The organism is Clostridium sp. J1101437_171009_A5 (genome assembly GCF_015547905.1).
GTDB lineage: Bacteria > Bacillota > Clostridia > Oscillospirales > Oscillospiraceae > Pseudoflavonifractor_A > Pseudoflavonifractor_A gallinarum.
In genome coordinates this window covers 57,672-106,761 of the sequence record NZ_JADMVY010000012.1, presented here as the reverse complement: position 1 = coordinate 106,761, position 49,090 = coordinate 57,672, and the positions used below count along the sequence as shown (strand labels likewise).

At 63.1% G+C, this 49,090-nt stretch carries 49 protein-coding genes and 1 other annotated feature (1 of these 50 running past the window's edge); of the genes, 20 read left to right on the top strand and 29 right to left on the bottom strand.

Annotated elements, in window-relative coordinates; translation table 11 throughout:
• Positions 1-60: 60 nt before the first annotated feature.
• Positions 61-822, top strand: coding sequence for a lysylphosphatidylglycerol synthase transmembrane domain-containing protein (locus I2C21_RS14675; RefSeq protein WP_286167314.1), 762 nt, complete (start codon positions 61-63; stop codon positions 820-822).
• Between the two features lie 267 nt (positions 823-1,089).
• On the opposite strand, the gene I2C21_RS14670 is transcribed toward I2C21_RS14675, so the two are convergent.
• A complete protein-coding gene (locus tag I2C21_RS14670; protein WP_193537220.1) occupies positions 1,090-2,265 on the bottom strand; it encodes an NAD(P)-dependent malic enzyme in 1,176 nt (391 codons plus the stop codon).
• A 214-nt stretch (positions 2,266-2,479) separates the two neighbouring features.
• On the opposite strand from I2C21_RS14670, the gene I2C21_RS14665 reads away from it, so the two are divergent.
• The 4 genes from I2C21_RS14665 to I2C21_RS14650 are packed head-to-tail and all read left to right on the top strand — an operon-like array spanning position 2,480 to position 6,587.
• Positions 2,480-3,682, top strand: coding sequence for a hypothetical protein (locus I2C21_RS14665; RefSeq protein ID WP_195279618.1), 1,203 nt, complete (start codon positions 2,480-2,482; stop codon positions 3,680-3,682).
• A 24-nt stretch (positions 3,683-3,706) separates the two neighbouring features.
• Positions 3,707-4,870: an aminotransferase class V-fold PLP-dependent enzyme gene (locus tag I2C21_RS14660; RefSeq protein ID WP_195279617.1), complete on the top strand. Its 1,164-nt coding sequence runs from the start codon at positions 3,707-3,709 to the stop codon at positions 4,868-4,870.
• Between the two features lie 2 nt (positions 4,871-4,872).
• A complete protein-coding gene (locus I2C21_RS14655) occupies positions 4,873-5,544 on the top strand; it encodes a response regulator transcription factor (RefSeq protein WP_195279616.1) in 672 nt (223 codons plus the stop codon).
• Positions 5,544-6,587, top strand: a complete 1,044-nt coding sequence (locus I2C21_RS14650; RefSeq protein WP_286167313.1) for a sensor histidine kinase — start codon at positions 5,544-5,546, stop codon at positions 6,585-6,587. Before I2C21_RS14655 ends, I2C21_RS14650 begins: the two co-directional genes overlap by 1 nt.
• Positions 6,588-6,647: 60 nt before the next feature.
• Here I2C21_RS14650 and I2C21_RS14645 read toward each other — a convergent pair whose 3' ends face one another.
• The 4 genes from I2C21_RS14645 to I2C21_RS14630 are packed head-to-tail and all read right to left on the bottom strand — an operon-like array spanning position 6,648 to position 9,982.
• A complete protein-coding gene (locus tag I2C21_RS14645) occupies positions 6,648-8,132 on the bottom strand; it encodes a sensor histidine kinase (RefSeq protein WP_195279614.1) in 1,485 nt (494 codons plus the stop codon).
• Positions 8,133-8,153: 21 nt separating this feature from the next.
• Positions 8,154-8,651 (bottom strand): hypothetical protein, encoded by a 498-nt coding sequence (locus tag I2C21_RS14640; RefSeq protein WP_101691838.1) that lies wholly within the window; start codon positions 8,649-8,651, stop codon positions 8,154-8,156.
• The gene (locus I2C21_RS14635; protein ID WP_101691839.1) at positions 8,648-9,337 is read right to left on the bottom strand and encodes a response regulator transcription factor; all 690 of its coding nucleotides are present in this window, start codon (positions 9,335-9,337) and stop codon (positions 8,648-8,650) included. Before I2C21_RS14635 ends, I2C21_RS14640 begins: the two co-directional genes overlap by 4 nt.
• A 42-nt stretch (positions 9,338-9,379) precedes the next feature.
• Positions 9,380-9,982: a UBA domain-containing protein gene (locus tag I2C21_RS14630; protein ID WP_195279613.1), complete on the bottom strand. Its 603-nt coding sequence runs from the start codon at positions 9,980-9,982 to the stop codon at positions 9,380-9,382.
• A 195-nt stretch (positions 9,983-10,177) separates the two neighbouring features.
• Between I2C21_RS14630 and I2C21_RS14625 the strand changes: the two genes are divergently transcribed.
• The 3 genes from I2C21_RS14625 to I2C21_RS14615 are packed head-to-tail and all read left to right on the top strand — an operon-like array spanning position 10,178 to position 12,130.
• Positions 10,178-11,011: a stalk domain-containing protein gene (locus I2C21_RS14625; protein WP_195279612.1), complete on the top strand. Its 834-nt coding sequence runs from the start codon at positions 10,178-10,180 to the stop codon at positions 11,009-11,011.
• A gap of 44 nt (positions 11,012-11,055) precedes the next feature.
• Entirely contained in the window at positions 11,056-11,535 is a 480-nt protein-coding gene (locus tag I2C21_RS14620) for an RNA polymerase sigma factor (protein ID WP_193537236.1), read from the top strand.
• Entirely contained in the window at positions 11,522-12,130 is a 609-nt protein-coding gene (locus I2C21_RS14615) for a hypothetical protein (protein WP_195279611.1), read from the top strand. Before I2C21_RS14620 ends, I2C21_RS14615 begins: the two co-directional genes overlap by 14 nt.
• 73 nt (positions 12,131-12,203) lie before the next feature.
• Here I2C21_RS14615 and I2C21_RS14610 read toward each other — a convergent pair whose 3' ends face one another.
• The 6 genes from I2C21_RS14610 to I2C21_RS14585 all read right to left on the bottom strand — a co-directional run bounded on the left by I2C21_RS14610 (position 12,204) and on the right by I2C21_RS14585 (position 19,480).
• A complete protein-coding gene (locus I2C21_RS14610) occupies positions 12,204-14,477 on the bottom strand; it encodes a 5'-nucleotidase C-terminal domain-containing protein (RefSeq protein WP_195279610.1) in 2,274 nt (757 codons plus the stop codon).
• 412 nt (positions 14,478-14,889) lie between these two features.
• A complete protein-coding gene (locus I2C21_RS14605; RefSeq protein ID WP_101691845.1) occupies positions 14,890-15,252 on the bottom strand; it encodes a TIGR03792 family protein in 363 nt (120 codons plus the stop codon).
• Positions 15,253-15,367: 115 nt separating this feature from the next.
• Positions 15,368-16,291 (bottom strand): pseudouridine-5'-phosphate glycosidase, encoded by a 924-nt coding sequence (locus I2C21_RS14600; RefSeq protein WP_101691846.1) that lies wholly within the window; start codon positions 16,289-16,291, stop codon positions 15,368-15,370.
• Between the two features lie 70 nt (positions 16,292-16,361).
• Positions 16,362-17,441, bottom strand: coding sequence for a PfkB family carbohydrate kinase (locus tag I2C21_RS14595; protein WP_195279609.1), 1,080 nt, complete (start codon positions 17,439-17,441; stop codon positions 16,362-16,364).
• A gap of 148 nt (positions 17,442-17,589) precedes the next feature.
• The gene (locus I2C21_RS14590) at positions 17,590-18,510 is read right to left on the bottom strand and encodes a sugar phosphate nucleotidyltransferase (protein ID WP_195279608.1); all 921 of its coding nucleotides are present in this window, start codon (positions 18,508-18,510) and stop codon (positions 17,590-17,592) included.
• Between the two features lie 205 nt (positions 18,511-18,715).
• Positions 18,716-19,480 (bottom strand): HpcH/HpaI aldolase family protein, encoded by a 765-nt coding sequence (locus I2C21_RS14585; RefSeq protein ID WP_186963407.1) that lies wholly within the window; start codon positions 19,478-19,480, stop codon positions 18,716-18,718.
• A gap of 374 nt (positions 19,481-19,854) precedes the next feature.
• Here I2C21_RS14585 and I2C21_RS14580 point away from each other — a divergent pair, with 374 nt between their 5' ends.
• The 3 genes from I2C21_RS14580 (at position 19,855) to galU (ending at position 22,222) form a co-directional block, all read left to right on the top strand.
• Positions 19,855-20,532 (top strand): 3'-5' exonuclease, encoded by a 678-nt coding sequence (locus I2C21_RS14580; protein WP_101691849.1) that lies wholly within the window; start codon positions 19,855-19,857, stop codon positions 20,530-20,532.
• Positions 20,533-20,679: 147 nt separating this feature from the next.
• On the top strand, positions 20,680-21,231 hold the full coding sequence (locus tag I2C21_RS14575) for a QueT transporter family protein (RefSeq protein WP_195279607.1): 552 nt from the start codon (positions 20,680-20,682) through the stop codon (positions 21,229-21,231).
• Positions 21,232-21,352: 121 nt separating this feature from the next.
• Positions 21,353-22,222 carry a UTP--glucose-1-phosphate uridylyltransferase GalU gene (galU, locus tag I2C21_RS14570; RefSeq protein WP_101691851.1) on the top strand — a complete coding sequence of 290 codons (870 nt, stop codon included), beginning with the start codon at positions 21,353-21,355 and terminating at the stop codon, positions 22,220-22,222.
• Between the two features lie 74 nt (positions 22,223-22,296).
• Here galU and I2C21_RS14565 read toward each other — a convergent pair whose 3' ends face one another.
• Positions 22,297-22,752 (bottom strand): hypothetical protein, encoded by a 456-nt coding sequence (locus I2C21_RS14565; protein WP_195279606.1) that lies wholly within the window; start codon positions 22,750-22,752, stop codon positions 22,297-22,299.
• 96 nt (positions 22,753-22,848) lie between these two features.
• The gene (locus I2C21_RS14560; RefSeq protein ID WP_195279605.1) at positions 22,849-24,204 is read right to left on the bottom strand and encodes an MATE family efflux transporter; all 1,356 of its coding nucleotides are present in this window, start codon (positions 24,202-24,204) and stop codon (positions 22,849-22,851) included.
• A gap of 231 nt (positions 24,205-24,435) precedes the next feature.
• Between I2C21_RS14560 and I2C21_RS14555 the strand changes: the two genes are divergently transcribed.
• The 8 genes from I2C21_RS14555 to I2C21_RS14520 all read left to right on the top strand — a co-directional run bounded on the left by I2C21_RS14555 (position 24,436) and on the right by I2C21_RS14520 (position 31,229).
• The gene (locus I2C21_RS14555; RefSeq protein ID WP_195279604.1) at positions 24,436-25,203 is read left to right on the top strand and encodes a hypothetical protein; all 768 of its coding nucleotides are present in this window, start codon (positions 24,436-24,438) and stop codon (positions 25,201-25,203) included.
• 149 nt (positions 25,204-25,352) lie between these two features.
• Positions 25,353-25,649 (top strand): 30S ribosomal protein S6, encoded by a 297-nt coding sequence (gene rpsF / locus I2C21_RS14550; protein ID WP_101691855.1) that lies wholly within the window; start codon positions 25,353-25,355, stop codon positions 25,647-25,649.
• A 12-nt stretch (positions 25,650-25,661) separates the two neighbouring features.
• Complete coding sequence (locus tag I2C21_RS14545) at positions 25,662-26,135, top strand: single-stranded DNA-binding protein (RefSeq protein WP_101691856.1); 474 nt, start codon at positions 25,662-25,664, stop codon at positions 26,133-26,135.
• Positions 26,136-26,248: 113 nt separating this feature from the next.
• Complete coding sequence (gene rpsR, locus I2C21_RS14540; protein WP_087238992.1) at positions 26,249-26,488, top strand: 30S ribosomal protein S18; 240 nt, start codon at positions 26,249-26,251, stop codon at positions 26,486-26,488.
• Positions 26,489-26,958: 470 nt separating this feature from the next.
• Entirely contained in the window at positions 26,959-27,525 is a 567-nt protein-coding gene (locus I2C21_RS14535; RefSeq protein WP_286167312.1) for an ABC transporter ATP-binding protein, read from the top strand.
• The gene (locus tag I2C21_RS14530; protein ID WP_193537250.1) at positions 27,522-28,385 is read left to right on the top strand and encodes an ABC transporter permease; all 864 of its coding nucleotides are present in this window, start codon (positions 27,522-27,524) and stop codon (positions 28,383-28,385) included. Before I2C21_RS14535 ends, I2C21_RS14530 begins: the two co-directional genes overlap by 4 nt.
• On the top strand, positions 28,385-29,833 hold the full coding sequence (locus I2C21_RS14525; protein ID WP_195279603.1) for a Gldg family protein: 1,449 nt from the start codon (positions 28,385-28,387) through the stop codon (positions 29,831-29,833). The genes I2C21_RS14530 and I2C21_RS14525 overlap by 1 nt, the downstream gene beginning before the upstream one ends.
• Positions 29,820-31,229 (top strand): DUF4340 domain-containing protein, encoded by a 1,410-nt coding sequence (locus tag I2C21_RS14520; protein ID WP_195279602.1) that lies wholly within the window; start codon positions 29,820-29,822, stop codon positions 31,227-31,229. Before I2C21_RS14525 ends, I2C21_RS14520 begins: the two co-directional genes overlap by 14 nt.
• Positions 31,230-31,313: 84 nt before the next feature.
• Here I2C21_RS14520 and I2C21_RS14515 read toward each other — a convergent pair whose 3' ends face one another.
• From I2C21_RS14515 to I2C21_RS14445, 15 genes are all read right to left on the bottom strand, one after another.
• Positions 31,314-31,604 (bottom strand): hypothetical protein, encoded by a 291-nt coding sequence (locus tag I2C21_RS14515; protein WP_101691859.1) that lies wholly within the window; start codon positions 31,602-31,604, stop codon positions 31,314-31,316.
• A gap of 76 nt (positions 31,605-31,680) precedes the next feature.
• Positions 31,681-32,406, bottom strand: a complete 726-nt coding sequence (locus tag I2C21_RS14510) for a GntR family transcriptional regulator (protein ID WP_193537254.1) — start codon at positions 32,404-32,406, stop codon at positions 31,681-31,683.
• Between the two features lie 179 nt (positions 32,407-32,585).
• Positions 32,586-34,640: an ASKHA domain-containing protein gene (locus I2C21_RS14505; RefSeq protein ID WP_195279601.1), complete on the bottom strand. Its 2,055-nt coding sequence runs from the start codon at positions 34,638-34,640 to the stop codon at positions 32,586-32,588.
• Entirely contained in the window at positions 34,634-35,590 is a 957-nt protein-coding gene (locus I2C21_RS14500; RefSeq protein ID WP_195279600.1) for a tRNA dihydrouridine synthase, read from the bottom strand. Before I2C21_RS14500 ends, I2C21_RS14505 begins: the two co-directional genes overlap by 7 nt.
• Positions 35,591-35,717: 127 nt before the next feature.
• On the bottom strand, positions 35,718-36,716 hold the full coding sequence (locus I2C21_RS14495) for a siderophore ABC transporter substrate-binding protein (RefSeq protein ID WP_195279599.1): 999 nt from the start codon (positions 36,714-36,716) through the stop codon (positions 35,718-35,720).
• 38 nt (positions 36,717-36,754) lie between these two features.
• Complete coding sequence (locus I2C21_RS14490; protein ID WP_101691864.1) at positions 36,755-37,507, bottom strand: iron ABC transporter ATP-binding protein; 753 nt, start codon at positions 37,505-37,507, stop codon at positions 36,755-36,757.
• A 4-nt stretch (positions 37,508-37,511) separates the two neighbouring features.
• Positions 37,512-38,489 (bottom strand): iron chelate uptake ABC transporter family permease subunit, encoded by a 978-nt coding sequence (locus I2C21_RS14485; protein ID WP_186963386.1) that lies wholly within the window; start codon positions 38,487-38,489, stop codon positions 37,512-37,514.
• Entirely contained in the window at positions 38,489-39,586 is a 1,098-nt protein-coding gene (locus tag I2C21_RS14480) for an ABC transporter permease (protein WP_353654823.1), read from the bottom strand. Before I2C21_RS14480 ends, I2C21_RS14485 begins: the two co-directional genes overlap by 1 nt.
• A gap of 187 nt (positions 39,587-39,773) precedes the next feature.
• Positions 39,774-40,814 (bottom strand): transglutaminase domain-containing protein, encoded by a 1,041-nt coding sequence (locus I2C21_RS14475; RefSeq protein WP_195279598.1) that lies wholly within the window; start codon positions 40,812-40,814, stop codon positions 39,774-39,776.
• A 1-nt stretch (position 40,815) separates the two neighbouring features.
• The gene (locus tag I2C21_RS14470) at positions 40,816-41,541 is read right to left on the bottom strand and encodes a phosphatase (protein WP_101691867.1); all 726 of its coding nucleotides are present in this window, start codon (positions 41,539-41,541) and stop codon (positions 40,816-40,818) included.
• A gap of 130 nt (positions 41,542-41,671) precedes the next feature.
• Entirely contained in the window at positions 41,672-43,360 is a 1,689-nt protein-coding gene (leuA, locus tag I2C21_RS14465; RefSeq protein WP_101691868.1) for a 2-isopropylmalate synthase, read from the bottom strand.
• A gap of 65 nt (positions 43,361-43,425) precedes the next feature.
• Positions 43,426-43,660 (bottom strand) — a binding site (T-box leader).
• 45 nt (positions 43,661-43,705) lie between these two features.
• Complete coding sequence (locus I2C21_RS14460) at positions 43,706-44,137, bottom strand: hypothetical protein (protein ID WP_101691869.1); 432 nt, start codon at positions 44,135-44,137, stop codon at positions 43,706-43,708.
• 96 nt (positions 44,138-44,233) lie between these two features.
• Positions 44,234-45,721, bottom strand: coding sequence for a glycerol kinase GlpK (glpK, locus tag I2C21_RS14455; RefSeq protein WP_195279597.1), 1,488 nt, complete (start codon positions 45,719-45,721; stop codon positions 44,234-44,236).
• A gap of 70 nt (positions 45,722-45,791) precedes the next feature.
• Positions 45,792-46,211, bottom strand: a complete 420-nt coding sequence (locus tag I2C21_RS14450; protein ID WP_195279596.1) for a NusG domain II-containing protein — start codon at positions 46,209-46,211, stop codon at positions 45,792-45,794.
• Positions 46,180-47,250 (bottom strand): FAD:protein FMN transferase, encoded by a 1,071-nt coding sequence (locus I2C21_RS14445; RefSeq protein WP_195279595.1) that lies wholly within the window; start codon positions 47,248-47,250, stop codon positions 46,180-46,182. Before I2C21_RS14445 ends, I2C21_RS14450 begins: the two co-directional genes overlap by 32 nt.
• A 191-nt stretch (positions 47,251-47,441) precedes the next feature.
• Between I2C21_RS14445 and I2C21_RS14440 the strand changes: the two genes are divergently transcribed.
• Positions 47,442-48,212, top strand: coding sequence for a hypothetical protein (locus I2C21_RS14440; protein WP_193537270.1), 771 nt, complete (start codon positions 47,442-47,444; stop codon positions 48,210-48,212).
• A gap of 63 nt (positions 48,213-48,275) precedes the next feature.
• Here the strand turns inward: I2C21_RS14440 and I2C21_RS14435 are convergent, their stop codons facing one another.
• Positions 48,276-49,090, bottom strand: the end of a protein-coding gene (locus I2C21_RS14435; protein ID WP_252192539.1) for a Na/Pi cotransporter family protein. Its footprint extends 979 nt past the window's final position; 815 of the gene's 1,794 nt are visible here — the last part of the coding sequence; its start codon lies beyond the right edge, outside the window — the gene reads right to left on this strand; the stop codon is at positions 48,276-48,278.

Below are 49,090 nucleotides of genomic sequence, written 5' to 3'. Positions count from 1 at the left end.
ATTTTACCGCATTACCCCTGTTTTTCCTAGTATTTTCAATGGTTTCCGAGCTTTTTCCCACTGTTCAGTAAGCCCTATTTACATCGTAAGGGAATGGAGCCTGGAGAAGCTGCGGGAATCATGAGTATGGAATATGTGCTCCATAAATCAACCATTTTGCTGTGTAGTAGCGTACTACTTCTGCTTGAGGGGCAGAAGCTTTTTAGGCAACATCGAAATTTGCTCAGATATGTCGTGTTCGGGTATCTGATATGTATTATTATCATTATATTGCTCATTCTGATATGTACTCTGGAAAATTTCTATCGGTTCATCTGCAAAGGAATTTGTCGATTAGAAAGTCTTTCAAAGTGGGCAGATCGTGCGATTCAATGGAAACAACAAGTAGATGCGCTACATATAGGAGCAAAGGATTTGCTTCACACCCCAAATATAATCTTGGTTGGGGTAGGAATCAACGCAATCAAGTTGATGGGGCTCTATTCAATTCCATACCTGTGCATGAGAGCGATTGGCATTGATTATTTTTCTCTTATTCAAATACAGACATTATCTGCTTTGGCACATGTTATTTCCAATGCTCTGCCTAATATTGCTGGAATGGGCTCAGTAGAAGCAGCTTTTCTGCTGTTGTTTTCCTGTTACATGGATGCGGCAGATGTATCTTCTGTACTTGTTCTCTATCGGCTCTCCACATATTTTGTTCCATTTTTGCTTAGTGCGTTTGCAACAGAAAGAATCGGACTGCGCTTGTATACAAAAGAAAGGTCCAATACCTCAATGCACACATCGAATCAGGAGGAGAATCATGGAATATCCTGATTTGACAAAGCAGGATTCGGCAGAATTACAAGAGTATCTCGCTATACATCAGAATGCACAAAGGGATGTTTGATACTTAAATGTTCTGCAATTATTTTATTTTCGTCAACAAGAAAAGAGACTATAGCCGCAAGCCCTCATAATGACTTGCAGCTATAGTCTTTTACCGTATCGATATTACCCCATTAGGGGAGGTTCACTTCGTGTCCCTATGACACGGAGCAGTTGGCACCGGAGGGATTTTGCGCTGTGGTGTCGGAGGAGCGATCAGATCCGGGCCACGCCGGACTGACGGGCAGCCTCGGCCACGGCCTTGGCCACCGCGTCCTTCACGCGGGGGTCAAAGGCGGCGGGGATGATATACTCGGGGGAGAGCTCGTCCTCGCTGATGAGGGAGGCAAGGGCCTTGGCGGCGGCCACCTTCATGGCATCGTTGATGTCGCTGGCCCGCACGTCGAAGGCGCCCCGGAAGATGCCGGGGAAGGCCAGGACGTTGTTGATCTGGTTGGGGTAGTCGCTCCGGCCGGTGGCCATGACGGCGGCGCCGGCGGCCTTGGCCTCCTCCGGGAAGATCTCGGGGGTGGGGTTGGCACAGGCGAAGAGGATGGGGTCCTTGGCCATGGTGCGCACCATGTCGCCGGTGAGGACGCCGGGGGCGGAGACGCCGATGAACACGTCGGCACCGGCCAGCACGTCGGCCAGGGAGCCGCTCTTCTTCTCCAGGTTGGTGACCTGGGCGATCTCCTCCTTGACCCAGTTCATGCCCTTCTCCCGGCCGGCGTAGACCGCGCCGGTGCGGTCGCACAGGATGATGTTCTTGGCCCCGGCGGAGAGGAGAAGCTTGGTGATGGCGATGGCGGCGGCGCCCGCGCCGTTGACCACGATGCGGACCTCCTCCATCTTCTTGCCCACCACCTTGAGGGCGTTGACCAGTCCGGCCAGGGTGATGACAGCGGTGCCGTGCTGGTCGTCGTGGAAGATGGGAATGTCGCAGCACTCCTTCAGGCGGCGCTCGATCTCAAAGCAGCGGGGAGCGGCGATGTCCTCCAGGTTCACCCCGCCGAAGGAGCCGGCCAGCAGGCGCACCGTGTTCACGATGTCGTCCACATTCTGGCTGCGCACGCACAGGGGGATGGCGTCCACATCGCCGAAGGCCTTGAAGAGCACGCACTTGCCCTCCATGACGGGCATACCGGCCTCGGGGCCGATGTCCCCCAGGCCCAGTACGGCGGAGCCGTCGGTGACCACGGCCACGGTGTTCCACCGGCCGGTGAGCTCATAGCTCTTGGCGGGGTCCTTCTGGATCTCCAGGCAGGGCTGGGCCACGCCGGGGGTGTAGGCCAGAGAGAGGGCCTCCTTGGAGTCGACCGCCATCTTGGGGACGGTCTCCAGCTTGCCCTTCCACTGGGCGTGGAGCTTCAGGGATTCCTTTGCGTAATCCATGGGTCATTCCTCTTTTCATGGGAGAGTCAAAGTTGTCCGTCCAGGACGGACGGCGGCACGCCGCAGCGGACCGCGCCTTGCAGTATCCCCATTATACTACGGCGGGGGAATGGGATGCAAGAGGTGATGCAGGCGGGGCGGTTTCCCTTTACCGGGGAAAGGGGGCATGCTATAATATAAAGGATTGAATCCACAGAGAAAGGGGGCGCGGCCCTTGCGGAAGAACCTTCTGCGGCGGATGACGCTGTGCGCGCTGGTCCTGGCCATTCTCCTGGTCCTGCCCTGGGGCAGCGCCGCCGGGGAGCCCGAGGTCTACCAGCTGGCGGTGAACGAGAGCTTTCTGGACAAAGACGGCCTCACCACCGCCAATATGCCCGTGGCGGTGGGGGGGACCATCTATGTGCCCTACACCGTCTTTGACAAGAACAAGAACAACACCGGCGTGGACCTGGGGATCTCCTGCCTGGAGTACAAGGACGCCGAGTCCCACGCCCTGACCATGTTCAGCCTCAAAGGGACGCTCATCTTCGACATCAACGCCCAGACCTGTCTGGCCAATGACGAGTATGTGGAGATGCGGGCTATTGTCCGCAATGGAAAGACCTTTGTGCCCGCCAACGGGGTGTGCCAGTTCTTCGGACTCCAGTACAGCTACCGCCCCACCGAGACGGCGGGGACCCTCATCCGCATCAAGAACAGCTATGCCACCCTCAGCGACGAGCGGCTGCTCAACTCCTCGGAGTCCTACCGGCAGGACCGGTATGACCGGTATATCCAGAGCCTGAACGCGGTGCCCACCGCCACGCCCACGCCCACCCCGTCCGCGACCCCCATCCTCCCCGATCCCACGCCGGAGGTGCCCGAGGAGACGTCGGGTCTGTGGGTCTATCTGGCGGTGCGCTGCGAGGGGGAGAATACCCGGCTGGACGGGGCTCTTACGGCCCTGAAGCGCAGGGGGGAGCAGGCCCTCTTCCTCTTCCGGCCGGAGGAGCTGGCTGGATTGGACGAGCAGGTGCGCCGGGTGGTGGGCGCGGGCCACGCCGTGGGACTGCTGGTGGACGGCAGCGATGCCGAGACCACCCTCGCCGCCCTGGAGGAGGGCAACGCCCTGCTGGCCGATCTGGTCTGGAGCCGTAGCCACATCGTCTGCCTGGAGAACGGGAACGAGACCACCCGCCGGGCGGTGGAGGAGGCGGGCTGGCACCTGTGGAGCGCCAACCTGGACGCCTCGCCCTATGAGGGAACGAGCGCCATGAATGTGTCGGGCATCCTCTCCCGGCTGGAGAAGCGGCGGAGCACCGTGCGCATGGAGCTGACCGGCAGCGCCGCCACCTCTGCCTCGCTGGAGCGGCTGCTGTTACAGATGGAACAGAACGATTACCGCCTGCGCCCGGTGCTGGAGACCGAGCTGGGCTGAGAGAACAACGGAGGGACAAGCGCGATGAGACGTGTATACATGGACAACGGAGCCACTTCTTACCCCAAAGCCCCCGGCGTGGGAGAGGCCATGGCCGACTATATCCTGAATGTGGGGTGCAACATCGGGCGGGGGGACTATGCCGCCGCCTACGACGCGGCCTCCCTGGCCCTGGAGACCCGGGAGCAGGTCAAGCGCCTGGTCAACGGCCCCGGGGCCCGGAACGTGATCTTCACCCCCGGCTCCACCCACTCCCTGAACTATCTCATCAAGGGCCTGCTGCGGCCCGGGGACCGGGTGGTGACCTCCCCCATGGAGCACAACGGGGTGCTGCGCCCCCTCACCCAGCTCCAGGCGGAGGGGGTGGAGGTGGACTTCCTCCCCTGCAACGACAAGGGCGAGCTGCTGCTGGAAGAGGTCCCGGCCCATCTGACCCCGGGGACCCGGGCGGTGGTCCTCACCCACGCCTCCAATGTCTGCGGCACCATCCTCCCCATCGGGGCGGTGGGCAAGCTCTGCCGGGAGCGGGGGATCCGCTTTCTGGTGGACGCCTCCCAGACTGCGGGGGCGGTGCCCATCGACATGGAGGAGATGGGCATTGACGGCCTGGCCTTCCCGGGCCACAAGGCCCTACTGGGCCCCCAGGGCATCGGCCTCATGGTGGTGACCGACGCCCTGGCCGGGGAGCTCACCCCCCTGGTGGCCGGGGGAACGGGGAGCGTCTCCCACGAGCTCACCATGCCCTCCTTCCTGCCCGACCGCTTTGAGGCGGGCACGTTGAACCTGCCGGGGATCTACGGCCTCCACGCCGCCCTCACCTATCTGGAGGAGCAGGGGGAGGAGCTGCGGAAGCGGGAGCACAAGGTGGCCTGTCATCTCTGGGCCCGGCTCAAGGAGCTGGAGGAGGACGGATTGCGCGTGGTGGGCACCGACGATCTGACGGCGCGCACCGGGGTGGTCTCGGTGGACTTCACCACCGGGGACAACGGGGAGATGGCCTTCCGCCTGGAGCAGGAGTACGGCATCTCCACCCGCTGCGGCCTCCACTGCGCCCCTACCGCCCACCAGACCCTGGGCACCTATCCCCAGGGGACGGTGCGCTTCTCGGTGGGCCCCTTCACCACCTTTGAGGAGGCCGACTATGTGGGCTGCTCGGTGGAGGAGCTGCTCCTGAGCAGCCGGGACTGACCATGGGACACACCATTTTTCTGGTGGAGGACGAGGCGGGCATCCGGCAGGAGCTATCCGCCCTCCTGAGCCGGTACGGCTACCGGTGTGTGACCACCGCCGACTTTGAGGACGTGGCCGGGCAGGTGTGCGCCTCGGGGGCCGACCTGCTGCTGCTGGACCTGAACCTGCCCCGGTATGACGGCTACCACGTCTGCCGGGAGGTACGCCGCCGCTCCCAGATGCCCATTATCGTGGTCACCAGCCGGGCCACCGAGCTGGATGAGCTCATGAGCATGAACCTGGGGGCGGACGATTTTCTCACAAAGCCATACAATACACAGATTTTGCTGGCCCGGATGGCCCGCCTTCTCCAGCGGGCCTGTCCCGGCGTGCCCCCCGCCGTGAGCCGGGGCGGGCTCACGCTGGACCTGGGCCGGGGCGTGGCCGCCCGGAACGGGGTGGAGGTGGAGCTCACCCGCAATGAGAGCCGCATCCTCCAGACCCTGCTGGCGGCCGAGGGGCGCATCGTCTCCCGCAATGCCCTGATGGAGGCGCTGTGGAAGTCGGACGCCTTCGTGGACGACAACACCCTCACGGTGAACGTGGCACGGCTGCGCCGGCGGCTGGAGGAGCTGGGGCTCTCAGAGGTCCTGGCCACCCGACGGGGACAGGGGTATCAGCTGTGTCTCTGATGGAATATGTCCGGGACCGGGCGGGGGTGCTGGCCGGGGGCGCGGTGTCCATGGTCTTTGCCGGGGCACTGCTGATGGCCCTGGGCGTGGACGGCCGGGCCATCGGCCTTCTGGAGCTGGTGCTGGCCGTGTGCCTTCTCCTGCCGCTGCTGGCCGACTGGCTGCGCCGGCGGCGCTTCTACCGGGCGGTGGAGGAGACCGGAGAGGGGCCGGACGGGCTCTTTCTGCCCGACGCGCTGCCCGAGCCGGACTTCTGGGAGGGGGAGCTCCTGTGCCGCCGCCTGGGAGAGCTGGGCCGGGAGGGCAATGACCGGCTGGGCCAGGCCCGGCGGGAGGGCCGGGAATACCGGGAGTATGTGGAGACCTGGATCCACGAGGTCAAGACCCCCATCGCCTCGGCCCGTCTGCTGCTGGAGAACCACCCGGGGACCCTGGCCGACGCATTGGAGGAGGAGCTCTTTCAGATCGACCGGTATGTGGAGCAGGCCCTCTTCTACGCCCGCAGCGGCACTGCCGAGCGGGATTACCGGGTGCGCACCATGGCGCTGGAGGAGTCGGTCCGGGCGGCGGTGCGCCAGTATGCCCGGCCCCTCATAAGGGCGGGCTTCCGGCTGGAGCTGGGGGAGTGGAAGGCCACCGTGTACACCGACCCCAAGTGGGTGGAGTTCATCCTGGGTCAGCTTCTGGCCAACGCGGTGCAGTACCGCTCGGAGCAGCCGGTGCTGCGCTTTGCCTGCCGGTGTGAGCGGGACGCGGTGCTCCTCACCGTGGCGGACAACGGCATCGGCATCCCGGCGGAGGACCTCCCCCGGGTCTTTGACAAGGGCTTTACCGGAGCCAACGGGCGGCGGGCCGCCCAGCGCTCCACCGGTCTGGGGCTCTACCTGTGCCGGAAGCTGTGCGCCCGGCTGGGCCTGTCCATCCGGCTGGACTCCCAGCCGGGGCAGGGGACTGAGGTCACCCTGGTCTTTCCCCGGGGGCGGTTCCACCAGCTGGAGGACTGGGCGGGGAGCGCCCCGGCAGAGCAAATGCCCGTAGAATAAGAAAACGCGGCCCGGAATCTCGGAGGAGAGATTCCGGGCCGCATTTGTGTGCGGTTTGGCTCACGCGCTCTTGGACTGGACCGGCTCCCCGGTCTGGGCAACCGGCGCGGGGAGGACCACCGTCATGCGGGTGCCCACCCCCTCCCAGGAGACCACCTCGAACCAGCCGCCGTGGCGCTCCACGATCCACTTGGCGATGGCCAGGCCCAGGCCGGTGCCGCCGGTCTGGCGGGTGCGGGACTCATCGGTGCGGTAGAAGCGGTCGAAGATGTGGGGGAGGGAGGCGGCGTCGATGCCCTGTCCCTCGTCCTGCACGGAGAGGCGGGCCTCGCCCCCCTCGCAGGAGACCGACAGGGTGATGGCCCCGCCGGCGGGGGTATACTTGATGGCGTTGTCCACCAGGATGCGCAGGGCCTGCTTGATGAGGCCCACGTCGGCCACCACGGGCACCGGGCCGCCCCACCGGGACTGGAAACGGTGGCTGCGGTCGATCATGCCGGTCTCCTTGAAGACCTCGGCGGCGATCTCGGTCAGGTCAAAGGACTCCATCTCGATGTGCATGGAGTCGTTGTCCCCCCGGGCCAGGAAGAGGAGCTGTTCCACCAGCTCCTTCATGGAGTCGGCCTCGCTTTTGATGGCGTCGATGGCCTCCTGCCGGGTGGTGGGGTCGTCCTTGCCCCAGCGGTTGAGGAGGTTGGCATACCCCTGGATGACCGCGATGGGGGTGCGCAGCTCATGGCTGGCGTCCGAGACAAAGCGCATCTGAGAGCGGTAGGCCTCATCGATCCGGTCCAGCATGGCGTTGATGGCCCCGGCCAGGATCTGGAGCTCCTTCTGGGTGCCCGGCACCGAGATGCGGGTGTCCAGATGGGTGGCGTTGATCTGATCCAGCTTGCCGGCCAGGGAGCGCAGCTCCTCCGGGGCCATGGCCCCGGGATGGCCTAGCCGGTTGGCGGCGGCGGCCAGCTCCTGGATGGGCTTGAGGGTGCGGCGGATGGTGCCCGCGTTGCGGAAGAGATTGCTCAGCAGAGAGAGGAGCTGGAAGAGGAGCAGCAGGCGCAGAGCCACCCCCATCACGGTCACCGGGCCCTGGATGTCCAGCCGGATGGCGTAGGGCTGTCCCTGGCTGCTGCGCAGCTCCACAGTGTAAGTGGCCCGGGTGAGCTGGGGGAGCCCCTGGCCGGTGGACGTCCCCTGGAGGTCAATGGTGTGGAGGGCATTCTCCAGCCCCGGGAGGGGGGAGACCAGAGGATAGGAGAGGCCCTGGGGCGGCCGGTCCAGGGCGGTCACGGTGTAGTCTCCCGCCGACATCCACACGGCGGCCTCGGCGGAGGGGACGCCCCGTTCCTCGACCAAGGCGGCGATGTCGGCGCACTGGTGCTCGGCCCAGAAGAGCATGCCCCCCAGGCACAGGGCGGCCAGCAGCAGGTCCATGACCAGATAGATGCCCAGCAGGCGGAAAAAGAGTTTGGTGTTGAGCCGCAGCACGATGGAGGACTTGATGTGCTGGAGGGGCGCGGCTGTCTCGCGGGGAGATCGGGGCATACCATCACCTCTCTCGACGGATCATGTGTGAAACTCCAGCCAGGTCAGCACGGGGGAGAGGAGCTTTTCCGAGGTGAAATCGCCCCCCTGGACCAGAACGGTGTGCATGACCCGCTGTTCCGGCTCCTGGGACTTGGCGGTCATGCGGAGCATGGGCTGCATCATGAGCCGATACATCCCCCGCACCCGGTCGGGGGCGTATCCGCCCCGGAGGTAGAAGAGAGGGGTGCTGCCCAGACGGTGGGCGGCGGCCAGTCCCTCCACGCCCTCAGGGGGCATGGGTGCCAGTCCCACGGCGCAGACGGCCTGGACCTCCCAGCGCTTGCGGGCCTGGGCCAGGCCCTGGATGCGCCCGGCGCACAGCCAGCCCAGATAGAGCACGCCCGAGCCGGGGGCGGGGAGCTCCTTCCGCTGGGACAGGTCATAGGCGGGGATGCCCGAGGCCCGGGCCAGCATCCCGGCGTAGCGCTTGGTAAAGCCAGTGTGGCTGGTATAGACAATGGCAGTGAGTTTTTTCATTTGGTACCTCCTCCGGTCTCCCGGATCACATAGCCCACACCCCGGACGGTGTGGATCAGTTTTTCGCCAAAAGGCTCCTCCAGCTTGGCCCGGAGGAAGCGGATGTACACATCCACGGCGTTGGTCTCGCCCACATAGTCAAAGCCCCACACGTGGTCCAGGAGGGACTCCCGGGTGACCACCTTCTCCTTGTTTTCCAGCAGATAGCGCAGGAGATCAAACTCCCGCCGGGTGAGCTCCACGGCGGTGCCCTGCATGGTGACGGCGTGGCGGTCGGTGTCCATCACCAGACTGCCCGCGCGCAGGGTGCGGGTGGGCATGGGGGCGCGCTTGCGCAGGGCGGAGCGGATGCGGGCCAATAGCTCTTCAATGGCAAAGGGCTTGGTAATATAGTCGTCGGCCCCCGAGTCCAGCCCGGAGACCTTATCCACCACGGTATCCCGGGCGGTGAGCATGATGACGGGGACCTGGCTCTCCCGGCGCAGGCGGCGCAGGACCTCCATGCCCGAGAGGGCGGGGAGCATGATATCCAGCAGGATCAGATCAAAGGCGCCGGAGAGGGCCCGCTCCAGGCCGGTGCGGCCGTCAAAGGCCTTTTCCACCTCATACCCCTCATAGCGCAGCTCCAGCTCCACCATGCGGGCCAGCTTTTCCTCGTCTTCCACCAGCAGGATGTGTTCGGACATAATGGATTCTCCTTCTCGGTCCGGACGGGGCCGGACCGGTGATCAGTCTTTGGGGGGACGGCGGCGGAAGGACTCCTTCCAGTCCTCCACCGTGTCAGAGACGGCGCCCAGGGCCCCGTTGAGGACCTCCAGGTTCACATGGGGGCTGGCGAGCCGGTAGCGGCAGCCTGCCACCAGGCCGATGAGCAGCAGGGGCAGGGTGATCCAAAAGGCGAACATCACCGCCAGAAGCAGGATGAGAAGGGGCACGGCGGTGAGCTGCCGGCCGTCCTGCCAGATCTCCAGCACGGAGCTGGGGCGGAGCACGTCGCCCACTGCCCGCAGTCCCTCCCGGATCTGCTCCCAGAAGGCGTCGCCGCTGTGGGCGCCGTTCCGCTCCTCCCGCGTCCGGCCCCGGTCGTAGGAAGCGGTGGGAGTGGCGGCGGGATGGGCGCCGGGGCGGGTGGAGTAGGTCCCCCCGCCGCCGGGCCGGAGCCGGCCCTGCCGCTCCAGTTCGATGAGGGCGTCCAGCAGATCGCCGTGGCAGCGCTCCAGCAGGTCCCGGGCCTCCTCATAGGAGAGACCGCTCTTCTCCCGCAGGCGCTCTACCTGTTCCAGTGTGATCTCCATGCCGCAGCACTCCTTTCGCCCCTGTCCTTCTCTCATAGTATACGGTACCAGGGGAGAAAAGGGATTTAGATTTTCTGAAATTTTCATTAAAATGGGAGGACACAGCCCCATTGTACCCCAGGGGCCCGGAGGGTGCAAGCAAAGAAATTGCCGTTTCTGTGCAACAAAAGGGGCGGCTGGATTGTATATCAGACAGAACGGCCAATGGGCCGGAAAGGATGTGCAGTCAATATGAAATATCATCAGATGATGCTCACCGCCGCCTGTGCGGTCAGTATGATGCCCGCGGCGCTGGCAGCCGCTCCCATTGCGCCCGCGCCCGTCTCCGCCCCTGCCGTGACGGTGGAGGGGACGGCGGTGGATCTGGGGGGAGCCGCCCCCTACCAGGAGAACGGCGTGTGGATGGTCCCCCTCCGGGCGGTGGCCGGTCCCATGGGCTATGAGGTCACATGGTGCCCGGAGGACAACGGCGTGCTGGTGGCGGACGAGGCGGTGAAGATGAACCTCACCTACGGGGTGGACAGCTATGCCCGGGCCTCGCAGACCGCGCTGGGCATGACCGCGCCCCAGTCCTACGGCGCCGGTCCGGAGGCCTGGGCGGGCGTGACCTATGTGCCGGCCGGGATGTTCTCCCTGCTGGGCTATACCGTGGAGGAGGGGGAGGATACCCTTGCCTTCACCCAGGAGCAGGCCCAGCTCCCCAACCCCATGGTGGCCTGGGACACGCTGGAGGAGGCCGAGGAGGCCGTGGGCTTTGCCCTGCCCGACTGGAAGGGCCTGGAGGGGCGCGAAATCCAGGAGGTCTTTGTGATCGGCGGGGAGCTTCTGGAGGTCCGCTATGAGGACGGCCTCACCTGCCGCATGGCCCGGGGCACACAGGATGTGAGCGGGGACTATCAGGTCTATGCGGAAGAGACTACCCGCACGGTGGACGGCCGGGACGTGACCCTCAAGGGCGAGGATGGAAGGGTCTCTCTGGCCGTGTGGAACGACGGCACCTATACCTGGTCCCTCTCCTGGGCGGAGGGGGTTGCCCCGGAGGCTCTGGAAGGCTTCCTGGCCTGAGCAGAGCCCCGCCGGGAAAGAACCCTTGGAAAGGAGGAAGGAAGATGGAAGATACGGCAGTGGAACAGGCGCTGGAGGCCCACGGCGCAGCCATCCTCCATCTGGCCTACGCCTATCTCCACGACCGGAGCGAGGCGGAGGACGTGCTCCAGGACACCCTGGTGCAGCTGCTCAGCCGGGCCCCCGCCTTTGAAAGCGGAGACCACGAGCGGGCCTGGCTCCTGCGGGTGGCGGCCAACCTGTGCAAGAACCGCCTGAAGGCCCCCTGGCGGCGGCATGAGGCCCTGCCGGAGGACTATCCCGCCCAGGGCATCCCGGAGGAGAGCGTGGCCCTCTTCCAGGCGGTGTGTTCCCTGCCGGTCAAGTACCGGGAGGTCATCCATCTCTTTTACTACGAGGACTACACCACCGCCCAGATCGCCCAGGTGCTGGGCAAGCGGGAGGGGACGGTGCGTTCCCTTCTGAACCGGGGGCGGGAAAAACTGCGTCAGATCTGGAAGGAGGGTGCGGATGGAACGCTATAAGCGGGCCTTTGACGGCATACAGGTCCCCGAGGACATGGCCCGGCGGGTCCGGGAGGGGAGACGCGCCCCCCAGCGCAGCCGCCTCCCCCGCTGGAGCGCGGCGGCGGCCTGTCTGGCCGTTGCGGTGGCCCTGGGCAGCTGGGGGCTCACCCAGGGGATTTCCTCCCCCGCGCCCGCGCCAACGCCCACCACCGGGGTGAGCGTGGGAAACCCGGTCCAGCCGGCAGAGGATCTGGATGCCCTCCGGAAGGCAGTGTCCTTCCAGATCCAGCTGCCGGAGGAGCTGCCCGAGGGATGGACCCCGTCGGCCTATACCGCCATCGGCGGCGTGCTGGCCGAGGTGCGCTATACGGATGGAAGCGGGGAGACCGTGCTGGTCTACCGCATGGGCGAAGGGGAGGACGTGAGCGGCGACTTCCAGACCTGGGCCTGGACCGATACCGTGGAGACCGGGGACGGACCGGTCACCCTGAAGGGGGACGGCACGGCGGTCTTTCTGGCGGTCTGGGTGCGGGACGGCCTTGCCTTTTCCCTCCAGAGCCAGCAGGGCATGACCGCCGAGGCCATCCTGGCCGCGGCCCAGTCGGTGAAATAAGTTTGTAAATAAGCGAAGAGCTCCCCGCGCCGAAAAGGCGCGGGGAGCTTTTTTAACGGGATGGGATTTGTGATTATTTCTGCGCCATCAGGGCGGCGATGGCGGCATCGGCGTCCGCCTGGGTGAGGGTGCCCTGGGGGGCGAACTGGTTGTCCGCACCCACGGGGAGGTACTTCTGGATCACGTTCCACATGACGCCCTCGCTGGCCCAGGGGGAGATGGAGGAAGCGTCGGCGTAGGGGATCTGAACGGCCCAGGCGCCCTGGGGACCCTTGTCCAGCGCGGCGGCGGCGTTCATCAGCATGACCGCGGCCTGCTCCCGGGTGATGGGGGCGTTGGGGTTGAACTTGCCGGTGCCGTCACCGGAGATGACCTTCTGACCGGAGAGCCAGAGGATGGCGGTGTTGTCCGCGATGTCGGTGAAGGGCTCGTCGGCGGGGGCGGCGAGGGTCTCAGAGTCGGCGGTCATGGCCTGATAGAGGCTCTCGGCGAACTGGAGACGGGTCACGGTGTCGGCGGCGGGAGAAGTGCCGGCGTTCAGGGTCCAGTGGCTCTTGGCCTCGGGCGGGGTGATCTCCTTGCCCTCGGCGGTCATGGCCTTGATGTACTCCGCGATGACCAGGGTGACCGAGCCGCCGATGGAGCCGAACTCCTCGGAGACAGAGCCGTCCCATAGCACCGCGTCGGTGCCCATGGTGATGCCGGTGGTGGCGTACCAGCCGAACTCATCGCCGGCGGCGTTGGCCGACAGGCGGTAGGAGTTGAGGGCCACCTTGAAAGTCTGGTCGTCGGTGACGGGCTTGCCCTGATAGGTGAGGTTGACCACGCGGCTGCCCTCGGGGTTGCCCATGTAGATGTCATAGTCCATGCCGTAGAGCTGGTCGGTGCCGAAGCCGCCTCCGGTGATGGTGCCGTCGGCCTCCACGGTGAAGTCCTTGGTGCAGTCCTCCAGCCAGTCCTTGATCTGCTTGCCGGTCATCTGGATCATGTAGATGAGGTTGTTGTCGTACTTATAGAAGGAGTAGCAGTCCTTCAGGCTGATGGGGGCGGAATCCTTTCCATCCAGGAGCTGGCCGATGCAGAAGTCCTTGTTGGCCACGGGAGAGGCCAGGGACAGGTCTGCGCCGGTGGCCCACAGCTGGGCCTCGTGGACCAGGTTCATGGTGTCGCTCTGGACATGGAAGAGGTCGGTCTCGTCGTCCCAGTCGCCGGAGAGGGTGCCGATCTGCTCAGTGATGAAGGGCAGGGTCCGGTCGTAGTAGGGCTGCATGAGGGCCTTGAGGCCGGCGTCGTTCTCATAGGTGGTGAGGTCCAGGTTCTCGCTCTCACCGATGGTGAAGGTGCCGTCGGAGCGGATGGTGACCGGCGTCTTGGTGAGGGTGGAGGTGCCGCCGTTGACGCAGGGGACGGTCTGGCCGTCGGCATTCTTCATCTCGGTGACGCCCACCTTGTGGTTGTGGCCGGCGATGACCATGTCGATGCCGGTGGTGTTCTCCACCAGGTGGCGGACCTGGTTCTCGGGGGAGAAATCGGTCTTGCCGGTCTCCACGGCGTCGCCGTCACCGGCGCCCACCAGACCGCTGTCCTCGCCGGAGTGGCTGGCCACGATGACAAAGTCGCAGTCCTCCTTCTCCCGCAGTTCCTTCTGCCAGTAGTTGACCCACTCGTAGGCATAGGTGCGCTCGGTGTTGTCCTTGTGGACGAAGTCGGAGCCCTCATAGTGGGTGGGCAGGTCCCAGTTGGGGACGTTCACGTTCTCAAAGCCCAGGATACCCACCTTGAACTCGGAGCCGCCCACATCGAAGGTCATGACCTTGTAGGGGGTGAGGTTGGGCTCCTGAGTGGCCACATTGATGTAGTTGGCGCACAGGGCGTCCACCGGCTTGCCGGGGTACTTGGAGCTGGTGTCGGAGAGCATATCGTAGAAGATCTGCTGGGTCTCCATGTCAAAGTTGAACTCGTGGTTGCCGGGGACAAAGGCGTCATAGCCGATGTAGCGCAGGCAGATGGCCATGGGGTTGTCCTTGCCGCCCTCCATGTTCATGTTGTAGCTGATGATGGAGCTGCCCTGGATGATGTCGCCGTTGTCGATGAGGATGGTGCCGTCCATGGCGGCGCGCTCCTCCTCCATGGCGGTGGCCACCTTGAGGTAGCTGTTCTTGACCTCCTTGCCGTCGATGGGGTTGAGGTCGTAGCACTTGCCGTGCATGTCGGTGGTGGAGTAAATGCCGATTTCCAGGGAGGCCGGTTCAGCGGCCAGGGCGGGGACGGCGGCAAAGCCGGCCGCCAGTGCTCCGGTGAGCACACAGGCGGTCAGACGCCGGGCGGTGCGAGAGGTTCCTTTCATGACAATGCTCCTTTCCTGTTTGGTGGACTCATGGGGGTCTGCTGGCCACAGTATACCATAACCCGTCAGAAATGACAAATGCAAAGAAAAGGTCCGGTGTGTTCTTGTGCAGAACACACCGGACCTTCCGCGCGTCGAACAAGTTCGACACGCTTCTCAAAAATGCAAGCATTTTTGAGAGGGAATGCAGTCCGCTGCGCGCACTCGCTGACGCGCGCACACTTGCGGCCTGAGAGGAGTGTTTTCCGACGTACACGCCGCCGGAAAACACGATTTTACTTCCTTCCGCCGTCTACGAAACGGCGGAACTCTGCGAGGCTCTTGCAGCACAGATCGCAGGAATACACTTTGACAGACAAAAATCCGGTGTGTTCTTGTGCAGAACACACCGGATCGAAAAGAGAATCAGAGATTAGACATTGGACATCTCGTAGCACTTGAAGTTCTGGTTCTTCTTGAATTTGAACTCCATGCTCAGCAGGTGGCCCTCCATGCGCTGCTCCATCTGCTGGTCCAGCTCGATGCACCAGCCGGACTTGTCATGGCTCTGCCAGATGTCGTAATCGGCCCAGTAGATGACCACATTGATCTCACCGGGCACGTCCCGGCTGATCCAGATCTCCTTGCCCAGGAAGCCCTCGGAGACCTTCAGGCGGCTGGTCCAGACCTCGTCGTCCAGCTCGACCCAGCGGTCGACCCAATCGGGGGAGACCATAACGCGGATCTCCTCAACGGCGATGGGCTTTTCCAGCTTGTTGATGTGCTTGAGTTCCATGTGCGCTGCCCCTTTCTGCGGACGGATATGCCCGTCTCTCTATTTAGTGGTACTATACTACTAAATAGTATACCAGAAGAAGGGGAAAAAGCAAGTGGATTTTTGTGCAGAACCGTCAGTTCAGAGCGGAGAGGGCGCAGGCGGTCCGGGCGGCCAGACGGGCGTTGTTGAAGACCAGCTGGATGTTGGAGTCCAGGCTGCTGCCGCCGGTGATCTCCTTGATCTTGGCCAGCAGGAAGGGCGTGGTGGCCTTGCCGTGGATGCCCTGGGCCTTGGCCTCGGCCACGGCGTCCTCAATGGCCTTGTTGATGACGGCGGGATCCATGGAGTACTCCTCGGGGATGGGGTTGGTCACCAGCATGCCGCTGCGGAAGCCCAGGTCCAGGCTGGTGCGGAAAGCGGAGGCCAGCTCCTCGGGGGTGTCCAGCTGGTAGTCCACGCCGAAGCCGCTCTTGCGGGTGTAGAAGGCGGGCAGCTCCTTGGTGCCGTAGCCGATGACGGGCACGCCGTGGGTCTCCAGGTACTCCAGGGTGAGGCCCAGGTCCAGGATGGACTTGGCGCCGGCGCAGACCACCATCACGGGGGTGTTGGCCAGCTCCTCCAGGTCGGCGGAGATGTCCATGGTGGTCTCAGCGCCCCGGTGCACGCCGCCGATGCCGCCGGTGGCGAAGATCTGGATGCCCGCCATGTGGGCGATGATCATGGTGGTGGTGACGGTGGTGGCGCCGTCGGCTCCCTTGGAGACCAGCACGGCCAGGTCACGGCGGCTGGCCTTGTTGACCTTGGTGCCCTCCTTGCCCAGGTACTCGATCTCTTCATGGGTGAGGCCGGCCTTCAGGCGGCCGCCGATGATGGCGATGGTGGCGGGCACGGCGCCGTTCTCCCGGATGATCTCCTCCACCTTGAGGGCGGTCTCCACATTCTGGGGGTAGGGCATGCCGTGGGAGATGATGGTGGACTCCAGGGCCACAACGGGCTTTCCGGCGGCAACCGCGGCAGCAACTTCAGGGGCGACGTCCAGATACTTGTTCAGATTCATTTGAGATACCTCCATAGATCGTAGTGGCATTTCTGATTTGCAGCAGGGGCGCACCGTGTGCGCCCGCGGGTCAGGCGTTCATTCTGGCGTTCAGGGTCTCGGCGTTCAGGGCGGGGTTGATGGTCTCGGCGCTCTCCATGGCGATGGAACCGGCGGCCAGGGCGGCCCGGGTGGTGCCCAGCAGGTCGGTACCCTCCAGATAGGCCCAGGCCACGGCGGCCATGGCGGCGTCCCCGCAGCCGGTGGTGTTGACCATCTCCCCCGGGAAGCAGGGGACGTGGACGCGCTCGTGGTGGTCGGCGGCGAAGATGCCGTCCCCGCCCAGGGAGATGAGCACCCGGCGCAGTCCGGTATCCAGCAGCACGTCGGCGGCCCGGTTGAGGCTCGCCTCATCGGTGATGGACACCCCGGAGAGGAGCTCGGCCTCGATGCGGTTGGGCTTGAGGGTGTGGAGCTTGCCCAGCACGGGGCGGAGCTTTTCGGCCTTGGCCGTAGACACCGGGTCGGAGAAGAGGGGGACCTTGGCGTGATGGGCCAGCCAGGCGATGGTCTCAGCGGGCAGGTTGGTGTCGAAGACGATGAGCTGGGCATTGTCCAGCAGGGCCTGCCGGGACTGGAGATAGGCGGGAGTCACGTGGGAGTAGATCTCCATATCGGACACGGCCAGGGCCATGTCCCCCCGCTCGTCGGCAATGAAGAGATAGGTGGAGGTGGCGGCCCCCTTCACCTGGAGGGACTGGGAGATGTCGATGCCCAGCTCTCCGCAGGAGGCGGCGATCTTCTGGGCGTACAGGTCGTCCCCAAAGGCGGTGAGGAGCCGGACGTCCACCCCCAGAAGGCTCATGTTGTGGGCGATGTTGCGCCCCACGCCGCCCAGGCTGATGCGCACCTGACCGGGATTGGAGTCCTGGGCCACCAGCTTGTGGGCGGGGCGGCCGCCGATGTCCATATTCACCCCGCCGATGACCACGGCGTAGGGGGCGGTGTGGACGATGTAGCCCTTGCCCACGATGTATCCTTTTTTCATCAGATTGGAGATATGCACGGCCACCGAGGACCGGGTGATGCCCGCCTTGTCTGCCAGCTCCTGCTGGGAGATGAGGGGATTCTCCTCGATCCATCGGAGCAGCTGCCGTTCCCGCTGGGTCATGGCGCTCACTCCTAAACAAAAGTAAAGTAAGTAATCTTGTGCTTATATAATAATGCCGCCTGGGCCGGATGTCAAGGGGAAAGTTCTGCTGAAAGAGCAGAAAAAAAGACCGGACCTCCGGGGAGCGGAGATCCGGCCAAGGGACTGATTATTTCCAGAGCTGTTCGGGATAGAGGCCACGCTGGGTCATGTCGGCGATGGCCTGGACCACGGTGGGCTTATCCTCCTTGTAGGTGACGCCGTACCAGCGGTCGTGGCTGCGCAGGACCTGCACCCGGGCCTTGCCCTCGTCGATGAGCTGGCTGACCACGCTGGGGAGGAAGTACTCCCCCTTTTCCGGCTGCTCGGCCAGGGCCCGGTCCAGGAAAGCGGGGAAGCGGGACTGGGCCTCCCGCAGGAAGCTGGGGGTGAAGCCCCACAGGTTCATGGACACGATGGTGTCCCCGGGCAGGGCGGACCAGGTGGCGCCGCCGTCCTCAGTGAAGCGGGCGTGGTCCCCGTCCTTTTCAATGTGGGTGTGCTCGGTGACCTGGCGGAGGTAGTGGTTTTCATCCTCCACACACACGCCCCGGGCCACGTGCCCGTGCTCGGTGACCGTGTTGCCCAGCAGGTAGCCCACCATGGCGTACTCATAGTAGTCCCCGTCGGGATGGGAGAGGAGATAGTCGTAAATGGTCCGGAAGGCCTCGGGGCCGTAGTAGTCGTCCGAGTTGATGACGGCGAAGGGGCCGTCCACCACATGCCGGGCGGCCAGCACCGCGTGGCAGGTACCCCAGGGCTTGACACGCCCCTCGGGCACGGCGTAGCCCTCGGGCAGATCGGTGAGCTCCTGGTAGGCATAGCGGACCTCCATGACCTGGGAGAGCCGGTCGCCGATGGAGGAGCGGAAGGTCTCCTCCAGCTCCCGCTTGATGACAAAGACGACGGTATCAAATCCGGCCCGGTGGGCGTCGTAGATGGAATAGTCGATGATGAGCTGGCCGTGACTGCCCACAGGGTCCACCTGCTTGAGTCCGCCATACCGGCTGCCCATGCCGGCGGCCATGACCACGAGAACGGGTTTCTGCATCGTAAAACACTCCTTTTTCCTCTGCCGCAGCAGGGTGGGGGCCATTCCCCGGCGGGGCGCGGCCTGCCTTCCTATTATACCGCCCCGGGGGACGTGCCGCAACCCCCGTCCCGGGGCCCGGGACACGCAAAAGCGCCGCATCCCGTTTCGGACGCGGCGCTTTTGCTTGAGTCAAAGAGTTTTGGGAAAATGGGAAAGGAAAAACTTATTCACCCTTCACCTTGTGCAGAAGGTCGGTGAAGGCGCGGGTGATGAGGGTGGTGGCCATGCCGATGGGGATGTACTGGAAGCCCTGCTCCGCACGCATCTTGGCGATCTCGGGGTACTCGGCGTACACACCGGGGATCTTGCCGTACTTCTTGCAGGCGGCCAGCACGATGTCGGCGGCCTCCTGGATGCGGGGGTGATCGGTCTGGCCGGGGATGCCCATGGACTGAGACATGTCGTAGGGCCCGAGGAAGAGGACGTCCACGCCATCCACGGCGGCGATCTCCTCAATGTTCTGCAGGCCGATGATGTTCTCAATGTGGACGGAGACCAGCGTCTCAGCGTTCTCGTGCTCGATGTAGTCCGTAAAGGGGGTCTTGCCGTAGTCGCAGGAGCGGGTCATAGCCGAGCCGCGGATACCCATGGGGTAGTACTTGGCGCGGCGGACAGCCAGCTCGGCGTCCTCCCGGGTGTTGATCTGGGGGACCTGCACGCCGTGGGAACCCACGTCCAGGGCGCGGAGGATCTCGGTCTCACCGTTGAAGGTGACCCGGGTGATGGGGGTGGTGCCGCCCGCCTGAGCGGCGCGCACCAGATGCATGGTGGCCTCGGGGGACAGATAGCCGTGCTCGCAGTCCAGAATGACAAAGTCGAAGCCGGCCAGGCCGCCGATTTCCACCACGTCGGTGGAGTTCAGGCACATGAAGGTGCCGAAACAGGTCTTACCGGCGTAGAGGTCGTGTTTGAGTTTGTTGGTAAACATGATTTATTCCTCCCTGCATTCTGTCGGGGTGCGGTGGGAAGGCCGCACCGGGGGCAGAACAATCAATCACAGCGATTGCCCTCTTTGCATTTCATATTGCGGAATCAAGTTCCACAATACGAAAGAAAAAAGAGCCGGTCCTGAGTTCAAACTCAGACCGGAGCCGGAAAAAACCGGTTCTGCTGATATAATAGCGAAGGCTGGGCCGCTTGTCAAGGGGAGGATTGTGTATTTTCGGCAAAAAAGGCCCCAGAGGGACAAAGTATCTGAGCGATACTTGCTAGAGCGGACGGGGATGCTATAATGGTCTTTGCACATCTGAGAACAACCGCCCGACCCAGGTCCCGGAGCGGGAGGAGAAAGAAGGGGCGCACATGTACGATACGCATATTTTTCTGGATTTTGAGATGAATCCCATTCCCCGGGAATACCGGGAGGCCCGGGAGATCGCCCGGAGCGAGATCGTGGAGATCGGGGCGGTCAAGCTGGACCGGGAATACCGCCTGGTGGACCGCTATTCCTGCTATGTGAAGCCGGAGTACGGCCCCATCCACAAGCGGATCACCCAGCTCACCGGCATCACCGACGCCGACGTGGCGGGGGCCAAGCCCTTTGCCCCGGCCATGGAGGATTTTGCCGCCTGGATCGGAGAGGGGAGAGGGCGCATCTACTCCTGGAGCCGCAGCGACCAGTACCAGCTCTACGATGAGAGCTGGCTCAAGGAGGCTGAGCTCCCCTGGCAGCTCAACCAGCGGTGGATCGACTTCCAGGCGGTGTATACCCGGCTCATCGGGCTCTCCCGCTCCAATCCGCTCTCCCTGCAGAATGCCCTTGGCGCGGCGGAGTACCGCTTTGCGGGGGAGGCCCACCGGGCGGTGCAGGACGCGGAAAACTCGGCCTCCCTCCTGATCCTGGTGAAGGAGGGCCGCCTGGCCCAGCAGGCCGGCGTGGTCATGCAGGCCATGCGCCCCAAGGAGGAGCACAGCTTTGCCCTGGGCGGCGAGGCGGCCGAGAAGCTCCGGCAGTTCCTGGCCAGCCAGGAGCAGGGGTAAGCGCTCCCCCTTTACAAGGCGCGGGAAACATGCTAGAATACCTCCCGACTGGTTTCCAACCCAGTCCAAGCACGGCGCAGCCGTGTTCGTTCGGCGGGGCAGGCCCCCGATCCGTTCTCTAAACAAAAAATGGGAGGAAAATTCAATATGAAAGTCAATCAACCCCAGAACACCCGTACCCGCACCCGGGAGCTGACCATGACCGCCATGGTGGCCGCCCTCTACGCCGTACTCAGCTACTTCGGCAACTTCTTCGGCCTGACCTATGGGCCCATCCAGTGCCGGTTTGCCGAGGCACTGTGCGTGCTCCCCTTCCTCTTTCCGGCCACGGCGCCGGGGCTCTTTGTGGGCTGCCTGGTGACCAACCTGATGAGCACCGTGGGCCCGCTGGATATCGTGCTGGGTTCCCTGGCCACGCTGCTGGCCGCCCTCTGGACGGCCCGGATGCCCAACCGCTGGCTGGCTCCGCTGCCGCCGGTGCTGTGCAACGGCGTGATCGTGGGCGCCATGATCACCTGGTATGAGGTGGGCTTTGGCCCTGGTTTCTGGGGGATGTTCGCTTTCAATGGCGTGACGGTTGCCCTGGGTGAGCTGCTGGCCTGCTATGTGCTGGGATCCATCCTGCTGACCGTTCTGCCCCGTGTGGGTGTCCTCCGTGCCCAGATCCCGGCCGGACGCCTGCGTACCGAGAAAAACTGAGTTTCCTTGGATGCCCCGCCGCTCCCGGTAACGGGAGCGGCGGTTTTTCTGGCCTTTTTCCCCAAACTGTGGTACACTGGGGACAATCCTTTGAATTTGATTACTGAGGAGGTCTTTCACTGTGAAAGTGCGTAAAGCTGTCATCCCCGCCGCGGGGCTGGGCACCCGGATGCTTCCGGCCACCAAGACGGTACCGAAGGAAATGCTTCCCATGGTGGACAAGCCGGTCATCCAGTATATCATCGAGGAGGCCGTGGAGGCCGGCATCGAGGATATCCTGATCGTCACCAACCGGGCCAAGTCGGCCATGGACGACTATTTTGACTACTATCCCGAGCTGGAGACCCGGCTCAATCAGGCGGGCAAGGAGAAGGAGCTCACCGAGGTGCGCCGGGCCGCCGATCTGGCCAACATCTTCTATGTGCGCCAGAAGGAGACCAAGGGCCTGGGCCACGCCATCTGGCGGGCCAAGCGCTTCGTGGGAGACGAGCCCTTCGCCGTGCTCCTGGGCGACGACATCATGCGGGCCCGCAAGCCGGTCACCCGGCAGCTCATCGAGGCGGCCGAGAAGTACGACGCGTCGGTGGTGGGCGTGCAGAAGGTCTCCACCCAGGCCATCTCCAAGTACTCCTCCGTCAAGATCTCCCCCCTGGAGGAGCGGATCTTCTCGGTCTCCGACATGAATGAGAAGCCCCGGCCTGAGCAGATGTTCTCCAACTATGCCATCCTGGGCCGCTATGTGCTCAAGTCGGATATCTTTGACATCCTGGAGAACCTCCAGCCGGGCTACGGCGGAGAGATCCAGCTCACCGACGGCCTGAAGGAGCTGTGCCGCCGGGACCGGATGGTGGCGGTGGACTTTGAGGGCCGCCGCTACGACACCGGCAACCTCCAGGGCTTCCTGGAGGCCACCCTGGACTTTGCCCTGGACCACCCCGCCACCGGGGACTGGCTGCGCCACTTCATCAAGGAGAAGGCCCGGGTGCTGTAAGAGTTACTTCCAAATAAAAGAAAACATCCTCCCTGTGGTCGGAACGGCCGTGGGGAGGATGTTTTTTGTTTTGATCATTTGCCTCTGGTCTTCCAAAAGCAGCCCGCGCACCCGGCGGCAAAGAAAAGGAGCCAGGCCAGAAGGTAGACGAGCCACATCTCCAAAGTGGGCAGGAAGGGCTGGATCAAAACATTGGAGAGGGTAAAGCCCAGGGACAGAAGGGGGAGAAAGTAGAGCTGCGGGGCAGCGCCAAACAGGTTGACCCAGTATCGTCCCATCACCAATTCCTGATAGAACGCCAGGAGGAGCATCAAAAGACCAAAGGCGCTGAGGAGAAGGGCCTGGACGATGGGCCGCCCCTCCCGGGCGGAGACGCGGCGGGCCAGCAGGACCCAGAGGAGCAGAAAACCGATCGATACGGCATATAGCAAAATGCTGGAACTGGGCAGAGAGAGTATGACGAAATTCAGGGCATACCCCAGCGGCAGGGGGAGGATACCAAGCAGCAGCAACGCGATGTTTCTCTTCATGGCGCGCACCTCCGATTCACGATCTTGCTGGATGATTGCACATACAGTATACCGAATGTGGAGAGAAAGCGCAACAAAAGGCACAAAGGAGCAGGATCAGACCGCCGATTCCTCCAGCCCGGCGAAGAGGACGGCCCGCCGGCGGCGGTAGTAGAGGAAGCCGGCCAGATCGGCCAGGAGCCAGCCGATGGGCACCGACCACCAGATGCCCAGCACGCCCACGGCGGGGATGGCGGAGAGGGTGTAGGCCAGCAGCACCCGAGTCCCCAGGGAGATCACGGTGAGGACCAGGGACATCCCGGGACGGCCCACCGCCCGGTACAGGCCGTAGAGGAGGAAGAGACACCCGATGCCGCAGTAGAAGGCCCCCTCCACCCGGAGGTACTGCACGCCGATGGCGAGGATCTCCACCTCCTCGGGCTGGACGAAGAGGAGCATCAGGGGGCGGGCAAAGAGACAGACCGCCGCCGAAATCACCACGCAGAAGAGCAGGGCGGCCGCCACGGCGCTGCGGATGCCGGAGCGGATGCGCCCGGCCTTCCGGGCGCCGTAATTCTGGGCCACAAAGGTGGAAAAGGCGTTGCCGAAGTCCTGCACCGGCATATAGGCGAAGGAGTCGATCTTGACCGCCGCGGCAAAAGCGGCCATGACGGTGGTGCCGAAGCTGTTGATGAGCCCCTGGACCATGAGAATGCCGAAGTTCATCACCGACTGCTGGAGGGAGGTGAGGAAGGAGAACTGGGCGATCTCCCGCAGCTGCTCCATCCGGATGCGGAAGCTGCTCCGATCGGGGCGGAACTGGGGACAGCGCACCCAGGTGTAAAGGCCGATGCCCAGGCCCGAGACATACTGGGACAGCACCGTGGCCCCGGCCGCTCCCGCCACTCCCCAGTGGAACACCAGGACAAAGACCAGGTCCAGGGCGATGTTGAGCAGGGCGCACACCGCCAGAAAGAGCAGGGGCACCAGGGAGTTGCCCACTGCCCGCAGAAGAGAGGCAAAATAATTGTAGAGGAAGGTGGCCGCAATGCCCCAGAAGATCACCCATAGGTACTCCCGCATCAGAGGGCGGGTATCCAGTGGTACCTGAAGGAGGGTGAGAATGGGGTCCAGCAGGAGAAAGACTGCCAGGTTGAGGACCAAAGTCACCCCGCCGATGAGCAGGAAGGAGGCGGCCAGACTGCGCTGGAGCCGGTCTTTGTCCCCGGCGCCATGGCAGATGGAAAAGACGGCCCCGCTCCCCATGCACAGTCCCAGCAGGATGGAGGTGAGGAAGGTCATCAGGGTGTAGGACGACCCCACCGCCGCCAGGGCAGAGGCACCGAGAAAGCGGCCCACGATGAGGGTGTCGGCCACGTTATAGCACTGCTGGAGCAGATTTCCCAGCATCATGGGCAGCGCAAAGAGCAGCATGGTGGCGGTGATGGGGCCGCGGGTCAGATCGCCGGACATATCCGTCCTCCTCTCAAAAGCACAGATTCTGTACTACTATAACATGAAAGGGCCGCCTGCAAAAGGGGGGAGGACGGGCGAGAGAAAAATTTTGCAAAAAAATGGGAAAGAGGTGCGGCCTTCCTCCAGATATCCGATATAGTAGCAGCAAACTGCGGGAGGGGTTCTCTGCTTGTCATTCACGCTTTGATGTGCTAAAATGCATGTAAGGTACAAAAAGGGGGAGAGAGTATGATTTTTGTCTATATCATCCCTGTATATGTCATCTTGGCGGCCATTCTCATTGCCATCGGCGGAATCTATCATATCGTCACGGAGATGTATGTGCTCCTCTTTACGATCACCACATTTCTGACGGTCATCGGGGGGATCTATACCTTCTTTGTGTCCATCTCGAAAGCTGTCTCTACCAAGAGAGTCTATCTTCTGCTCCCCGGCGTGCTCTTCCTGGTGTTTGGGGCGTTCGCCACCAGCGTGTTCAAGCAGAGCCTCTGTCTGTCGCAGCGATGGCTCGAGAGCGTCAGCTTGGAAACCCTTGGCACCCTGACGATCCATAAAAACGCCGTTTTTCTGTGGTCGATCCTGGCTGCAGTTGTGCTGTCCCTGCTGTTCGCGGTGTTCTTCCGCAAGTCGTATCAGACCCCCAAAACGGGAAGCAGTGTGCTCTTCAGCCTGCTCTCCTGTCTGATTTTGATCGTTCCGGTATTTGTCGTGCACGGATATGCGGAGCATGCGTACTATGAGCAAAACAGCACGTCCTATGAGCAGGTGTACACCGTCAAAGAAACGGTCGCCGTAAAACGGTATGTAAATGAAAGCTATCGCGGAAGCACGCTGACGGTCAAAGGCGGGGACGATCTGATCCGGATGCTGTTTCCCCAGAAGCTGGAAAAAGGGGAGACCGTCTATGGAGAGGCGTATCAATCCGGCGATATCCTGGTGTTCAATGATGACCATGTGATCGGAGAGGTCCCGTCCGAGTACCTGGAACCGCAATAAAGGCGGAAAGAAATCTTTGCAGAAAATGGGGAAAGGGGCTTGACTTTCCCGGAAAATCCGATATAATAAAAAAGCTTGTTTAGAAAACAAGCACATCCTTGCCCCCGCATGATACGGGGGCCATATGTCCATAAGGAGGTGCAACGAAAATGGCAAAGCTGAATGCGAACTACGAGGCCGTCTACATCCTCGATCCCAACCTGGGCGAGGAGGCTACCGCCGCTCTGGTGGCGAAGTTCAAGACTCTGGTCGAGAACAACGGCACTCTGGCCGAGGTTGACGAGTGGGGCAAGCGCCATCTGGCCTATCCCATCAACGACCTGAACGAGGGATACTATGTCCTGATGACCTTTAGCTCCGCTCCCGCCTTCCCCCAGGAGCTGGACCGAATCTTCCGCATTACCGACGGCGTGATGCGCTCCATGATCATCTGCAAGGATGAGTAAGGAGGCGCTTCCATGCTGAATCGCATTATCCTCATGGGTCGCCTGACCCGGGATCCTGAGCTCCGCCACACCCAGACGGGGACCCCTGTGGCCTCCTTCTCTCTGGCGGTGGACCGGGATTTCAAAGACAAGACCACCGGCGAAAAGGCCACCGATTTCATCGATATCGTGGCCTGGCGGCAGACGGCTGAGTTCGTCTCCCGCTTCTTCACCAAGGGCCGCCTGGCCGTGGTGGAGGGCCGCCTCCAGCTGCGCGACTGGACCGACAAAGACGGGAACAAGCGCCGCAGCGCCGAGGTCGTGGCCGACAATGTCTACTTTGGCGACTCCAAGCGGGATGCCGAGGGCGGCGGCTATGCGCCCCCGCCGCCGGCTTATGGCGGATACAGCGCCCCGGCGCCGTCCGCGCCCGCTTATGCCGCGCCGCTCAGCGGCGGCGACCAGTTCGCCGACCTGTCCGACGACGACGGCGAGCTCCCCTTCTGAGGAGCGACTGTTTTGCAGTTCAGCCGGTTCTTCCGGCTTGGCGTTAAGCGCCATTCCGCTCCGCGAAAGCGCTCCGGCTCTTGCGGAAGCATCGTTGAAAGGAGTACTGTACCATGGCTATGGATAGAGAGCGTCCCCGCGGCCGCAAGCGCCGCAAGGTCTGCACCTTCTGTGTGGACAAGGTGGAGCACATCGACTACAAGGACGCGGCCAAGCTGCGCCGTTTCCTGTCTGAGCGTTCCAAGATCCTGCCCCGCCGTACCACCGGCACCTGCGCGATGCATCAGCGCCAGCTGACCGAGGCCATCAAGCGCGCCCGTCAGATCGCCCTGCTGCCCTTCGTGACCGACTAATCGGAACGATTTGAGAGCGGACCAGCTTTTTGCTGGTCCGCTCTTTTTCGCGTGTCGAATAAGTTCGACACGCTTCTCAAAAATGCTTGCATTTTTGAGAGGGGATGCAGCCCCCTGCGTCGCACGCGCAAAGCGCGCACGCTTGTGGGCTGAGAAGTGTTTTTTCGAGGCGCATGTCCTCGAAAAAACGGATTTGGACTTTTTTCTGCCGTCTGCGGACGGCAGAACTCTGCGAGGCTTTTGTACCTAGTATCGCAGGAATGCACTTTATTGCTAGACGGAGCAGACCAGCTTTTTGCTGGTCCGCTTTTTTGTTTTACCCCCCTTCCGGGTCTGATCCGGGAAGGGGGCGTATTTTTTGGGGCCATCCCGGTTTCTTTAGGTTCACTTTAGGACGGCGGAGTATACTAGACAGGCCCGCGGACGGGGGCCGTCCGCAGGCCGAGAATAACAAGCGAGGAGGTTCCTCCATGATCAAGGTCGAGCACTTGACAAAGTACTACGGCGATTTCCTGGCGGTGGACGATCTGTCTTTTGAGATCGACGAGGGCCATGTGTATGGATTCCTGGGGCCCAACGGCGCGGGAAAGAGTACCACGGTGAATATGATGACAGGCTGTCTGTCGGCCACTTCCGGCCGTGTGGAAGTGGGCGGATTCGATCTGTTCGAGGACGCCGATCAGGCCAAGAAGCTGATCGGCTATCTGCCCGAACAGCCCCCCCTCTACATGAACGAGACGCCGGCGGAGTACCTGCGCTTCGTGGGAGAGGCCAAGGGGCTCCGGGGCGCCGAGCTGGAGCGCCAGATCCAGGCGGTGATCGAGCAGGTCCGGATCGCTGAGGTCAAGAACCGGCGCATCTCCGCCCTGTCCAAGGGCTACAAGCAGCGGGTCGGGATCGCCCAGGCCCTGCTGGAGCTGACACTGAAACGGGCCAGCCTGGAGGACATCTTCCTGGAGCTGACCGAAAACGGAGACCCGGCCGACCAGACACCGGCCGGAGAGACCACGGAGGAACAGGAGGGAGAAGGCGCATGACAGCCGTTTTAAAGCATGAATTGAGAAGCTATTTCCACTCCTTCACCGCCTATGTGTTCGGCGCGTTTCTGCTGGCCATCGTGGGCTTCGGCGCCATGCTGTACAATTTGCAGGCGGCGGTGAGCAATTTCGAATATGTGCTCAGCTTCGGCAGCATCGTCTTTGTGGTCATCGTGCCCATCCTGACCATGCGGGTCATTGCCGAGGAGCGCAAGCAGAAGACCGATCAGCTCCTCTACTCCCTCCCCATCACCACCACCCAGGTGATTTTGGGGAAATATCTGGCCCTGCTGGCGGTCTATCTGATCCCCCTGGCCGTCATTTCCATCTATCCGCTCATCTTCGCCCAGTTTGGCGATGTGTACCTGCCCACCTCCTATGGGTCCCTGGTGGCCATCTTCATCATGGGCGCGGCCCTGGTGGCGCTGGGCGTATTCATCTCCTCCCTGACCGATAACCAGGGTCTGGCGGCCGGAATCGGGATCGCCGTGATCCTGTTCAACTATTACAGCGTGAGCCTCTCGGAGTATGTCTCCTCCACGGCCGCCGGCACGGTGATCGCCCTGGGCGTCCTGGTGCTGGCCCTGGGTGCGCTGATCCGGTATCTGACCCGGAACGAGTATCTGGCCTACGCCGTCGCCTTTGTGCTGCTGGCCGCCATCTGCATCACGGGCTTTGTGGACCCGGAGGCCTTTGAAGGACTCCTGCCAAACATCATGCGGCAGCTGTCCCTCTTTGAGCGGTTCAATACCTTTGTCAGCGGCGTCTTTGACCTGACCGCCATCGTCTATTACCTGTCGGTCATCGTCTTTTTCCTGTTCCTGTCGGTCCAGTCCCTGGAGAAAAGGAGGTATCATTGATGAAACGCTGGAAACTCCTTTCTGACGGGGGACGGGCGGAGAGAAACCGCATCGCCTTCCAGGGAGGCTCCTATTCGCTCATCGCCACCGCGGTGGTGCTGGCCATCCTGATCGCACTGAATATCCTGGTCTCGGCCCTGCCGGCCAATCTGACGAAATATGACATCAGCGCCAGCAAGCTCTACTCCATCACCAGCAACACCAAGGTGGTGGTCAATGCGCTGGAGGAGGATGTGACCATCTACTGGATCGTCCAGTCCGGCGAGGAGGACGATGTGATCGAGACCCTCCTGAACAAATATGACAGCCTCTCCGACCACATCACGGTGGTCAAGAAGAATCCCGACGTCTATCCCACCTTTGCCGAGCAGTACACCAGCGAGACGGTGCAGAACAACAGCCTCGTGGTGGAGTGCGGGGAGCGCAGCCGCTTCATCGGGTACGACGACATCTACGTCCAGGAGCCCGATATCTACTCCTACTCCTACAACACCTCCTTTGACGGGGAGGGTGCCATCACCTCCGCCATCGACTATGTGGTCACCGAGGATCTCCCCCAGCTGTATGTGGTGGAGGGACATGGCGAGCAGGCTCTGCCCGACAATTTCCAGGAGCAGATCGAGAAGGAGAACATCGAGATCAACACCCTCTCCCTCCTTACCGTGGACGCCATCCCGGAAGAGGCCGACTGTGTCCTGATCTATGAGCCCTCCTCCGACCTCTCCGAGCAGGAGGTGGAGATGCTCTCCAGCTACGCGGAAGCGGGCGGAAAGCTGCTGGTCATGGCCGGCCCCACCGAAGAGGGTTCCCTGAGCAATCTGTACAGCCTGCTCTCCGACTACGGGGTGAGCACCACCGAGGGCATCGTGGTGGAGGGAGACCGGGAGCACTATACCGGCTATCCCTACGTCCTTCTCCCCGAGATGTCTAGCCATGCCATCACCGACCCCCTCATGGAGGAGCACTACTATCCCAACATGCCCATCTCGCAGGGCATGACGGTGGATGAGACGGCGGGCAGCGCGGTCACGGTGCTGCTCTCCACCTCGGAGGAGGCCTTCAGCAAGAGCGCGGGCTATCAGCTCACCAGCTATGAGAAGGAGGAGGGCGACGTGGACGGTCCCTTTGCCGTGGGCCTCTCCATCGACTGCTCCAATGAGGGGCAGATCGTCTGGTTCTCCTCGGCGGCCTTCCTGGACGATATGTACAACGCCCTCTCCTCCGGGTCCAACTCGGATCTGGCCATGAACGCCCTGTCCTCCCTGATCGGAGAGAGCGAGGCCATGGCCATCCGCAGCAAATCCCTGAACTATAACTATCTGTCCATCAGCGACTCCACCGCGTCGCTGCTCAAGACCCTGATGATCGGCGTATTCCCCCTGGGCTACCTGGGCATTGGCGTCTGCGTCATTGTGAAGAGAAGGAGGGAGCAACATGAAGCGGGCTAAACGGCTCTATGTGCTGCTGGGCGTTCTGGTGGTGGTCTGCATCGCCGCCTTCGCCGTGGTGAAGCACGAGGAGCGGCAGGAGGAGATCCGCAACAGCGGCGAGATCGTCCTGGAGATCGACCCCGAGACGGTGGATGCCCTCTCCTGGGAATACGAATCGGAGAGCCTGGCCTTCCACAAGGATGAGACCTGGCAGTACGACGAGGATGCGGCCTTCCCGGTGAGTGAGGAGAAGATCCAGGAGCTGCTGGAGCCCTTCCAGGCGCTGGAGGCGGCCTTCATCATCGAGGAAGTCACCGATTACAGCCAGTATGGGCTGGACAATCCGGTCTGCACCATCCACCTCTCCGCTGGGGAGGAGGACTATGAGATCAAGCTGGGCAATTACAGCACCATGGACTCCCAGCGCTATCTCTCCACCGGGGACGGCAACGTCTACCTGGTAGAGGACGATCCCATGGAAGACTACGAAATTACCATCCGCGACATGATCGCCAACGATGAGACCCCCTCGTTCGGCCAGGTCACGGGCATTCAGTTTGAGGGCGCGGACTCCTACCAGGTGGTCTATCAGGAGTACTCGGAGGAGAGCCCCTACACCTATTGCAGCGAGGACGTCTACTTCCGGCAGGAGGGGGAGGACCTCAAGCCCCTGGACACCAACCTGGTGGAGAGCTATCTCAGCGGGATCGAGAATCTGACCCTGGATAACTATATGACCTATCAGGCCGGGACGGAGGATCTGTCCCAGTACGGACTGGATGCACCGGAGCTGACGGTCACCGTCACGTACACGCCGGAGGAGGATGAGGAGGGCGAGAGCCAGACCTTTACCCTCCACATCAGCCGCTCTCCCGAGGAGCGGGCTGCGGCCGAGAACGACGCCGCGTCGGAGGAGGACGAGGAAGAGGAGATCACCGCCTATGCCCGGGTGGGAGACTCTGAGATCGTCTATCAGATCACCGGCGAGAGCTATGAGAAGCTGATCGCGGCCGGATATGATGACCTGCGGCACAAAGAGGCGCTGACGGCGGACTTTACCCAGGTGACCGGTCTGGACATCACCCTGGAGGGCACGGTCTACAACCTGACTTCCGAGGGAAGCGGAGAGGACAAGACCTTCCGCTTCGGCGAGGAGGAAGTGGACGTGGCGGACCTGCAATCGGCCCTGGAGGGACTGACTGCCGACAGCTTCACCCAGGAGGAGCCCACCCAGAAGGAGGAGATCGCCCTGACGGTCTACCTGGACAGTGAGGTCCATCCCAGCGTGCAGATCCAGCTCTACCGCTACGACGGGGAGAACTGTCTGGCGGTCATCGACGGGGAGCCGGTCTCCCTCATCCCCCGCTCTGCGGTGGTGGATCTGATCGAAGCGGTCAACGCCATCGTGCTGTGATCTGGCAGCAATCCGGAAACACGAGATAACGAAAAGCCCCTGCGCTGACAGATGGATGTCAGCGCAGGGGCTTTTTTGGGTGAATCAGCTGATCTTGACTTCCTTGGCCTGCTCGGGGAAGAAGGAGTTGTCCAGATCGTACTTGTTGTGGGCGGTGGAGTCCCGCAGGACCCGGCCTTCCAGGGAATAGCAGCGGATGAAGCGCCGGCCGTCCACCGTGCTCCAGTGCTCCACGTCCCAGGTGAGGTAGCCGTCCTCATCGGTCTTTTTCTCGGGGAGATAGAGGTCCACCTGACGGTTGTTGAGCATCAGGTCGATGAGACCCTGGCGGTCTACCTCCAGCTCTTCCTTGTGAATGGTGTCGTACGCTTTCATGGGAAGTTCCTCCTGTCATACCAGTATGAATGACTCCATTCTAGCGCATTTGACGGCGGTTGGCAAGAGGGGGGGATCACCGGCCCAGATCCCAGTTCTGCAGGGTGCGCAGACGGTAGTAGTCGGGGTTGAAGTAGTGGGTGTTGTAGACCACCGGCTCATCCCCGATGTCATAGAAGACCTGGTGGCTGCTGTCGATGGGGGTACCCTTGGGGACCTTGAAAATGTCCACCAGCTCGTCGGGCACGCCCATGGGCACATACTCGTTGAGGGCGTGGGCCACATCCCGGCCCATATAATCCCGGATGAGCACATGGATATAGGCAAAGGACATCTCCTCCACATCGGTGCGGATGAGAAGCTTTTCCGGCATCATGCCCATGGTGTAGACCGCCGGGTGATCGTCGGCCAGATAGACCAGACGGTTGACCAGCACCCGCTCGCCCTCCTCCAGACGGAGCATCTTGCGGGCCTCCTCGTCGGCGGGACGCCACTCCTGAGAGAGCAGCTTGATGGCGGTCTGATAGCCCTCTTTTTTCAGATATTCGGTGAAGTAATAGCTGCGGTTCTCATAGTCCAGCGTACTGGGGTGGACATAGTTGCCCGAGCCGTGCCGCTTGGTGATATAGCCCTCCAGAGCCAGCATCATCAGCGACTCCCGCAATGTCACAAGACTGATTCCCAGTCGGCTGGCCAGTGCGGCTTCCGAAGGCAGCTTGTTTTTTTCGAAGGTTTCCGTACGGAAAATCTCCATGATCTTGTTTTTTATGGCCATGTAGGCACTGTAATTCGTTCTGGACATGCCGTCTTCCTCTCTCGTACCGGTCCGTCAGGGCGGGATGATACGAATTCTTCATATCACTATATCAAATTGGGATGGCTCCCGTTAAGTATCATAACGCATATTTTAGCAAATATCAATATTGAATAAAAATTTTTTATTTTATATTAAAAAACGTTGCACATTTACCAGAGGTAAGCCTAACCTTCCGGGAAAGCCATCTCTTCCATGTAACAGGTGGAGAAGCCGGGGTGCTGGGCCAGCTCCAGATACTCTGTCCCGGAGGCCAGGGAGGCGCACCGGGCATACTCCGCCCAGCTGAGGGCGGCCAGACAGGCCCCCTCTCCCGCGGCGTTGCCCACGGGGCGGATCTTTTCCAGCAGCTGGGGCGGGATGAGGCCGATGCGGCAGGCGCTCTCCGGGCGCATGAAGTTGCCGAAGGCCCCGGCGATGAGTACCGTCTGGATGTCCTCCAGCTCGGCGCCGTAGGCCTGGGCCAGCAGATGGATGCCGGCGGCAATGGCCCCCTTGGCCAGCTGGAGCTCCCGGATGTCCTTCTGAGTGAGGACCACCGGATCCCCGCCCGGCTCCGGGGCCGGAGCCAGGAGAACAGCGGAGGCCCCGTCCACCTCGGTGAGGCAGGCGGCCAAACGGGGATCGGAGAGCTCCTCGGGCTCCAGCAGGCAGCCCGACTCGTCCAGGACCCCGCCGTCCAGCAGGGCGGCCACGGCGTCCAGCAGGCCGGAGCCGCAGATGCCCCGGGCCGCGCCCTCTCCGATGACATGACAGACCAGGCGTCCGTCCTCCAGATGGACGTGGTCGATGGCCCCCTCGGCGCCCCGCATGCCGCAGCGGATCTTGGCCCCCTCAAAGGCGGGACCGGCCGCCGTGGAGCAGGTGATCCGCCGTTCCCGGTTGCCCAGTACCAGCTCGCCGTTGGTGCCGATGTCCAGGAGCAGAGTGAGCTCCTCCCGGCGGACAAAATCCCCGGCGAGGAGGCAGGCGGCGGTGTCCGCCCCCACGAAGCCCGCCAGGTTGGGGAGCATGGCCACCTGTCCGGCGGGGTGGACGGGGAGATTCCACCCGGCGGCCGGGAGGAGAAGGGGCTCCCGCAGGACGGGCAGGTAGGGGGCCAGGCCCAGGGAGGCGGGGGAGAGGCCCAGGGCCAAATGGTGCATACAGGTGTTTCCGGCCAGGACGGTGAGGACGATCTCCTCCGCCGGGCGGCCGGCCCGGGCGGCCATCTCCGCGGTCATACAGGAGAGGGTCTGGAGCAGGGCCTCCCGCAGGGGAGCGGGGCCCAGCTCCCGGGCCGCGTCGATGCGGGCGATCACGTCGGCGCCGAAGGAGGCCTGGGGATTGCGGTCGCTGCCCACCGCCAGCGTCTCCCCGGTCACACCGTCCAGCAGGTAGCCGGCCAGGGTGGTGGTGCCCAGGTCAAAGGCCAGCAACAGGGGGGCGGGGGGATCGGCGCGCAGCGCCAAAAGGGTCTCCCCGGACAGAAGGGCCCAGACCTGGGTGGCCTCCTCCGCCAGATACCGGGCCAGCTCCCCCAGCACCGCGGGGGAGGGAACGGCGGGGGTGATCCCAAAGGCGGTATGGAGGGCCTGGGAGAAGCCCTCCCACAGGCTGCGGCTGCGGCGGCAGTCCGCAAGGGAGACCGGATACCAGCGGACCAGGGGGTCGGCTGCGATGCGCCGCCCGGCTCCGTCGGTGAGGATGTGCAGCCCTCCGGATTCCTGGGGCAGGCGGACTTCCAGATCCTCGGTGACCGGGGTCTGACAGGCCAGGACCGAGACCCATTCGGTGCCCCGGCGGAGCTCCACACGGCACTTGCCGCAGGTTCCATTTCCGCCGCAGGGGCTGTCCAGCCAGAGACCGGCCGCACGGCAGGCCTCCATCAGCGTGCTTCCCAGGGGGACGGAGCAGCGCACATCCGCCGGGAAAAAGCGTACCTGTTTTTCTTCCATGGTATGCATACCCTCCAATTCATTCCGATTCGTCTGAATGAGATCCCATTTTTGGCTCCGGCTGAGCCGCTTGAGGGCGGCCTCCCGCCGGAGGGCCTGGGAGCGGCTGGCACAGCGCTCCCGATAGACCAGAAGGACGGGGCGGCGGCCCCGGGTATATTTGGCGCCCCGGCCCGTATTATGGGCGCGCAGGCGGCGGGGGATGTCGTCGGTCATGCCGGTGTACAGTGTCCCGTCGGCACAGAGAAGGATGTAGACCCACCAGCTCTTTTCCGCGCCTACCATCCCGGCACGGTCTCCGGCCGGAGGGGGAGCTCGGTGAAGATGCGCTCCACAGCGGCCTCAAAATCCCGGGGATCGGAGGCCTTCCGGAGCTGTTTTCCATAGCGCTCGGCCCCCTCGAAGCGGTGGATCAGATAGAACCAGAGCTCCTTCATGCGCAGCATGGCGTTGCGGCGGCTGTCAAAGGCCTGGGCATAGGCCTCGTAGAGGGCGTCGTGGAAGGTGCGCAGGGTCGCGCGCTCCAGAGGCTTGCCGCCCTGGAGCACCGAGATGAGGGCGGGGTCGGCCATCAGGCCACGGCCGATCATCACGGCCTCCAGCCCGGGGAAGGAGTTGGTCAGAGCCGAGAGGTCCCCCGGACGGATCAGATCCCCGTTATAGCAGACCGGATTGCGGCTTTGTGCCAGGATGGGGGCCAGATATTCCCCACGGACGGGGTGGCGGTACATATCCTTCTGCACCCGGAGATGGACGGTGAGCTCGTACACCGGATAGCGGTTGTAGCACTCCAGAATGGGCCAGAACTCCTCAGGGTCCCGGATGCCCAGCCGGGTCTTGATGGAGACCGGTCCCTGCGCCCCGGCAAAGATTTCTGCCAGAAAGGCGTCCAGCTCCTCGGGAAAGGCCAGAAAGCCCGAACCCTTCCCCTTGGCGGTGACGGTGCCCGAGGGACAGCCCAGGTTGAGGTTGACCTCCGGATAGCCCATCTCAAAAAGACGGTTGGCGGCCCAGAGAAAGTCCTCCGCCCGGCGGGTCAGAAGCTGGGGCACCACGGGCAGGCCCTCATTATATTCCGGCAGGATCTCCCGTTTCTCCCGCTTGGTAAAGACATGGTCGTGGCTGGGGGAGAGAAAGGGGGTGTAGTACTTGTCCGCGCCGGGAAAATAGCGGTGGTGGATGCGGCGGAAGATCGTGCCCGTCAATCCCTCCAGCGGCGCTACATAATATCGCATGGGGTCCTCCTGTATAAATGGATATTTTTATATTATAACATATACGAGAGTCATTTTTCCAGTTGAAAATGAAACTCCGGCCCGGCGCATTGTGCGGCCGGGCCGGAGCGTATGGGGAGGGGGAAAATTACGCGGCGGTCTGCGCGGGCAGGAGGGACTCCAGGTCCTGAAGCATCCAGTCCAGCGCGGTGATGCCGCCCTCGGCGGTGTACCACACGGCGGGATGGGCCAGGTAGACGATGTGGCCGTCCTGATAGGCCTGGGTGCCCATGACCAGCTCGTTCTCCACAATGTCCTGGGCCAGCTTGGCGCCCTCGGCGGCGATGGCGGCGTCCTTGTCCAGGACGAAGAGATACTCCGGATTCTGCTGGAGCACGAACTCAAAGGAGGCCTCATTGCCGTGGGTGGAGGTGGCGGCGGCCTCGTCTACGCCGACGTTGGTGAAGCCCACCTCCCGGCCGATGAGGGAGCAGCGGCCGTCGTCTCCCAGCACGTTGAAGCTGCCGCTGGTGCACATGCCGATGATGGCGGTCTTTCCGGCGGCGAACTCGGACAGGGTCTGGATGCGCGCCTCAAAGCCGGACAGGAGCTCCTCGGCCCGCGCCTCCAGACCGAAGAGGGAGGCGACGGTGGAGGCGTTGCGGCGCACGCTCTCCACCACGCCCAGCTGGGTGTCGGTGGACAGGTAGACCACAGGGGCGATCTCACTCAGAGCCTGGTAGCTGCTGGCCAGACGGCCGCCGATGAAGATGAGGTCGGGCTCACAGGCCATGACCGCCTCCAGATCGGCCACCTTGATGGTGCCCAGAGGGGCCACGGAGTCGCTGTTGATGTAGGACTGGAGGTATTCCAGGGTGGTGTCGGCGCTGCCCACCACCCGGTCGCCCACGCCCAGGGCGTCCAGAATGTCCAGGGAGGCCATGTCCAGCACGGCCAGGCGCTGGGGATCGTAGGGGACCTCCAGCTCCACGGTCTCCTTGTCGCCGTTCAGGGTCTGGATGGTCACGGTGGAGGGCTCGCCCTCGGGCTGGGCGGAGGGCGTGGAGGTGGGGGCGGCGGCGGTGCCGCAGGCGGTGAGGCCCAGGTCGAGGAGAAGGGTGAGGGCGAGGGTAGGAAGAATCTTCATGGGATATACGCTCCTTTGCAGTGTTTCAATATGGGAATTTAGTAGTAGATGGACAGGGGACGCCCCTCCACCTCCATGATCTCAAATTGGACCCGGTAGATGTCGGAGAGGGTCTCCTTGGTCATGACCTCGGCGACGGTGCCGAACTTGGCGATCCTGCCGTCCTTGAAGGCGCAGATGTAGTCGGAGTAGAAGGCGGCATAGTTGATCTCGTGGAGCACGAGGATCACGGTCTTGCCCAGCTCGTCGCACAGGCGGCGGACGATCTTCATGAGGTTGGTGGCGTGGTAGATGTCCAGGTTGTTGGTGGGCTCGTCCAGGAGGATGTACTCGGTGTCTTGGGCGATCACCATGGCGATATAGGCCCGCTGGCGCTGGCCGCCTGAGAGCTCGTCGATGAAGCGGTCCTGGAACTCCTCCAGCTCCATGTAGGCGATGGCCCGGTCCACGATGGCCTGGTCCTCCCCGGTGAGGCGGCTGCCCGAGTAGGGGAAGCGGCCGAAGGAGACCAGCTCCCGCACGGTGAGCTTCATCTGTACGTTGTTGCTCTGGGTCAGGATGGCCAGGTGCTTGGCCAGCTCCTTGTTTTTCCAGCTGGTGATGTCCCGGCCGCCCAGCTCCACCAGGCCGCTGTCCCGGGCGATGAGGCGGGAGAGCATATTGAGCACGGTGGATTTTCCCGCGCCGTTGGGGCCGATGAGGGAGATGACCGCCCCCTTGGGCAGGGAGAAGCTGATGGAATCCACCACGGTCTTCTCCCCGTATCGCTTGGTCAGTTCTTTGATCAACATGGTTTCAGACCCTCCTGTCGGTCAGCAGAAGATAGAGGAAGTACACGCCGCCCCCCACGGTGATGAACACGCTGACGGGGATGGCGTAGGTGTAGACATGCTCCACCAGGAGCTGTCCCCCCACCAGCACCGCCGTGCCCAGAAGGGCGGCACCCAGGATCAGGTGGGCATGGCGGTAGGTCTTGAGAAGCTGGCGGGAGAGGTTGGCGATGATGAGGCCCAGGAAGGAGATGGGGCCCACCAGGGCGGTGGCCACGGCGATGGAGAGGGTCACGCCCAGCAGCAGCCGCCGGACGCATTTGTCATAGTCCACCCCCAGGTTGATGGCCTGGTCCTTTCCCAGGGTGAGCACATCCAGCAGGGCAAGCTCCCGGCGCAGGACCAGGACCAGCAGGGCCAGCAGAAGCACCGAGAAGGCCAGAATGCTCCCGTTGATGTTGCTGAAGCTGGCCACCAGGGTGGTGAGGAGGCTGTCGTACTCATTGGGGTCCATCACACGGGTGAGGGTGGTCTGGATGCTGGAGAAGAAGGAGCTGAGCACGGTGCCGATGAGCAGGACATAGAGAATGTTGTGGTTGGTCTTCTGGAAGAGCACGCTGTAGATCAGAGTGGCCACCACCCCCATGATGAGCAGGTCTGCGGCAAAGGACAGGTTGGCATTCCGGGCCAGCAGGCTGCCCGAACCGGCAAAAAAGACCACCGCGGTGTGGATGAGGGTATACAGGGCGTTCATGCCCAGCAGGCAGGGGGTGACGATGGTATTCTGGATGATGGACTGAAAGACGATGGAGGCTCCGCCGATGGCAAAGGCGGTGACCACCATGGCCGCCAGCTTGGGGAGGCGGAGCTTCATGGCGTACTGGAAGAGACGGGTGTGCTCCAGGGAGACCTCCACCAGCAGGTAGGCCAGGGCCGCCAGGGCGGCCAGGCCGGCCAGCAGGACCAGCTTGCGCACATTGGCGCGGTAGGCGGCGGTGTGCATCAGCCCTCACCTCCTTCCGGGAGGGGAGAGCAGCATCCGCTGCCGGGATTCCCGCCCAGGCGGATGGCCTTCTGCCCGTGGCGCAGGCGGTAGAAGAGCAGAAGCACAAAGAGGAGGCTGCCCAGGATACCCGAGATCAGCTCGATGGGGAGCTCATAGGGGAAGAGGACCACCCGTCCGATGAGGTCGCAGACCAGCACGAAGAGGGCGCCGAACAGGGCGGTGTCCACCAGGGTGCCCTGGATCTTGTCCCCCTTGAACATGGCCACCACGTTGGGGACGATGAGACCGATGTAGGAGATGGACCCCACGACCACCACCACGCTGGCCGTGATGAGGGCGGACAGGGTCAGCCCCAGAAAGAGCACCAGGCGGTAGGGGACTCCCAGGTTGTGGGACATGTCCCGGCCCATTCCAACGATGTTGAAGTGGTTGGCGAAGAGAAAGGCCAGGGCCACCAGGGGGAGGGTCAGGTAGACCAGCTCATACCTCCCCCGGAGCACCAGGGAGAAGTGCCCCACCAGCCAGGAGGAGAGGGCCTGGGTCAGCTCATACTGGTAGGCCAGATAGCTGGTGACGCCGCCGATGATGTTGCCGAACATGATGCCCACCAGCGGGACCATGACCACGTCCTTGAACTGGACCCGCTGGATGAACCACACGAAGATCCAGGTGCCCAGGGTGGCGGTGCAGAAGGCGAAGAGGGCCCGGCTCCAGAGGGTGGAGTTGGGCAGGAAGAGCAGGGCCAGCAGGATGCCGAACTGGGCGGAAGAGATGGTGGCCCCGGTGGTGGGGGAGACAAACTTGTTCCGGCAGAGATTCTGCATGATGAGTCCCGCCACGCTCATCCCCACGCCGGTGCACAGGATGGCCATGAGCCGGGGAAGGCGGGAGATGAGAAAGAGCTGGAGATGCTCCAGGTCGCCCCGCAGCAGGGCGGCGGCGTCCAGGTCGATGACCCCCACGAAGAGGGACACGACGGAGAGCAGCGCCAGGGCGAGGGCCAGAAAAAGGGTGATGTGCTTTGCTTTGATGGTACATTCCTCCTGATGGTTAGCGATAGCTAACGGCTGGGCATGAAAAAGCACGGTATCCACCGGACAGAAGGCCGGGTGGGTATCGTGCCATCACGAAACGGTTAGTAGATGCTAACTAATGGCGTAAAAAAGAATGGGTAGGGAAGAAATTCCTCCTCTGCTCATTTCTGCGCCATTATAGCATAGCCAAATCCCAGATGCAAGTGTTATTTTTTGGAATAGAACGCAGGGGGGAGGTCCCCCCGCGTTACGCCTCAGAAGGCTCGGACGCGGCAAGGGCCTCCCCCTCGTTGGCCTCCTCGGTGGTACAGGTCTGCTCGGGGGGCTGGTCGGGAAAGGTGATGTGGAGCACGGCCTGGGGCCAGTTGACCCGGACCTGGACATAGCGGCTCCGGGCCCGGGCGGCCTCCTCCAGCGGGGGGAGGAGCTCCTCCAGCACGCTCCGGGTGAGTGCCCCGCCCCGCCAGTGGAAGAGGAGGGGCTGCTTCTTGCGCAGGGCCTGCTCCCCCCGCCGGACCACCTCCTCCACGCGGGTGAAGGAGCGCTTCTGCACCCGGTAGTAGAAGGCGTCCCCGTCGGTGCAGGCGGGCGCGGGGTAGACCAGGGGCTGGTGGTCCCGGAAGATGCGCCGGTCATCCAGATTGAAATAGTCGTAGCGGATGGGCCCCTCCCCGCTCAGGGTGCGGTCAAAGGTGGCGTCCAGGTGGTAATAGCTTCCCCCCAGACGCAGGATGTTCCAGGCGTGGCGGTAGCGGATTCCCTGCTCGGGGGCAGCGTGGGAGACTACCACGATGCACCAGAGCCCCAGGGCGTCGCACAGGGCCTTGACCGACTTGGCCATCCCCTCGCACACCCCCACCCCCTGGCCCAGAGGGCCCAGGATCTCGTGGGAATAGGGCTTTTTCAGCTTGTCATAGCGCACGTTCTGGCAGATGAAGTCGTGGACATAGCGCTCCTTCTCCCAGTCGGTCATGGACTGGGCCGGACGGGCCAGCTTGGTCACCCGGGCGGACAGGGCCCGCTGGTGCTCCCGGATCTTCCCCTTGTCAAAGAGGTACTGGGGAATGAACTCCACACTGGCGGCCTGTGGGTGCACCCGGTAGGAAAAGCCGGTGACATAGAAGAGCTCCGGGCGGTCCAGCCGCAGGCGGAAGAGGACCTCACTGAGCTCCTTCCCCTCCATCCGGGGGACCGGAAAGGAGGGACTCAGGTCGGTGAGCCCCTCCTGGATGGCGTGGTAGACGCTCTGGCCGTACTTGTCCAGCTGGCGGAAATAATAGGCTTCCATCTCAGCGGGCGCGGCGGGCCTTCAGGAAGGCGAGGAAAGCGGCGCTGTCCCGGTTCATGACCAGCTCCTCGGGGAAGTCCAGCTCCTGGAAGAGGGCGTCGGCGTACTGGTGGTTGCCCACGTAGGAGACAAAGTGGGCGTCGCTCCCCACCACCACGGGGACCCCCTGCTTTTTGCACTCCCGGAGCATCTCGGCGCAGTGGAGCGGGCCGTTGACCCGGAAGCCGCCGGGGGTGAGGGAGCTGTTGTTGACCTCCAGCAGCACCCCCGCGTCGGCGGCGGCGCGGACCAGGGTGGGATAGTCCAGGGGATAGCGGCCGTCGTCGGGATGGCCGATGATGTTCACATAGGGGTTCTTCATGGCCTGCAAGAGGCCGTTGGTATAGCCCTCGGCGGTGCCGCCGGTGGGGATGCACTTGGTGTGCAGGCTGACGATGGCCATATCGGTGCGGCGCAGGAGGGGCTCGTCCAGGTCCACGGTGCCCTCGGTGTCCAGCAGATTGAGCTCCACGCCCATCCGGATCTGCACGCCGAAGAGCTCCCGGTCGATGACCCCCAGATTGGCAAAGTAGTCCCGGCAGGTGGTGCCCTCCATGGCGGGGGCGTGGTCGGTGATGCACAGCAGCTCCAGCCCCCGGTCGGCGGCGGCGCGGGCCATCTCCAGCACGGTGCAGTAGGCATGTCCGCTGGCGATGGTATGAGTATGGCTGTCCAGGAGATATTTCATGGTGATTCGCCTCATTCATGGTTCAGATTTCAATGATTACGATTAACAGAATACCCGAATCCCATACAAAAAGCAAGCCAGGCACCGGGCGAGTGCCCGATGCCTGGCGAATTTCGTCGGAAGAGACAAATCAGTCCCGGTGAAGGGCCGCCCGGTTGATGGCCGAGAGGATGCCCTTGAGGGGAGCCAGGTTGATGTTGTGGCTCATGCCCACGCCGAACCAGTCCGCTCCGTTCTCGTCCCGGAGGTGGATATAGGCCACGGCCTGGGAGTCAGAGCCCTGCTTGATGGCGTGCTCCTTGTAGTCCACGAAGGTGAAGTGGTCCATCTTCTGGCCGTGGATGGCGTTGAAGAAGGCGTCGATGGGGCCGTTGCCCGAGCCCTGGACCTGGAAGGTGGTGTCGGCATGGCGGAGGGTGCCGGCGAAGGTGACGTGGGAGTGGCCCTCCTCGTCGGTGAACTCGGCGAAGGAGTGGCGCACCAGCTCATAGGGCTTGACGGCGTCGATGTAGTTCTCCCGGAAGAGCTCATAGATGCGCTCGGGCTTGAGCTCGGTGCCCACCCGGTCGGTCTCCACCTGGACGATGTGGCCGAACTCCGGGTGCATGGCCTTGGGCAGGTCGAAGCCGAAGGAGTGCTGCATGACGAAGGCCGCGCCGCCCTTGCCCGACTGGGAGTTGATGCGGATGATGGGCTCGTACTCCCGGCCCACGTCGGCCGGGTCGATGGGGAGATAGGGGATCTCCCACTTGCCGCTGCCGCTGTCGCGCATGTACTGGGTGCCCTTGTTGATGGCGTCCTGGTGGGAGCCGGAGAAGGCGGTAAAGACCAGCTCGCCGGCGTAGGGCTGCCGCTCGCCCACCTTCATCTTGGTGCAGCGCTCGTACATCTCCTTGATGCGGTTGATGTGGGAGAAGTCCAGCTCCGGGTCCACGCCTTGGGTGTGCATGTTGAGGGCCAGGGTGACGATGTCCACGTTGCCGGTGCGCTCGCCGTTGCCGAAGAGGGTGGCCTCGATGCGCTCGGCCCCGGCCAGCAGGCCCATCTCGGCGGTGGCCACGCCGCAGCCCCGGTCGTTGTGGGGATGGAGGGAGATGATGGCGCAGTCCCGGCTGGGCAGCTTGGAGATAAAGTACTCCAGCTCGTCGGCAAAGTAGTTGGGCATGCAGTTTTCCACCGTGGTGGGGAGATTGAGGATGACCCGCTTCTCCGGGGTGGCATGGAGCTCCTCCAGCACGGCCTGGCAGATCTCCACCGCGTAGTCCATCTCGGTGCCCATGAAGGACTCAGGGGAGTACTCATACCGCAGGTCCATGCCCTCGGCGATGACGCTCTGGGAGAGCTCGTAGATGAGCTTGGCCGCGTCGGTGGCGATCTTGGTGATGCCGGGCATATCCATGTGGAAGACCACCTTGCGCTGGAGGGTGGAGGTGGAATTATAGAAGTGCAGGATCACGTGCTTGGCGCCCCGGATGGCCTCAAAGGTCCGCTGGATCAGATGGGGCCGGGCCTGGACCAGCACCTGGATGGTCACGTCGTCGGGGATGTGGCCGCCCTCGATGAGCTCCCGGCAGATCTCAAACTCGGTCTCCGAGGCGGAGGGGAAGCCGATCTCGATCTCCTTGATGCCGATGTCCAGCAGGGTGTGGAAATACTCCAGCTTTTCCTGGAGATTCATGGGGTCCACCAGGGCCTGATTGCCGTCCCGCAGGTCCACAGAGCACCAGATGGGGGCCTTGGTGATCTGCTTGTCGGGCCAGGAGCGGTGCTCCATCTTGAGGGGGACAAAGGGAATATACTTCTCAAACGACTTGCTCATGATGCATACCTCCGAACTTGAGCGATTGGTCAGAAGACAAAACAAAAAGCCCCTGACCGGTTAAGGTCAGGGGCGTCATTTCATACGCGGTACCACCCTGGTTCCGTCCGCCGTCACCGGCGGACGCTCACGGCCTCCAACAAGGCCACGGCCGCTAACGGGGCCAGCCGTCCCGCCCTACTGAGGTTCAGGCGGACCGCTCGGGGACCAGAATACACAGGCCCTGCACGTACCGGTTCACACCAGCCACCGGCTCTCTGAACGGAGGAAACCTGTCTTTTTTCCCTTCATCGCTTTGCCACATTATAGCGTGGACGTGTCGGTTTGTCAACCCCGGGACGTTCCTCACTCCCGGTCGGTGTTCTCGGAGAGCAGGCGGCGGATGGTCTCCTCCGGATAGGAGAGGAGGCGGCCGTAGTCCCGGGCGATGCGGCTGCGGTTGCCGCCGAAATAGGCGCCGGCCTCCACCGTGGCGGCCTTGCGGTCCTTGAGCCGGATGTACTCTTCGATCACATGATCGGCCTTGTAGAAGAGGATATTGTACTTCCCGCGGTTGAGGGAGGCGGGAAAGAGATCGGTGATGAGGGGATCGCACTCGGGATAGAGCTTGGTGCCGTGCCGGCGGCAGCTCTCGTGGGCATAGGCGATGAGGGCCTCCATCTCCTCCCGGGTATCCATGGGGTGGCTCAGGGCCAGGGCCTTGACCTCGGCTGCCACCATCTCGTTGAAGGCGTCCACCACGCCGCACTGATAGGAAAAGGAATCACGTTGTTCCATGATTAGGGCCTCCTGTCTGACATACGAGTCTATTGTACTGCGTTTGACCGGGCCCTGCAAGAGAAAAAGGAAGAAACAGGAACGGGAGCGGGAGAATCAGTGCTCGGCCCAGTCCAGGCTGCGGCCCACTGCCTTGTGCCAGCCCCGGAGGAGCTCCTCCCGGCGGGGTGCGGGGAGGGCGGGGGAGAAGCGGGCGTCCTCCTTCCACAGGGCGCGGATTTCCTCCCGGTCTTTCCACATGCCCACGGCCAGTCCGGCCAGGCAGGCCGCACCCAGCGCGGTGGTCTCCCGGATGACAGGGCGCAGGACGGGTCGGTCCAGTATGTCGGCCTGGAACTGAAGGAGGAAGGCGTCCCGGCTGGCCCCGCCGTCGGCCCGCAGAGCCGAGAGGGGAAGGCCGGTGTCCTTCTCCATGGCCGCCACCAGGTCGGCCACCTGATAGGCGATGGACTCCTGGGCGGCCCGGATGATGTGCTCCCGCCGGGTGCCCCGGGTGAGGCCCACCAGACAACCCCGGGCGTACATGTCCCAGTAGGGGGCGCCCAGACCGGTGAAGGCGGGGACCAGATAGACGCCCCCGGTGTCGGGGACTTTCTGGGCATAGTACTCGGCATCCCGGCTCTCGGTGAGCAGGCGCAGCTCGTCCCGCAGCCACTGGATGACGGCGCCGCCCACAAAGACCGACCCCTCCAGGGCGTACTGGACCGCGCCGTCCAGGCCCACGGCGATGGTGGTGATGAGGCCGTTGCTGCTCTCACAGGGGGTCTCGCCGGTGTTCATGAGGAGGAAGCAGCCGGTGCCGTAGGTGTTTTTCGCCTCACCCGGGGAGAAGCAGCCCTGGCCGAAGAGGGCGGCCTGCTGATCCCCGGCGATCCCGGCGATGGGCACCCTTACCCCCTGGAGGTCGGTATAGCCGTAGATGGCGCTGGAGTCCCGCACCTCCGGAAGGATGGAGCGGGGGATGTCCAGGGCCTGGAGGAGGGGCTCATCCCAGCACAGGCGGCGGATGTCATAGAGCATGGTGCGGGAGGCGTTGGTGTAGTCGGTGACGTGGACGGCGCCGCCGGTGAGCTTCCAGAGCAGCCAGGTGTCCACCGTGCCGAAGAGGAGGCGGCCCTGGTCGGCCAGAGCCCGGGCCCCCTCCACATGGTCCAGTAGCCACTTGATCTTGGTGGCCGAGAAGTAGGCGTCGGGGACCAGTCCGGTGGTCCGCCGGATGTGCTCCCCCAGGCCCTGCTCCAGCAGGGCGTCCACCATGGGGGCGGTGCGGCGGCACTGCCAGACGATGGCGTTGTGGATGGGGCGTCCGGTCTCCTTGTCCCAGAGGATGGTGGTCTCCCGCTGGTTGGTGATGCCGATGGCGGCGATGTCGGCCGGGTCCACGCCGGACTGGGCCAGCACCTCCATCATGACGCTGTACTGGGAGGACCAGATCTCCATGGCGTCGTGCTCCACCCAGCCCTCCCGGGGATAGTGCTGGGTGAACTCCTTCTGGGCGGTGCCCACGATGCGCTGCTCCCGGTCAAAGAGGATGGCGCGGGAGCTGGTAGTGCCCTGATCCAGGGCCAGCAGATAGGTCGGCATAAGATTCCCTCCTGAGTGCATATGGTTGTGCGTGGGGCGGCGGGGAAAAATGGCGCGTTGATGGAACTTTTTACCCAACGATCACGTCAAAGTCTTTTGACTGCGTATCTTGTTCTCCTACCAGGGAGATAATGAGCTTGTTGGGAAGACAGATGATCTGCTCTCCGGCCTCGTCGATCCAGCCGGTGTGGACACAGTCCTGGCTGGGACAGTCGCTGTGGGAGATGCGGACCCGGCGGCCGTCCAGTTCCAGCGTGAGGGGCCAGGGGGCGTCCACGTCCACATAGACGGGGGCGTCGGCCTCCTCCAGAGGATAGGAGCCGATCAGGGTGCCGTCCAGCCGGACCTCCACCGTCAGCTCCCCGGCCGGGGCGGGACGGAGCAGCCAGAGCAGCGCCAGCGCAGCGCACAGGACCAGCAGGACCACCAGAGCGTCCCCCGGAGCGGGGCGGAGGCGGTCAGCGGCGGACGATCTCGCAGGTGTAGCCATGGGAGTCCTCCTTATTGTACAGGAACTGGTCCTCCAGTCCCTGGGTGATCAGGATGCGTCCGTCCTCCAGGCAGAGCACGCACTCAAAGGAGTCGTCCGCCCGCCAGAGCTCCAGCGCCTGCTCCGGCCCGGCCACGAACAGAGCGGTGGAGAGGGCGTCGGCCCGGGCGCCGTTGTCGGAGACCACCGTGACCGAGAGGATGCCGGTCTGGGCGGGATAGCCGGTCCGGGGGTCCAGAATGTGGTGGTAGGTGACGCCGTTCTCCTCAAAGTGCTGCTCATAGGCCCCCGAGGTGGACAGGGCCTGGTCGGACAGGGAGAGGAGCAGGATCTGCTGCTCCTCGTCCTGGGGGTCCTTGAGGGCCACCCGCCAGGGCTGGCCCGAGGGATTGTTCCCCACCAGGGTGATGGTGCTGGAGCCCAGATTCAGCAGGGCGGAGGAGACGTCGTACTCCCCCAGCAGCTCCACCAGCCGGTCGGCGGTATACCCCTTGGCGATGCCGCCCAGATCCACCTCCATGCCGGAGCGGTCCAGCCGGGCGGTGTTCCCGGCGGTATCCACGTGGAGAGCGGCGCTGTCCACCAGGGGCAGGAGGGCTTCCAGCTCCCCTTCCGAGGGGAGGCGGTACTGCCCGGCGTCCCCGGTGCCGAAGCCCCAGGCGTCGATCACCGGAGCCACGGTCACGTCAAAGGCGCCGGCGGTGGCCGACGTCTCCTCCAGCGCCAGGGAGAGCAGCTCCGTGGTCTCGGGGGAGAGGGGGACGTCGGTTCCGTCCCCGGCGTGGGCGTTGAGGCGGGCGATGTCGCTCTCGGACTGACTGCGGGAGAAGAGCCGGTCCAGCCGGTTGACCTCCTCCACCGCGGCGGAGAGGGCGTCCTCGGCCTCCTCACCGGTGATCTGGAGGGTCATTAGGGTGTTCATGGCAAAAAATTGCCGCTGGGCCGGCTCTGCGGCGGAGGTCTCTCCGCCGGGGAGGGCGCAGGAGGAGAGCAGGAGCGCGGAGAGCAGGAAAAAGGTGGGGATGGCACGACTTGACATAAAAAATAAACTCCTATGGGATAGATTCTGGAAAACAGAAGAAGAGAACCGGCTCTATTTTAGCACAGAAAAACAGGATGGGTAAAGAGCGCACTTGGGAATCCGGGGGTTTTTCTTGTTGCAAAAGGGGCTGTAATCTGCTAAAATATACGAATGCGAGACGAATGCTGCATAGCACAGGAGATGAATACATGGATAAGAGAGAACGAGCGGAGCGGGCCAAGCAGGAGGAAGCGGCCATGAACCGGGTCCTCATCTGGATCGGCGGTTCGGTCGTGCTGGAGGCTCTGCTTTTGCTCCTCAATCGCTATTATGTCAATTATCAGGTAAAAGATATCGAGATCGCCATGGCGCTGCGGAACGTGTTCAGCGTGCTGGCGGTGGTCCTTCCGGTCTGTTTCCTGGGCTGTCTGGCCTGGTGGGTGACTTCCTGGAAGAAGGGGTCCCGTCGGGTGATGCCCCAGGTGCTGACCACCATAGCCGGAGTTCTGGCGGCCTGCGCCCTGATCGTGCATTTTTATGACAAGACCGGCGTTAAGGCACTGTATGTGGGCGTGCCCTGTCTGGCGGTGCTGGCCCTGATCTACTACCTCTATCAGCGGGAATTTTTCGTCATGTCCCTGATGAGCGGTGCCGGGCTGCTGGGCCTGTGGTTGCTCAACCGCCGTCTGGCCCATCCGATGGAGGTCTACGGGTATCTGGCGGTGGAGATCCTCTTCCTGGTAGCCGTGGCGGTCACGTCTCATCTGCTTCAGGAGCGTAACGGCGTGTTCCAGCGGGGTGACAAGCGCATGGTGCTCCTGCCCAAGGACGCCAACTACACCATGCTTTACGCCACCTGCCTGGTGGTGGCCCTCATCCAGGTGATCGGCCTGGTGATGGGGCCGATGATGCTCCTGTACGGGGTGCTCATCGTGTGGCTCCTGGCCATGGCGGTCTACTACACCGTAAAGCTGATGTAAAATCGAATATGTATGAAAAGAGCCGGGATCGATTGCGATCCCGGCTCTTTTTGTCTGGTTGACTCAGCGCGAGGTGAGGGGCGCGGCCTCCAGGGGCGCGTAGTATTTCTGGCGGTACTCCTGGAACATGGCGTCAAACTCCTGGTCCTCACCGTGGTGCAGGGCGTGCATATAGGCGTGGGAGTCGGTCCGGATGAGCGCGTCGGCGGGGGAGGTCTCCCGGACGATGTAGAGGGCGATGTTGGAGCAGTGGTCGGAGATGCGCTCCAGGCTGATGAGCAGCTCCAGGAACTGGCTGCCCAGCTCCACGGTGCACTCGCCGTTTTTCAGGCGCTCGATGTGGCGGCTGCGCAGCTCGTCCCGCAGGAGGTCCACCACCTCCTCGATGGGCTCCACCTCCATGGCCAGATCGTGGGAGCGCTTGGTGTAGCACTCCAGCGCGCGGACGATGGTCTCCTCCACCGCGGAGGTCATGAGGCGCAGCTCCTGCTTGGCCGAGGGCGAAAAGACGATCCCCCGGTCGTGGAGCAGGACGGCGCAGTCGGAGAGGTTGACCGCATAGTCGCCGATGCGCTCAAAATCGGACAGGGTGTGGAGCAGCTCCGAGACCTTGGCGCTGTCCTCCGGAGAGAGGGAGGAGCGGTCGCTCAGGCGGACCAGGTAGTTGTCCAGCAGGCCCTCCAGCTTGTCCAGAGCGGCCTCGGTCTCCTGGAGACGCTCCAGCTTTTTGGAGTCAAAATGGTTGAGGAGCTCCACCGACAAGCGGTAGTTTTCCAGGGCGAAATGGCCCATCTGCACCACGGTGTCGTGGGACTTTTCCAGGGCCAGGGAGGGAGTGGAGAGGAAGCGCTCATCCAGCACGGAGACCTCCTTCTGGT

Coding starts and splice junctions, on each gene's coding strand:
- I2C21_RS14620 (WP_193537236.1), top strand. CDS start 11,056: ATGGAAGATACGGCAGTGGAACAGGCGCTGGAGGCCCACGGCGCAGCC.
- I2C21_RS14605 (WP_101691845.1), bottom strand. CDS start 15,252: ATGGAACTCAAGCACATCAACAAGCTGGAAAAGCCCATCGCCGTTGAG.
- I2C21_RS14565 (WP_195279606.1), bottom strand. CDS start 22,752: ATGAAGAGAAACATCGCGTTGCTGCTGCTTGGTATCCTCCCCCTGCCG.
- I2C21_RS14650 (WP_286167313.1), top strand. CDS start 5,544: ATGGAATATGTCCGGGACCGGGCGGGGGTGCTGGCCGGGGGCGCGGTG.
- I2C21_RS14470 (WP_101691867.1), bottom strand. CDS start 41,541: ATGAAATATCTCCTGGACAGCCATACTCATACCATCGCCAGCGGACAT.
- I2C21_RS14445 (WP_195279595.1), bottom strand. CDS start 47,250: ATGTCAAGTCGTGCCATCCCCACCTTTTTCCTGCTCTCCGCGCTCCTG.
- I2C21_RS14490 (WP_101691864.1), bottom strand. CDS start 37,507: ATGTTGATCAAAGAACTGACCAAGCGATACGGGGAGAAGACCGTGGTG.
- I2C21_RS14600 (WP_101691846.1), bottom strand. CDS start 16,291: ATGAATCTGAACAAGTATCTGGACGTCGCCCCTGAAGTTGCTGCCGCG.
- I2C21_RS14670 (WP_193537220.1), bottom strand. CDS start 2,265: ATGGATTACGCAAAGGAATCCCTGAAGCTCCACGCCCAGTGGAAGGGC.
- I2C21_RS14530 (WP_193537250.1), top strand. CDS start 27,522: ATGACAGCCGTTTTAAAGCATGAATTGAGAAGCTATTTCCACTCCTTC.
- I2C21_RS14640 (WP_101691838.1), bottom strand. CDS start 8,651: ATGAAAAAACTCACTGCCATTGTCTATACCAGCCACACTGGCTTTACC.
- I2C21_RS14615 (WP_195279611.1), top strand. CDS start 11,522: ATGGAACGCTATAAGCGGGCCTTTGACGGCATACAGGTCCCCGAGGAC.
- I2C21_RS14575 (WP_195279607.1), top strand. CDS start 20,680: ATGAAAGTCAATCAACCCCAGAACACCCGTACCCGCACCCGGGAGCTG.
- I2C21_RS14610 (WP_195279610.1), bottom strand. CDS start 14,477: ATGAAAGGAACCTCTCGCACCGCCCGGCGTCTGACCGCCTGTGTGCTC.
- I2C21_RS14630 (WP_195279613.1), bottom strand. CDS start 9,982: ATGAGAGAAGGACAGGGGCGAAAGGAGTGCTGCGGCATGGAGATCACA.
- I2C21_RS14475 (WP_195279598.1), bottom strand. CDS start 40,814: ATGGAAGCCTATTATTTCCGCCAGCTGGACAAGTACGGCCAGAGCGTC.
- I2C21_RS14485 (WP_186963386.1), bottom strand. CDS start 38,489: ATGCACACCGCCGCCTACCGCGCCAATGTGCGCAAGCTGGTCCTGCTG.
- I2C21_RS14505 (WP_195279601.1), bottom strand. CDS start 34,640: ATGGTAGGCGCGGAAAAGAGCTGGTGGGTCTACATCCTTCTCTGTGCC.
- I2C21_RS14560 (WP_195279605.1), bottom strand. CDS start 24,204: ATGTCCGGCGATCTGACCCGCGGCCCCATCACCGCCACCATGCTGCTC.
- I2C21_RS14440 (WP_193537270.1), top strand. CDS start 47,442: ATGGATAAGAGAGAACGAGCGGAGCGGGCCAAGCAGGAGGAAGCGGCC.
- I2C21_RS14500 (WP_195279600.1), bottom strand. CDS start 35,590: ATGCGATATTATGTAGCGCCGCTGGAGGGATTGACGGGCACGATCTTC.
- I2C21_RS14590 (WP_195279608.1), bottom strand. CDS start 18,510: ATGCAGAAACCCGTTCTCGTGGTCATGGCCGCCGGCATGGGCAGCCGG.
- I2C21_RS14660 (WP_195279617.1), top strand. CDS start 3,707: ATGAGACGTGTATACATGGACAACGGAGCCACTTCTTACCCCAAAGCC.
- I2C21_RS14625 (WP_195279612.1), top strand. CDS start 10,178: ATGAAATATCATCAGATGATGCTCACCGCCGCCTGTGCGGTCAGTATG.
- I2C21_RS14510 (WP_193537254.1), bottom strand. CDS start 32,406: ATGTCCAGAACGAATTACAGTGCCTACATGGCCATAAAAAACAAGATC.
- rpsF (WP_101691855.1), top strand. CDS start 25,353: ATGGCAAAGCTGAATGCGAACTACGAGGCCGTCTACATCCTCGATCCC.
- I2C21_RS14450 (WP_195279596.1), bottom strand. CDS start 46,211: ATGGCTACACCTGCGAGATCGTCCGCCGCTGACCGCCTCCGCCCCGCT.
- I2C21_RS14545 (WP_101691856.1), top strand. CDS start 25,662: ATGCTGAATCGCATTATCCTCATGGGTCGCCTGACCCGGGATCCTGAG.
- I2C21_RS14535 (WP_286167312.1), top strand. CDS start 26,959: ATGATCAAGGTCGAGCACTTGACAAAGTACTACGGCGATTTCCTGGCG.
- I2C21_RS14515 (WP_101691859.1), bottom strand. CDS start 31,604: ATGAAAGCGTACGACACCATTCACAAGGAAGAGCTGGAGGTAGACCGC.
- I2C21_RS14495 (WP_195279599.1), bottom strand. CDS start 36,716: ATGAAGATTCTTCCTACCCTCGCCCTCACCCTTCTCCTCGACCTGGGC.
- I2C21_RS14635 (WP_101691839.1), bottom strand. CDS start 9,337: ATGTCCGAACACATCCTGCTGGTGGAAGACGAGGAAAAGCTGGCCCGC.
- I2C21_RS14655 (WP_195279616.1), top strand. CDS start 4,873: ATGGGACACACCATTTTTCTGGTGGAGGACGAGGCGGGCATCCGGCAG.
- I2C21_RS14460 (WP_101691869.1), bottom strand. CDS start 44,137: ATGGAACAACGTGATTCCTTTTCCTATCAGTGCGGCGTGGTGGACGCC.
- rpsR (WP_087238992.1), top strand. CDS start 26,249: ATGGCTATGGATAGAGAGCGTCCCCGCGGCCGCAAGCGCCGCAAGGTC.
- I2C21_RS14525 (WP_195279603.1), top strand. CDS start 28,385: ATGAAACGCTGGAAACTCCTTTCTGACGGGGGACGGGCGGAGAGAAAC.
- glpK (WP_195279597.1), bottom strand. CDS start 45,721: ATGCCGACCTATCTGCTGGCCCTGGATCAGGGCACTACCAGCTCCCGC.
- I2C21_RS14585 (WP_186963407.1), bottom strand. CDS start 19,480: ATGTTTACCAACAAACTCAAACACGACCTCTACGCCGGTAAGACCTGT.
- I2C21_RS14555 (WP_195279604.1), top strand. CDS start 24,436: ATGATTTTTGTCTATATCATCCCTGTATATGTCATCTTGGCGGCCATT.
- I2C21_RS14645 (WP_195279614.1), bottom strand. CDS start 8,132: ATGCCCCGATCTCCCCGCGAGACAGCCGCGCCCCTCCAGCACATCAAG.
- I2C21_RS14520 (WP_195279602.1), top strand. CDS start 29,820: ATGAAGCGGGCTAAACGGCTCTATGTGCTGCTGGGCGTTCTGGTGGTG.
- I2C21_RS14595 (WP_195279609.1), bottom strand. CDS start 17,441: ATGACCCAGCGGGAACGGCAGCTGCTCCGATGGATCGAGGAGAATCCC.
- leuA (WP_101691868.1), bottom strand. CDS start 43,360: ATGAGCAAGTCGTTTGAGAAGTATATTCCCTTTGTCCCCCTCAAGATG.
- I2C21_RS14580 (WP_101691849.1), top strand. CDS start 19,855: ATGTACGATACGCATATTTTTCTGGATTTTGAGATGAATCCCATTCCC.